Consider the following 56,511-nt stretch of genomic DNA (forward strand, 5'->3'; position numbering starts at 1 on the left):
TGTTAAAGATCAGTATCCAATTTCTCTTTCTGGTGGACAGCAACAACGTGTAGGTATTGCAAGAGCACTTGCGATGAATCCGAAAGTGATGCTATTCGATGAACCGACATCAGCACTTGACCCAGAGCTTGTGCAAGACGTTCTGAAAGTCATTAAAGGCTTAAGAGATGAAGGAATGACGATGGTGATCGTTACGCATGAAATGGCATTCGCAAGAAGTGTTGCCGACAAAGTTGCGTTTATCCATGATGGACGTATCGAAGAGTTAGATCATCCGGAACAAATCTTCACAAATCCAAAGTCAGAACATTTACAGCGGTTCTTAAACATTATATCGATTTAATTGAATCATTCATTTGCATATGCAGGTGAATGATTTTTTTGTAATGATTGATAAGCACACCTTAATCACAATATAATCAATTTACATATGTTATTATTAAATACATTTGTGCTATGATAATGAAAATGATATTAAAGGAGCTGGCAGTTTGAAAGCATTACTTAAACGTTGGTTTGTTGATGGAATGAGCTTTATGGCATTAGGTTTATTCTGTTCGTTGATTATCGGTCTTATTTTAGAAACTGTAGGAACAGAGTTAAAGCCTTTTCTAGACACTTCATTATTGATAGAAATCGGTAAACTGGCAAAACTTTATACCGGTGCAGCAGTAGGCGTTGCCGTTGCATTTGGTTTAGGTGCAAAGCCAATGGTCATATTTGCGAGTGCGGTAACTGGTATGTATGGCTATGAGCAAGGTGGGGCTGCTGGAACGTATGTGGTCAGTCTAGCAACAGCTGAGCTAGGTAGATTTTATAGTGGTAAAACAAAGATTGATATTATATTGACACCACTTTTAACATTAGTAATCGGAGCAATCATTGCCAAGCTTGTAGGACCATTTATTCAGGCATTTATGTTGTCACTTGGTGAATTTATTACATTTGCTACAGACCAACAACCGTTACTTATGGGAATTCTTGTTTCTCTTATTTTTGGACTTACTTTATCTAGTCCAATCTCGAGTGCAGCTTTAGCACTGATGTTAGGTATTAATGGCACTGCAGCGGCTGCTGCTACAATCGGCTGTTGTTGTCATATGATTGGTTTTGCGGTGACAAGTTTTAAAGATAACGGTATACAAGGATTGATTGCGCATGGTATTGGAACGAGTAAGATTCAAATTCCAAACTACATGTTACATCCATTTATTTTAGTGCCGCCTGTGATCGCGAGTATTATTGTGGCACCAATTATGACGATGCTCTGGCCAATGAAAAATGCTGCTGCAGGTGCTGGGATGGGGACGAGTGGTTTCGTAGGACAGATTATGACAATCAAAACGATGGGCAGTAGTTTAACAACATGGTTGCAGATTGGACTGTTTCATTTCCTTTTACCTGGTGTTATCAGTTATATTGTATATATAATGATGAGCCGAGCTAATATTATCAAAGCCGGCGAACAAAAGATTAACACAGGAGGTTAACGTAATGAAAAAGATAGAGCATATTGAGGCATTTAGAGAAGCGATTACACAACCAACGATAGCAATGTTTACTGCAACGTGGTGTCCGGATTGTCACTTTATTGATCCGTTGATGCCTGAAATCGAAGCAGAAAATCCAGAATACCAGTTTATTTCTATCGACAGAGATGAATTTATTGATTTAGCAGTAGAATATGAAGTGATGGGTATTCCGAGCTTTATCGCATTTAAAGATTCTGAAGTAATCGGACGTTTTGTATCGAAAGATAGAAAAACAAAAGAACAAGTGAACGAATTTATACAAAGTTTATAAAATATGTTAACCACTACGCGTTGCTTTAAACGGTAGTGGTTTTATTGTACAATGAAAGTTATGTGAGGAGTGAGAATGTGAATGTTTTTGAAATAAGAGATCGATTGACTGAATCATTAGATACTTCAATCGTTTCAACAAAGTTTGACCGTAAAGAAGAAACACTGCGCGTAGAGCGTCTTGATAATAATAAAGGTTTAACGATAAAGCTTGCACCTGTTGCAGCTAAATATAAAGAGAAGAAAGAAAGCATTATTGAAGAAGTATTATATTATATCAACGAAACCATTCAGGCGATGGGCAATACGACTTTGCCGGAAGGTGCGAAGATCATGCCTGTTATTCGTTCGACGAGTTTTCCTAAAGCACAAAATGATGTGCCGTTTTTAATTACAGAACATACGGCAGAAACAAATATTTATTACGCGATAGATTTAGGCAAGTCATATCGTTTAATTGATGCAGAGATTCAAAGTGAATTAGGTATTGATGAAACACACATTAAAGAACAAGCTTTATTTAATGTAAAAGGGTTAAAGACGACGTATAAAACAGATGTTGTCGCAGGCAATACATATTATTTCTTCAATGCTAATGATGGTTATGATGCAAGTCGCATATTAAACAAGCAGCTGTTAAAAGATTTTGAAGCACACATTACTGGAGAAATGTTAGTTGCTACACCTCATGCAGATGTTTTGATAATCGCTGATATTCAAAATGAAACGGGGTATGACGTACTTGCACAAATGATGATGACTTTCTTTGCGAATGGACTCGTACCGATTACATCTTTATCTTTCCAGTATAAAGATGATGTGTTAACACCGGTATTTATATTAGGAAAGAATAATGCAAAGCGTGATCAGGAAGCAATCAAGCGTATTGAAAGTAACCGTCAGAAGTTTATGGCAGAACAAGCGCAACAAACACAACATAAAGACAAAAAATGATGATATCATTAAATTATATTGAGTGTAATATTTCTGTTATTTTTAATTGATTTTTTAAGAAAAACGATTGAATAAAGCATATAATAGATAAAGAATAATAATACAAACTTTTAAGGAGCAAACATATGAATATTTTTTATAACAAAGTCGTTGGAGATTATTTATTTATTACATTAGAACCAGTTGATGGACCATTTGAATATGAAACGAACGGTGATATCATCACGATAAAAAAAGATAACAAAGTCGTAGGATATAACGTTAGCGGTGTTGAAACATTAGGATTAGATACAAATGGACAAGTAAAATTAGATGAAAATTTAATGTCTAAAATTAATGACCTATTATTACAAAAAGGATTAGAAGCACCATTAGAAGTAGATTTATCACCTAAATTCGTAGTAGGTTTTGTTGAAATATGTGAGAAACACCCTGATGCTGATAAATTAAATGTCACAACGGTTGATGTCGGGACTGAAAAATTACAGATTGTCTGTGGCGCAAAAAATATCGCACAAGGTCAGAAAGTTGTAGTCGCAAAAGTTGGTGCTGTCATGCCGAGCGGGATGCAGATTAAAGATGCTGAGCTACGTGGTGTACCTTCAAAAGGTATGATTTGTTCGGAACGTGAATTAGGATTAACAGATTCTGAAGAGAAAAAAGGTATTTTAGTACTAGATGATTCGCGTGAGATTGGCGAAGACTTCTTTAAAGCAGAATAGGGTGATAACATGAGTTGGTTTGATAAACTATTTGGAGAATCATCAGAGAAAACAGAACATACGCAAGATCAAACACATGAAGACGATGTCTATCGCAGACCACGAGGAAAATTCAGATTCCCACTAAATGTAGAAAATATTAAAACAGCAGAACATCATCGTACACTAGATAATGTTAATGATGCACAGATTACAGATGATAATCATGAATATATTGAACCGGTTCAACCTCGTCGTGAAACATATATTGCTCAAAATGAAAGTGTAAACACAGAAGAAATTAGAGCATCATTTTCCTCTGATTACGTTCCAAGACGTGAAAGAAGAAGAGGTAGAAATAGCGAACAGCAATCATTTCATACAAGACGCACTGAATCATTAAGTAATAATGAAGCTATTGATCGTTATCAGCCTAAGACAAGATTAAACGATACACCAAAGTATACTTCATATCAACCGAAGGATAAACGTAATAGCATTCATAAAGCTAACAATACACAGACATTCAGTGAGAAACAATATAGTGTACATCAGCCTAAATTTAAAGCATCTGTTGTACCTTCAGCTATCTATGGTACGAAGCCAAGAAAAGATCCGGCATCTTTAAAGCAACCAATTCAGCCGCTACAAGGTAAGAAAACAGTAGAAGCGAGACCTGCAACCCCGACACATCGTAAAGAAGATAATACAGTCAATATTGAGAATGTCTATGCTTCTCAAATTGTTGCTGAAATTAGACGTGAACGCGAAAAAAAATTGCAGCGTAAAAAAGCGTTTGAACAAGAACGTGAACTTAAGAAACTTCAGGAGTTAGAAATATCTTCGATGATGCGTGAAGAAAAAAGTGATGTTGAATATGTTCACGCTGAACCGGAAACAACTGAATTTGACGAACGTGTAACGATTATTGAAGAAGATGTTGTCGTACACGAACCCGTTATCAATCATATTGATTTGACTGAAGACAGTGAAGAAGATGTCAGTGAAATAGAAGAACATGAAATAGAAGAAAGTATTGATGAAACAGAAGCCATCACTATTTCTGAAGGTGAAAGATATACGTATTCTACAAAGACACCATTTAATCCTGCTAATGCTGAGCGTTTAACAATTATTGAAGCAGCAGAAGAACAAAGTTATGAAGACGAAACTGCTGATGATGGTAAAGAAGAAATTGCTGAAGTGGAAGAAGTAACACTTTTAGAGCGTGACGTTGAAACATTGGAACAAACATCAACAGAAGATGAATTCTTAGATGAGAATGTGACGTTCGAACCGTTAGAAGAGCAACCGATTGAAATCGATGATGATGCTTATGAGATGATTGATGAAGATTTAGAATATAAAGAAGAATCTGAAGAAGTAATTAGTGAAACTACAGATGTTTGTACAGCACATTCAAAATCATTAGAACCGATACTTGAACCGGATTTCAAACAAATGTCAGAGGTCGATGTAGTAGTTTCTGGAGATAGTGAGTATGAAGCAGTTGATGAAAATTCTTTAGAACCCGTTATTCCGTTAATTGAAACTGAGGAAGATACCGAAGTATTCGATGAATTAGATGCTACTGAAGAAAAAGACGTTATTGATAAGTTGGATACTACAAAAGCGCACGCATCATTTGAACCTGTTCTTACGCCTGAAAATACAGAAGAAATGACTCTACATGAGTTAACAATTGATGATAGTGATCAATTAGATGAAACAAATGAAGCAGAACAAAGCGTTGTTACAGGTAATATCAATCAACATCTTTCTTCAGGACATTACGTTCAAGTTGAAAATAATGAGATTAAAGCAAATATTCGTGATCATCTGCCGCAAGCCGTTATCTCATCAGCACAACAACCTAAAAAGAAAGTATCACCATTCAATGTCGTCATGACACCAAGTGATAAACGCCGTTTACTGGATAAAAAACGACAAGCTGAAAATCAGCTGTCACAGAATATTCAGCAAAACGAAGTAAAAGATCATTTGAATGCTGTTGAACAGACGGACGTTGCTGAAGATGTTACGATTGCAGATGATATTCAGCAGTCATTTGAACAGCAGGGTACGGCAGAGGAAAATATCGTTCAGCAAGATCATAACGCAGTCGAAGAAGTAAAAGAAACAGAAGAAGTAGATAAAGATATTGAAACAGTAGAAGAAGAAAATATATCAACTACTGTAACTGCATCACAACCTCAATCTAATCAGATTGTGAGCAACAATGGGTATCCAGTGAAAAAAGAACCGACGAAGCGTATCGGTCCAAAATATTTGTTACCACCGGTTTCTCTATTAAATCCTGAAGATAAGGTAGAACGCGATGAAACGTGGGTAGAAGAACATAAAGCACAGCTGGATGATGCTTTCTATCACTTTAATGTTCCGGCAAAGGTTGAAAATGTTGTCGTCGGTCCATCCGTTACACGTTTTGAACTGTCTGTTGAAAAAGGTGTGAAAGTTTCTCGCATTACAAATTTACAGGATGATATTAAGATGGCACTTGCCGCTAAAGATATTCGTATTGAAGCACCGATTCCAGGCACTTCACTTGTAGGTGTAGAAGTACCTAACGTTGAAACGCGTAATGTAAATTTAAGCGAAGTTTTATTCAGTAAGAAGATGAAATTTGCAGAGAGTAAACTTACAGTAGCACTTGGTGCTCGTATTAATAACGAGCCGATGATTATGGATCTTGCTAAGATGCCTCACGGTCTAATCGCTGGAGCTACAGGTTCTGGTAAATCAGTTTGTATCAATTCGATATTAGTTTCGTTATTATATAGAAATAATCCGAATGAGCTTAAATTACTATTAATCGATCCGAAGATGGTAGAACTTGCGCCGTATAATGATTTACCGCATTTAATTGCGCCTGTTATAACAGATGTGAAAGCAGCAACAGAAAGTTTAAAATGGGTCGTTGAAGAGATGGAACGTCGTTACAAAATATTTGCAGATATTCATGTTCGTAATATTACTGCTTATAATCAGAAGGTAAGTTACGTAGAGCGTTTACCGAAGATTGTCATCGTTATCGATGAGTTAGCGGATTTAATGATGATGTCTCCGCAAGATGTAGAGCATGCTATCGCACGTATTGCACAAAAAGCACGTGCTGCCGGTATCCATATGATTCTAGCAACACAACGCCCTTCAGTAAATGTAATAACAGGACTGATTAAAGCAAATGTTCCTACGCGAATTGCCTTTATGGTTTCTTCAGCAGTCGACTCAAGAACAATCATTGATAGTGGCGGAGCTGAAAAGCTTTTAGGAAATGGCGATATGTTGTATCTTGGTAATGGAATGAATAAACCAATTCGAATTCAAGGTAACTTTGTTTCTGATGAAGAAATAGATGCAGTTGTTCAATATGTCAAGACACAAGGTGAACCGAATTATTTATTTCAGGAAAAAGAATTGCTGAAGAAAGTTTCGGAAACACCTAAAGATGAATTATTTAATGAAATTTGTGATTTTATGATTGATGAAGGTCATATTTCAACATCTCAAATTCAACGTAGATTCCAGATTGGTTATAATCGTGCTGCACGCATTATCGATCAGCTGGAAGAAATGGGTTACGTTAGTGGCCAGAACGGCTCTAAACCAAGAGCAGTATTAATAACGGAAAAACAAGCAGAATATTAGGAGATGAGCACATGACTTTATATCATTTCGTTGGTATTAAAGGTTCAGGAATGAGTGCATTAGCACATATCTTATTCGATATGGGTGAACAGGTTCAAGGTTCAGATATCGAAAAGGAATTTTTTACGGAGATAGGTTTGCGTGATAAAGGGATTACAATCCTTCCATTCAATGCAGATAATATTAAAGAAGGTATGACTGTTATTGCTGGGAATGCATTTCCCGACGATCATGAAGAGATTGTCCGTGCAAAAGTGTTAGGTTTAGAAGTGATTCGCTATCATAAGTTTTTAGGAGACTTTATGAGTCGTTACATTTCTGTAGCAGTAACTGGCGCTCATGGTAAAACGAGTACAACAGGTCTTTTATCTCATGTGATGAATGGAGATAAAAAAACATCATTCTTAATTGGTGATGGTACAGGTATGGGTATGCCAGGCAGTGAATACTTTGCCTTTGAAGCTTGTGAATATCGTCGTCACTTCTTAAGTTATTCACCTGACTATGCGATTATTACGAACGTAGATTTCGATCATCCCGATTACTTTAAATCTTTAGAGGACGTGTTCAGTGCATTCCAGGAAATGTCATATAAAGTGAAGAAGGCGATTGTAGCATGTGGAGATGATGAAAATCTTAAAGGATTAAAAGCAGATGTACCAATCTACTATTATGGATTAGGTGAACATAACAAAGTCACTGCTAAAAATGTTGAATCTGTAGATAATGGAACGACATTTGATGTCTATATTGACGGTAAGTTTATTGATCATTTCAAAACACCGATGTTTGGTAATCATCAAGTACTCAATGCTTTAGCCGTAATTACAATTTGTTATCTTGAAGACTTAGATATGGCTGCAATTAAGGATGCATTAGCTACTTTTGGTGGTGTGAAACGTCGTTTTAGTGAAAAGAAATTTGGTACACAAATCTTAATTGATGACTATGCACATCATCCAACTGAAATTAAAGCAACATTAGAATCTGCATCAAAAAAATATCCGAATAAAGAAATTGTAGCAGTTTTCCAACCGCATACTTTCTCAAGAACGAGTGCATTTCTGCAGGAATTTGCAGATAGTTTAAAAGTGGCTGACAAAACTTATTTATGTGATATATTCGGTTCTGCGAGAGAATCATCCGGAGAACTTACAATCAAGGATTTACAGACGTTAATTCCCAATGCTGAACTTATCAGTGAGACGTCAGTTGCTCAATTGAACACACATGAAAACAGCGTTATTATATTTATGGGTGCTGGCGATATACAAAAAGTTCAGAAATCTTATGAAAATCTTATATAACGTTACACAAAGTATGTTTAAGCTTTATTCAGCAGGGTATTTGACTAAATAACAAGAGTTATAAATAATAGGAGGCGTTTTTATGGAATGGATTTTACCAATCGCAGGATTAATCGCTGCAATTGCATTTTTAGTATTATGTATATTCTTAGGGTTGACTTTAATGTCAGTTAAGAAGAATTTAGACCATGTTGCTAAAACACTTGACGGTGTTGAAGGACAAATTCAAGGTATTACACGTGAATCAACTGATTTATTACACAAAACAAATCGTTTAGCTGAAGATGTTCAGGTTAAAGCTCAAAAATTAAATACAGTTGTTGATGCAGTAAGTGGTATCGGTTCAACGGTTCAAAACTTAAACAGTTCAGTGGATAATGTTACTTCTTCAATCACTCATAATATCTCACAAAACGATGACAAAATTTCTCAAGTTGTTCAATGGTCAAACGTAGCGATGGAAGTTGCTGACAAATGGCAAATGAGAAAACAACGTCGTAATTCAGTTAACTTTGCTGAAACAACAACTCCGAATTACGAGAACCATGTTAACCAAAACAATTTTAATGAAACACATACTAAAGGTGATCATTTAGACCAAGATAAAATCAATGCTGGTTTAAAATAATCATTAATTGGGAATGTACATATTGTACATTCCTTTATTTTTTGAATAAAATAAAGATTAAGTAATCAATAACAATCATTAATACATTAACGGAGGCGTTTAAAAATGACAAATACTTATAATAGAGACTTACATACACATACAGTAAAAGAATATAAAGTTCAAAAAGATACAACAGCACGTGACTTTTCAATCGGTTTAACTGCGGGATTAGTTGTTGGCTCATTTATCGGTTTACTTGTTGCACCGAAAGCAGGTAAAGATTTACAACAGGATTTAAGTCAAAAGTCAGAAAGTTTAAAAGCGAAATCAGTGGATCATTACAATAAACAAATTGAAAATGCACAAGGTTTCAAAGAAAAATCTAATGCATTTGCTGCAAAGTTAACAGAAAAAACAGCAGCATTAAAAGAGAAAGCAGTACAAAAATTAAATAATAGTGATAAAGATAATCATGTGACGTTTAATGAATTAGAGCGTCAAAAACAAGCGATTAAATCTGAAGTAAACGACGATACATTAGCACAACCGATTGCAATTGTAGATAAATCATTAGATACACCGATTAAAGATGAAGCTTTAACAGAACGTGAACAAACAATAAAAACAGCTAAAGATGCTGATAATAAAGCAAGAAACAAATAATATACAAATTTTTTCGGATTATGATAAAATAGTAGGCTGACGGTCTACTATTTTTTTAATTTATATAAAAGAGGTTATAGCGATGAATGAATTGAATCATTTACGAGACAGAATAGAAGCAATTAATATTGAAATCTTAAAGTTACTGAGCGAACGCGGTGAAATCGCTAAACAAATAGGTGAAGAAAAGCGTAAACAAGGCACTGCAATTTATGACCCTGAACGTGAAAAAGAAATGATTAACATGTTACTGGATAAAAACGATGGACCATTTGATGATAATGTGATCAAGCAGTTGTTTAAAGAAATCTTTAAAGCATCGACAGAATTACAAAAATCAAATAGTGAAAAGCATCTTTTAGTATCACGTAAATTAAAACCAGAAGATACGATTGTTTCTTTTGATAATGGAGCGATTATTGGTGACGGTAAAAAGTCATTTGTATTTGGTCCCTGTTCAGTAGAATCTATTGAACAGGTGGATGCAGTTGCGAAAAATTTACATCAAAAAGGTGAGCAATTTATTAGAGGCGGTGCATTTAAACCAAGAACTTCTCCTTATGACTTCCAGGGACTAGGTGTTGAAGGTCTAAAGATATTAGGTGAAATGAAAAAACGCTATGACTTAAATGTTGTAAGTGAAATTGTTAATCCAAACCATTTTGATCTTGCTGATCCATATGTGGATGTATTTCAGATCGGTGCACGTAATATGCAGAATTTCGAATTATTAAAAGAAGCGGGAAAAACAAATAAACCAATTCTTTTAAAACGAGGATTAAGTGCTACAATTGAGGAATTTATCTATGCTGCCGAGTATATTTATGCCAATGGTAATAATAAGATCATACTTTGTGAACGAGGTATTAGAACCTATGAGAAAGCGACACGTAATACATTAGATATATCTGCAGTACCAATTCTTAAACAAGGTACGCATCTGCCTGTATTGGTAGATGTGACGCATTCAACGGGTCGTAAAGATATTATGTTACCAGTTGCACGTGCAGCTTTAGCAGTTGGAGCAGATGGTGTGATGGCAGAAGTACATCCTGATCCGTCTGTTGCATTGAGTGATGCAGGTCAACAGATGGACCTTAACGAATTTGAAACTTTCTATCAGGAAATTACAAAGGCAGCACGAAATTATTAACAATTTGTGAATTTGCTAACTTGAAAAATGAAAAAGTTATGAAAACGTGTTAGAATAATAAATAAAACGGTTACAGGAGGATAAAATGACAGTTACAATATATGATGTTGCTCGCGAAGCAAAAGTTTCGATGGCAACTGTCTCTCGTGTGGTGAACGGCAATCCAAACGTGAAACCAGCGACAAGAGATAGAGTTAATGAAGTAATTAAAAGATTAAACTATAGACCGAATGCAGTTGCACGTGGTCTAGCAAGTAAAAAAACAACGACAGTTGGTGTTATCATTCCTGATATTTCAAATGTTTATTATTCTGAATTAGCACGTGGATTAGAAGATATTGCAACGATGTATAAATATCAGACAATCATTTCAAACTCAGATAACGATTCACAAAAAGAACAGGAAATCTTCAACAATTTATTATCTAAACAAGTTGATGGTATTATTTTCTTAGGCGGTACTTTATCTAAAGAAACGACAAATATTATTAAGACGTCTTCTGTTCCAGTCGTGGTATCAGGTACACATGACCTGGATGCAAGTTTACCAGCAGTAAATATAGATTACGTTAATGCAAGTAAGGAAATTACCGAGAAGTTCGTTCAAGATGGGGTGAAAAAGTTTGCTTTCGTTGGTGGAGGTTACTCTGAAAAAGCGCAAATTGATATATTAGAAGGTATGAAGTCAGTACTTTCAGCTAATAATATTGAACTTGATGAATCATCTATTTACATCGGACAAGAACAATATTTAGATGGCGAGAAAGCATACGAAGCAATTAAATCACAAAACCCTGAAGTGATTATGTGTATCAGTGATGAACAGGCAATCGGCATTGTTCATGCAGCTCAAGATGATGGGAAAGATATACCAAATGAATTACAGGTGATTAGTTTCAATAACACACGTCTTGTTAAGATGGTTCGTCCAAAATTATCAAGTGTGATGCAACCACTTTATGATATCGGTGCTGTCGGTATGCGATTACTTACTAAATATATGAATGATGAACAAATTGAAGAATCAAAGGTAACATTACCATACAGTATCGTCTATAGAGGTACTACGAAATAAAAATAAGCGATTAAACTGAATCAGTTTAATCGCTTATTTTTTTATGAATAATATGATATTTATTTTGTTAATTTAATAATGCATTAAAATTCTCTGAAGTGTCTGTTGATTTTTTTCTTCGATATCCAACCTTCTAGGGATTGCCTCGTAATTTTTCAGATCCTCATTCCATGTATGTGGCATCTTTATCTTTGATTTTGGCTGCCATTTATCAATCCAGGACTTCGGAATCTCTCCTGTTAAAGGAGGATTGCCTAACATCGCATTATAAACTTGTGCCCAGGCAAGTGGGGCGACCTGAAAGATATTATATCCACCGCCACCGATTGCAATCCACTTACCGTCTGTATACTTTGCAGCACACTGATTAACGATTTGAGGAACTGTCTGGTATGTTCGATGTGTGACAGATAAATGTGTCAATGGGTCAAGGTAATGAGCATCTGCACCATTTTGACTCAGTATAATATCAGGTTTAAAGAATTCACATGCTTTAATCAGACTTTCTCGGAATACATGAAGAAAAGAGTCATCTTCAGTATAGGCATCTACAGGTAAGTTCATACTATATAAATAACCGTTACCGTCTCCCTTTTCATGGATTGTTCCCGTACCTGGAAATAAATATCTTCCTGTTTCATGGATTGAATATGTGAAGACATCGTTATCATTATAAAATGAAAACTGAACGCCGTCTCCATGATGGGCATCTGTATCGATATAAAGCACGCGTTTATTATACTTTTGTCTCATATATTCAATCGCAACAGTGGAATCATTATAGATACAAAATCCGGAAGCACGACCTCGGAATCCATGATGTAATCCACCACCAAAGTTGCAAGCTGTTTTAGTCTGTCCGGTCATGACAGCATCTACAGCTGTTAACGTTGCTCCTACGAGTGTCGCACATTTATCATGCATGCCTTCAAAGTTTGGCGTATCATTTGAATTCAGACCAAACTTCTCACATTCTGATGTGATTAAAGTATTCTCTCCTGCATCTTTAACAGCTTGAATATACTCTGGTTGATGCCCAAGTAATAACTCCTCGTCTGTAGCAATACGAGGTGTAATGATTTTATCTTCAGGCAGTAACTGTAAAGCTTCTAGCAATGTTTTCGTTAACAGTAATCGCATTTGATTGAAAGGGTGATCGTTACTGAAACGGTATGCGAGCAGTGCATCATCATATACAAATAACGTCATAGGCTGTTTTCCATTGGATTGTATACCTGAAATCCTTTGGCCTCGAGTTCAGCAATGATTGTTTGAGGATGCATTGACATCATACGTACGCTTACGATTTTTTTGCCTGGATTTTTTTTATCACGAAATACGAGGACACTTTCTATTCCGGTCTTAAATCTATAGAACACTTCAGTCACTTCGTGAAGATTGCCCGGAATATCCGGTATTTGAATTTGAATTGTTGTTCCTGGTGTTACGACGCCTGTCAGTTCGATAAAAGTATTCAACATGTCTTTAGCAGTGACGATACCAACAACTTTGCCTCGTTTCACGACAGGAATACTACCGATATTCTCATTGTAAAAGTCTAGCGCAATTTCTTCTACGAAATCGAGTGGATGACATGTAATAACTTTTTTCGCCATAATCTTTGTTATCGGTACATTTAAATCCAGAACAAGACGGTCTTGTAAGTTTGACGGCAATGCCTGTTTAATATCTCGGTCGCTAATAATGCCGAGCAGTCTATTGTCATCATCAACAATTGGGACATGATGGATATTTTTTTCATGCATTAAAGTGATGATTTCTTCTATTGTGCCCTCTACATTGAATGTAATACAAGGACTTGTCATTATTCGTTCAACTAACATAGCATCCTCCTATAAGAAAAATCTGTTTAGAAACCTTAAATTATCAAACGCCTGAATCTGTTCATTATTAATCCGTTTGCCGATTCGTGCCATGAGTGAATTGGCAGGATGACTCGTAATTTCCGGGTCATTGGTTGAAAATACTTTCATACCACATCTGCCCATCATTTTCTGCATAATCTCTTTGTATTGAAACACATCAAGACCACTATTCTTTAAATCCCAGTGCCAGTAATATTCTGTCGTAATAACGATAAAATCTTCCATGGCATCATCCATCATAGCAACTCTCAGCATTTCACTCCCTAATCCTAATGCACGATAATCTTTACTAATTTCAATTGCACCAAGTTCTAAAATAAATTCAAGGTTACCATTGGACCACCGTTCCAACGGATCTGGATATAAGTAGGTAGTATACCCAATGATGTTAATACCATCGCGACAAATAATGATACGTCCTTCTTCGAGATCAGCAATTTCTATGATTGCTTCAAATTGTTCATCCGGTCGTCGAAAAGCTACGAGTCCTTTATCAAAGGTATATTTTTGAAGCGTATGACCATCAACAGGGCCTTCTATTATTAATTCGCGGTCATTAAATGTATACGTCGATTTGTGATAGGTTTTTATATGTTTCATGCATCCTCCTTGTAGTGTTAATGAAATATATTATTAAATACATAAAAATTTGCATATTTTTTGAATTATCAGTTAATTTTATTATATAATAAAAATGGAAATATTGAAAACGTTTACAAGGGGGATTTATTGTGAAGACAGAAATTTTTAAGGCAACAGCAGGTAATCATAATTTAAAGGATTATGATAAAACGTATGAGAACTTTGACTGGAAAGAGATTGAGAAGCATTTCTCATGGTCTGAAACAGGAAAAGTAAATATGGCATATGAATGTATCGATAAACATGTCGAAGATGGATATGGAGATAAAGTTGCATTACTTTATAAAGATGCGAGCAGAAATGAAAGCTATACATTTAAACAAATGATGGAGAATTCTAATAAAGCTGCGAATGTATTGGTGAAAGAAGCAGGCGTGAAAAAAGGGGATCGCGTCTTTATCTTTATGCCACGTTCACCTGAACTTTATTTTGCATTACTCGGCACGCTTAAGATTGGTGCTATCGTTGGTCCTTTATTTGAAGCGTTTATGGAGAAAGCAGTAAAAGATCGTCTGGAAAATAGTGAAGCAAGTGTCATCATCACGACAAATAGCTTACTTGGACGCATTCCACAAAGTGAATTACCGCATTTACAACATATCGTCGTAATCGATGATAATGTCGAAGATAAATACATAGATTTTAATCATCATTTTAAAGCTGCATCAACGGAGTTTGATGTAGAATGGTTAACACGTGACGATGGATTGATTCTGCATTACACGTCTGGCTCAACTGGACAACCTAAAGGTGTATTACATGTACAGAATGCAATGATTCAGCATTATATTTCAGGACTTTACGTATTAGACTTAAAAGAAGATGATGTATATTGGTGTACAGCAGATCCTGGGTGGGTAACTGGAACAAGTTACGGTATATTCGCACCATGGTTAAACCGTGCAACAAATGTCATCGCTGGGGGAAGATTCTCACCTGAAGGATGGTATGGTATTCTGGAACAGTTTAAAGTGACTGTCTGGTATTCAGCACCAACAGCTTTCCGTATGTTAATGGGAGCAGGAGATGAACTTGTTGAAAAGTATGATTTATCACATTTAAGACATATATTATCAGTTGGTGAACCATTAAACCCTGAAGTTGTAAAATGGGGAGATAAAGTATTTAAACTTCGTATTCACGATACTTGGTGGATGACTGAAACGGGTGCACATATGATTGTAAATATACCAGATATGGATATTAAATCAGGTTCTATGGGTAAACCATTGCCAGGTGTTCAGGCAGCTATCGTAGATGATTTAGGTAATGAGTTACCACCAAACAGAATGGGGAATTTAGCGATGAAAGCTGGTTGGCCATCGATGATGAAGACCATCTGGAATAATGAACCAAAGTATCAATCTTACTTCTTACCGGGTGATTGGTATATTTCAGGTGATAGTGCTTATATGGATGAAGATGGATATTTCTGGTTCCAGGGTCGTGTCGATGATGTAATTATGACTGCAGGAGAACGTGTTGGACCTTTTGAAGTTGAATCAAAGCTTGTTGAGCATCCTGCCGTTCAGGAAGCAGGGGTCATCGGTAAGCCGGATCCAGTTCGCGGTGAAATCATTAAAGCATTTATTGCTTTACGTGATGGTTATAAAGAAAGTGATGAGCTAAAAGAAGAAATCAGAGTGTTTGTAAAAGAAGGTCTTGCAGCACATGCAGCACCGCGAGAAATAGAATTTAAAGATAAATTACCAAAGACACGTTCAGGTAAAATTATGCGACGTGTACTTAAAGCATGGGAACTAGACTTACCAACTGGTGATTTATCAACGATGGAAGATTAAATGTAAATTTTACTTAAAATTTCTATGAAATTAGTCGACATCTTGAAAGCGTTATCTTATTATGGAATAGTAAAGACACTTTTAAGATTAGGAGAATGTGAAAATGACTAAATATTTATCAGATTTAGAAATCGCTAACCAAGCGACAGTTCGACCTATTTTGGAAATTGCAGAAGAAGCGGGAATCCCTGCTGATGCAGTTGAGCCTTATGGCCACTTTAAAGCAAAGATTGATACTTCTAAAGTGACTACAAACAAAGAAGGTAAGATTGTCCTTGTTACTGCGATGAGCCCAACACCAGCTGGAGAAGGTAAATCAACAGTAACTGTTGGTATCTCAGATGCATTTAAAGAGTTAGGTAAAAGTGTTATGGTTGCTTTACGTGAACCAAGTTTAGGACCTGTATTCGGTATGAAAGGTGGCGCTACTGGTGGTGGTCGTGCACAAGTATTACCGATGGAAGAAATCAACTTACATTTCAATGGCGACTTACATGCCATCACGACTGCAAATAATGCGTTAGCTGCATTCATCGACAACCATATTTATCAAGGTAACCAATTAAACATTGATCCACGTCGTGTTGAGTGGAAACGTGTTATTGATATGAACGATCGTACATTACGTCAAGTCGTTGTTGGTCTTGGTGGACCTTTCAAAGGTGTACCACGTGAAGATGGTTTCGATATTACTGTTGCTTCTGAAATCATGGCAGTATTCTGTTTATCAAATAACATCACTGACTTAAAAGAAAACTTAGGTAAGATGACAATTGGTTATACGTATGATCGTAAACCAGTTACAGTTAAAGATTTAGGTGTAGAAGGCGCGTTAACTTTAATCCTTAAGGATGCATTAAAACCAAACTTAGTGCAAACGATTGAAGGCACACCAGCCTTAATCCACGGAGGACCATTTGCAAATATCGCACACGGTTGTAACTCAATTATCGCAACGAAGACTGCACGTAAATTAGCTGATATCGTTGTTACTGAATCAGGATTCGGTTCTGACTTAGGTGCTGAGAAATTTATGGACATTAAAGCACGAAAAGCAGATATTAAACCAGATGCAATCGTTGTTGTAGCTACTATTCGTGCATTAAAAATGCATGGTGGCGTTGCTAAAACAGAACTTTCAAATGAAAATGTTGAAGCATTAAAATCAGGTATCCAAAACTTAGAAAAGCATATTGAGAATTTAAGATTATTTGGTGTTGAGCCGGTTATTGCTTTAAACAACTTTGTTACTGACACTGATGCTGAACGTGAATTCGTTCAAAACTGGGCAAAAGAACAAAATGTAAAATTAGCATTAACGGAAGTTTGGGAACATGGTGGAAAAGGCGGCGTTGAGCTAGCTAAATTAGTACTTGAAGTATTAGAAACACCACAAGATTTCAAACATTTATATGATTTATCTATGCCAGTTGAAGAGAAAATCCGTACAATTGTTCAAAAAATTTACGGTGCAGATGATGTAGTTTTTGCAGAGAAAGCTAGAAAGCAACTTAAAACAATTGCTGATAATGGATGGAATGAATATCCAGTATGTATGGCGAAGACGCAATACTCATTCTCTGATGATCCTACGAAATTAGGACGTCCATCAGGATTTAATGTTACAATTCGTGAATTAATTCCTAAAACTGGTGCAGGATTTATCGTTGCACTAACAGGTGATATCATGACAATGCCAGGTTTACCGAAACAACCAGCAGCTTTAAAAATGGATGTTGATGCAGACGGCAATGCAGTAGGGTTATTCTAATCCATATAAAAAAACTCACTAAAATTATTTTTAGTGAGTTTTTTTAAATAGAGCCTCCACGAAATGAATCGTGGAGGCTTGATTTATTGCGCAGTTTGATTATCTTTCTTCTTATCATTTGTTGGTTTTGCATTTTGATTTGCTTTTGATAAAGTATCTGCTGCACTTTGTTTGGATGAGATTTTCTTTCTTGTTTCAGGATCTAGTTTCTCACCTAAACGAGATAATACTTTATAGTCATCTAATATCTTTTGTGAAGTATCTGTCTTACTCCACACTAAGCTTTGCTTCACAGGTTCACCATCATCGCAAGATCCTTTTTGAGACATTGTATATTGACACATTTCAATCGTTTTAACACCATCAGGCTGATTAAATCTTTCGCCTACACCCATCTGTAGCTGATCCTGAGTGGTAATCTGATTGATAATATCACGCCATAATCGTAACTGGTAATGATTTTCTTCATCAAATGAAGTAGGGACGTCATATCCCATCCAGATGCCCATTGTTACTTTTGGATTATAACCGATAAATAAACTATCTTTACCTTCTTGCGCTGTACCTGTTTTTCCTGCCCAGTCCTGGTTGTACATAAATGTTCCTTTTAACTGATAACCACTACCTGTATCTAATACGCCACGCAGAATATCTGTCATAATATAAGATGTTTCAGGACTGTAAATGCGAATAGGACGCGCTTTGTGCTGATAGATGACTTTCCCGTCACGCGTTTTAATTGACTCAATCATATAGCTTTCCTGATAGTTCCCTTTATTTGCTAATGTAGAAAATCCATCGACATTGTTTTCTAACGTAATATCTGTTGCACCGAGCGTTAATGATAAGTTCTCTTGTTCTGACTTCGGTATATTAAAGTTCATTTTCTGCAATAATTCCCATGGCTTTCTATCCTGAATGCCAGAGTATAAACGTAATGTACTTAAGTTCAGTGAGTTCTCTAATGCATAACGCGTTGTTACAACGTTGTATTCCATTCTTGCATAGTTCTCAGGCGAGTAACCATTATAATTAAATCGTTTATCAAGTAATGATGCTTCTGGTGCAGTAACACCATACTCAATTGCTGGTGCATACGCTAATAATGGTTTGATTGTTGAACCCGGAGAACGTTTCGTTTTAGTCGCATGGTTATTTTGAGAATCATTATGATTACGCCCACCGATGAATGACAAAATTTTACCAGAGTCATTTTCTTTTAATAGAACGCCGACTTCCATATTGATTGGTTTTGTTTTACCATTAACATTTGCATTTCTGGCATAAGAATAGTAATTTGGGTTATCTTTAATCTGATCCATCGTATCAAAAATTTTCTTATGGATTGTCGTATCGATGATGTAACCATTATTTCGAATAGCACGATTTGCGATACCGACATATTTTTCTTCTAATACAGGTGTTTCATCTAATTCCTGGCGAGAAATATTATCTTTTTCAGCGAATATATATTTTAGAATATCAATTGCACGTGATTCAACTTCCTGAGTTAAGAATGGATACTTTTCGTTAGGTACTTCGAAATCTTTCGTAAATGATTTTTTTAGATTAAATTTTTTAGCCTGTTCATATTGCGCTTTCGTAATTTTTTTCTCTTGATACATACGCATTAGCACGTATTGTTGACGTTCAAAACCGAACTTTAAGTCTTTATCTTTCTTAATCTTTCCTGTTTGTAAGAACGGTGTGTATGTATAAGGATTTTGAGGCATTCCAGCAATATAAGCTGCTTGAGCGATATTTAATTTATTTGCGTCAACACCGAATATACCTTGTGCTGCAGCCTGAACTCCAGCAATATTTTGACCATTTGTATTGCGACCAAAGCTGACAACATTTAAATAAGCTTCAATAATTTCTTTTTTAGAGAGTGATTTCTCAACTTTAAATGAAAGCATCATTTCTTTTGCTTTACGTTTAAATGAAGTTTCATTCGTCAGCAGCTGGTTCTTAATGAGTTGTTGTGTTAGCGTACTACCCCCGCTTGTGACACCCATATTTAAAAACTCTTGTGCAGTTGCACGGATAAAAGCTTTTGGTACGATACCATTATGTTTATAGAAATTTTCGTCTTCTGTAGCAATTAATGCATCGACGACATGGGGACTCATTTTATTATACTTAATGACTTCACGTTGTACATCAGCATTAAGTGTACCAAGTGACTCACCGGTACCGAAATAAACGGTAGTACTCTGTGTCATTTCATATAATGATTTTTTCAGCGCAGTATTATTTTTTACGGGTTCATCTTTAACAAGCGCTAAAAAATAACCTGTGCCGAGTCCTAAAAGTAAAGTACCGATGAGTAATCCCGTTACTAACAAGAACAGAATAGTACGTGTAAGTGTTTCGTAAATACCGTGAAACCATACGTAAGGGGTAAATTCAATAGACTTAAAAGTTGATTTTATATTATCTTTCGTTTGTTTAGGTTTGAATATTTGACGTTGTTTTTTCGGCATACAAATTTCCTCCTGAATATTTTTTTAGTATATCATAATTTCAGGGACTTGACGTCATAGAATCTATTGTTTACACTAGTATCATAATTTAAATTGAACTGAATATAAAGGTTTTTAGGACAAGTAGTATGACACATTGAATGAAGAGACTTAGTGGTTGGTGCAAACTAAGCAATGAACATATGAATACACCTAAACTTTCGACCTTAAGGATAATGACCTTTTTCATTAATAAGTGATGATTTTATCATAAGTATGGTGGTACCGTGCATGAGCACCCTTACATTTTTTTGTAGGGGTGTTTTTTTATTTTATTATTAATCATTTATTGATTTTAAAGTCTTATCTATATCAGCAATTTAAACAATAAAATTTAGAGGAGGAACAAAGATGGCAAATGCATTATTAGAAGATTTAAGATGGAGAGGTTTAATCTATCAAGAAACACATCCTGAAGAGATTGAAGCATTACTGAATAAGGAGCGTGTCAGTGTATATTGTGGAACTGATCCAACAGCAGACAGCTTGCATATTGGTCACTTGTTACCCTTCATGACATTAAAACGATTCCAGCAACACGGTCATCGTCCTGTTGTATTAATCGGTGGCGCTACAGGAATGATCGGGGATCCATCAGGTCGTACAGATGAACGTACTTTACAGACATTAGATCAAGTTCAACGCAACGTAGATGGAATTTCTGCGCAAATGGAACAATTATTTGATTTCGGTGGCGATACAGGTGCGATGCGTGTTGATAATAAAGACTGGTTAGGTCAAATTGATCTATTAACATTCTTACGTGACTACGGGAAACATGTTGGTGTAAATTACTTATTAAGCAAGGATAGTATTGCATCACGTTTAGAGACAGGTATTTCATTTACGGAGTTCACTTATACAATATTACAGGCGATTGACTTCGGTCATTTAAACAAAGCACACAATGTTAAACTTCAAATCGGTGGTAGTGACCAGTGGGGGAACATTACGAGTGGTTTAGAGTTAATGCGTCGTATGTACGGTGAAGTGGAAGCATTTGGTATGACAGTACCATTAGTTGTGAAGTCAGACGGCAAGAAATTCGGTAAATCTGAAGGTGGCGCTGTCTGGTTAGATCGTACGAAGACTAGCCCGTACGAGTTCTACCAGTTCTGGATTAACACCCCGGATAGCGATGTAATTAAATTCTTAAAATACTTTACATTCTTAAGTAAAGAAGAAATTGATGCGTTAGAAAAGTCAGTTGAGACAGAACCACATTTACGTTTAGCTCAGAAAAAATTGGCTGAAGAAGTTACGAAATATGTACATGACGAAGCAGCTTTAGAAGAAGCGATCAATATCACTCAGGCTTTATTTAAAGGTGATTTAAAAGCCTTAACAGCAGATCAGTTACGTACGAGCTTTAAAGATGTACCGCAGAAAGCTGTAGAAAATACGAATCTGGTTGACGTATTAATTGAAGCGGGTATTGCGCCAAGTAAACGTCAGGCACGTGAAGATATTACGAACGGAGCGATTTCATTGAACGGTGAAAAAGTTACAGATACAAGTCATGAAATTACTTCAGCAGATAAAATTGAAGATGAATTTACAATAATTCGCCGTGGTAAGAAAAAGTACTTTATGATTACATATAAATAAATGATTTAATATTTAGAGATGAAGCATGTGCTCCATCTCTTTAATATTTCTTTACTGAAAGCGTTTAGAAGGCAATTTAGAGGGTAAAAATAAATACTTAATTAAAAGGAGAAATGATATGAAAAAATTATTAATACCTATTATTGGATTAGTTGTTTTATTATTAATTGTTGGTAGTATGTTAATTGGTCCATACAATAAACTTGTCGGACTCGATGCTGATGTGCAAAATGCGGAAGCAAAGGTTGATACACAGTTACAAAGACGTCTGGACTTAATTCCAAACTTAGTTGAAACTGTAAAAGGTTATGCAAAACACGAAGAAAAAGTATTTAAAGATGTTTCTGATGCACGTGCTAAATTAGCTGGTGCAAAAGAAAATGGTTCAATGGAAGATAAAGCGAATGCCAATGCCGAGTTAAACTCAGCATTAAGTCGTTTAATTGCGATTCAGGAAAATTATCCTGAACTAAAAGCAGATACGCAGTTTACAGGTTTACGTGATGAATTAGCTGGTACAGAAAACCGTATCGCTGTAGCGCGTAATGATTACAATGATATCGTTACAACGTATAACAAAGCGGTAAGAAGTTTCCCTACAGCATTATATGCTGGTATGCTTGGATTTGAAAAGAAAGAATTCTTTAAAGCCGATGAAGCTGCAAATAAAGCACCAAGTATCGATTTTAATGCTGATGGAGAAAGTAAATAATGTTAAAGAAAAAGTTCGCGATTTTTATCGCGCTCTTTTTAATCTTCACGATTACTTTACCGGCGAATGCAGCTGAGCCATTGCCAAAGCTTGAACAACCTATTTTTGTTCAGGACCATCTCGGCATATTCAAACAAAATGAAAAAGATTTTCTCAATCAGCGTGGTGAAACGTTACAAAAAGGTACTACCGCTGAAATCTTAATCATGACGATGCCGTCGATAGGGCAAGAAGTAAGAGGAGATTATGCACTTCGCGTTGGGCGTGAATACGGCGTCGGAGATAAAGAGAAAAACAACGGGATAGTGATTTTGTTTAACTTAGATAACGGTAATGAATTTAGAAATAGAGGTATTGAAGTACAAGTTGGTTATGGTTTGGAAGGCGTCTTAAATGATGCGAAAGTCGGAGCTATGATTGATAAGTATGCAATGCCTGATGTACAAAAGGCGCTTGCAGCTGATCCTAAAGGTGAAAGTGCTGAGAGTAAGGCGCTGTATGCTCAGGGGCTTGGAAAACTTTACAATGCAATATTTGATGAAGTCAGTAAAAGTTATGGATTCGATGGTGAAAAATATACGCGAGATACACCGATGGTCGATAATAGTTCAGATGGCATTAGTGTATTCGAAATATTGATTGGATTATTCTTATTATACCTTGTCATCTCTATCTTTATGGGAGGTGGCCGAGGAGGCGGTGGTGGTGGACGTAGACGTTCATCAGGACCAGTCATCTTCTTCCCAACCGGTGGAGGTTTCGGCGGCGGATTCTCTTCAGGAGGCTTCGGTGGCGGAGGCTTCGGCGGCGGTGGATTTGGCGGTGGAGACTTTGGTGGCGGTGGCGCCGGCAGAGGATTCTAAATAAAAAGGACTAACAACATAATTTGTTGTTAGTCCTTTTTTTACTATTTATCTTCGGTACTTCTTAATGTTAATTCAACTTCTTTTTCATTACCGTCACGGATAATTGTAAACTTTACTTTATCTCCAGCTTTTTTGTTCTTGTATATATAGTTGCGAACGTCACCATCAGTTTTAACATCCTGTCCTTCAATTTGAGTAATGACATCGCCTTCTTTAAATACTTTTCCGGCTTTTTCATCAGTGCTTGCAACAAGTGCTCCCGTGTTAGCCGATACTTTCATTTCCTCTAGATAATTAGCAGGAACATTTTCAATACTGACCAATGCAAGACCCATGAATGGGCGAACCACTTTACCATCTTTTACAAGTTGATCTATGATGACTTTCGTATCGTTTGAAGGAATTGCAAACCCTAATCCTTCGACAGTGTCTGCTGAAATCTTCAAGGTATTAATACCAATTAACTGCCCTTGATTATTAATTAACGCTCCACCTGAGTTACCAGGATTGATTGCTGCATCAGTCTGAATTGCTTTTACTGACGATTCTCCAGCAGAAGTATCGACTTTCATCGTTCTTTCTTTCGCACTAATAATACCTTCAGTAACACTACCTGATAATTCAACACCTAAGGGATTTCCGATTGCATAAACAGTGTCGCCAATACGAATTTTAGAAGAATCTGCAAACGGAATCGGCTTAATATTATATTGACCAGAGATTTTCAATACCGCAATATCAGTTAAAGCATCAGTGCCTATTAAAGTACCATCTACTGTTTCACCTGTAGATAAACGTACCTTTAAATCTTTCGCACCTTCTACAACGTGGTTATTGGTCACGATATATGCTTCATTATCAGTCGTCTGATAGATAACACCTGATCCAGTACCTGCAGGTGTCTCTTCACTACTACCACTATCTCCACGTAAAATATCGAAGATGCTGCTATTTGCCTGCTGCATATTGATGACACCAACAACTGCAGGTGAAACTTGTTCTAACATATCAGCAAGTTCTGTATTATTACCGGCAGTTTTCTGGTCCACCTGGATCGGTGTAGCATTTGGATTAGAAGTTGTTCCTGGAGATACTATATCAGGAAGGTGGGTTGCACCAAGAGTCAGACCTGAACCGAGGACTGCAGCTAATAATAATTTAAAAAAGCCAGGTCCATTATGCTTTCTATGTGTACGTGCCTCATCATTACGAACATATTGTACGGATTCATTAGCATCATATGATTCATTATTATGTATTATTCTTTCTTCATTATCATGTTGATTATATCTGTCCATTAAATTTCCCCCTAAATTAATTGAGATAATAAAATAAGATACCACTTCTATCTGAAAAATTCATATATTAAGCCTTAAGTTCACGAAATCGACAAATCAGCTAAGTATATTCATATGCATTTAATTTATGCTAAAATAAAATAGAGCTAAATTATGAAGTATATTTAAAAACAATCGAAAACAATTATATAATTCAAAGAATAAAAACAAAGAATAAAAAAAAGAATAAAAAATGTTATATCAAACAACAAGGAGCTCATAACATGTACAAATTTTTGGCAACCCTTATTTACCTTGTAACAAATATTCTATTACGTAAAGTTAAAGTAATAGGTAAAGAAAATATCCCTAAAAATGAAGCGTTTATCGTTACATGTAATCATAGAAGTATGGTTGAAATTATTATACTTGCAATGGCATTATACCCAAGAGAAGTGCACTATATGGCGAAACAGGAATTATTTAAAGGAAAATTACTTGATAAGTTCTTTAGATCTGTAAATGCATTCCCAGTAAACAGAGCGAATCCGGGGCCATCTACAATAAAGACGCCAGTAAAGTTAATAAAAGAGCATAAGATTGTTGGGATATTTCCAAGTGGACAACGCACAGATAATGCACCGATGAAAAAAGGAGCAGCTACTATTTCTGTAATGAGTAAATCTAAACTATTACCAGCAGCATACGAAGGACCGATAAAGTTTAAGGATGTAATATTTGGAAAAGAAAAATGTTATATTATGTTTGGCGAACCGATAGATAGTCAAAGCTTTACTGCGCAATATAAGAAGAATGAAGCAATTGAAGAGATTACACAAACATTAGAAAGTAAAACAAATACATTAATAACTAAATTAAAACACGAAGCGTAATTATTACGCTTCGTGTTTTAATGTTTTGTATAGATACGTCTCTTTGTCCTCTGGGTAAATAAATTCAAGTTTTATGATTTGAGGTTGGTTTGTTTTACTAGCGATAGCCTGTGTTTTTTCTTTGATTTTACTAATATATGATACTTTCTCAACTTCATTTTGAATTAATTTGTATTCTGTTTTTTCATCAGATGAGTAAGGATAAGACGTTTTTAGTACGATGATACTCATAAGTCTTCACCCACTTCCAAATTTTTATATTTAAGTTATAATACTATTTCCCCGTATACTGCTACTTTAAACGCATAACGTATAAAAAATTTATATCAAATAAAACTAAAACCATCATTAATGATCCCCCTATATAATATGAACGAAGTATTATTATTAATAGAGTAAAATATAGCATGTAAAATTATTAATAAATTCAAAAACAATATATTAAATATTCAGAATATATAGTATAATTTATTAAAAGTAACATGGGGGTGCATCATGACAATACATAGGATGAAAAAAGAAGATTCTGTAATAGAATTTATTGAAACGATAGAAGATGAAAAACGTAGAAAAGACTGTATTAAATTATTGGAAATATTTGAAGAAAGCTCTGGATTTATCGGAAAGATGTGGGGCCCTAATATTATTGGGTTTGGAAAATATCATTATAAGTTAAACGATCAAATAGAAGGAGATGCACCGCTCATCGCATTTGGTCTGAAGAAAAGTAAAATAAGTTTGTACTTTGCTCAGGATAATATTAATCGTGATCGTTATCTAAAGGAGTTGGGGAAACATACACTAGGGAAGACGTGTGTGTATATAAGTGATATAGAACAAATTGATGTTAAAGTATTAAAACATCTTATTGTAGATTCAATGAAATATCTTCAAAATCAGTATGATAATACATAAAAAAATAATGAATCAAGTTATGCACTTGTTTCATTATTTTTAATTTCTGTAGGAAAGAGACTGCGCTCTAAATTTTTAAGTTTTGTATAAGTATCATCATCTAAAGATTCAATTTTCTGTTCATCTGTAAACAGTGATTCAATTAATTCAATATCAATATCTGTAGCAGTAGATATTTGATATGCAGTTAATCTACCTTTAAATAGAAATGGAAGACCTTTCATTCAATCACCCTTAAATTAGTTATTAGTTTATTATAGCGAACAAACCATATAATTAAAAGTCTTTTTTTCAAATATATAATATTATTGCATATATGTTTGAAGATGTACAATAAATGTATATATGCTTAACAAAATATATATTGTATCCGTTGAGTTTAAATAATAAAATAAGGTGTAGTGTAAAATTTTATTTCATAGGAGGTAAGTATATGTATTCTTTCTTACAAAGATTAGGTAGAAGTCTGATGTTACCTGTAGCTGTATTACCAGCAGCAGCACTGTTATTGGGTATAGGTTACTGGATTGATCCAACAGGATGGGGTGCAAATAACCCTATTGCTGGATTTTTAATTAAGTCTGGAGGAGCAATTCTTGATAATTTAGGTTTACTTTTTGCGATTGGTGTTGCTCTTGGAATGTCTAAATCTAGAGATGGAGCTGTAGCTTTAGCAGCAGTTGTGGGATTTTTAGTTGTTACAACTGTTTTATCACAAGCTTCCGTAGCAAACTTACTGCATATCAAACCTGAAAAAGTTGATATGAGTTTTGGTAAGATCAATAACGTATTTATTGGTTTACTTGTTGGTTTCATCTCTTCTTGGACTTTTAACAAATTTCATCAAACTGAATTGCCGACAGCATTTGCATTTTTTAGTGGTAGACGATTAGTGCCAATCTTAACATCTGTCTTTGCAATGATTTTGTCAGTTATTTTATTATTTGTGTGGCCATTCTTCTTCGGATTACTTGTTTCTTTCGGTGAATGGATGATTGGATTAGGAGCAGTCGGAGCAGGTCTATTTGGATTCTTCAATCGTTTATTAATTCCCACTGGATTACACCATGCACTTAATGCTGTTTTCTGGTTTGATGTTGCTGGTATTAATGATATTGGAAAATTCCAAAGTAAAGATGCTATTAAGGGAGTAACTGGTATGTATCAAGCCGGATTCTTCCCGGTGATGATGTTCGGTATACCAGGTGCTGCGTTAGCAATGTATCATTCAGCAAAAACTGAACGTAAAAAAGCGGTAGCAGGTATTTTCTTAGCAGGTGCCGTAGCAGCATTTGTTACAGGTGTTACTGAACCTGTAGAGTTCTTATTTTTATTTATTGCACCAAGTTTATATTTAATTCATGCATTATTGACGGGTATTTCAATGTTTATTGCGGCAAGTATGCATTGGACGGCTGGGTTTGGTTTTAGTGCAGGAGCAATTGACTTTTTGCTTTCAACTAAAAATCCGAATGCTAATAACCCATTTATGCTCTTAGTATTAGGACTAGTTTATTTTGTATTATACTATGTAATTTTTAGAGCAATTATTAAACTACAAGATATTAAAACTCCAGGTCGTGAATCTGACGAAGATATTGCTAAGATGATTGCGCAAGAAGATGTGGATATGGGTCATACATCATCAGAAAATGTTGTCGTTAACACATCTCAACCTGGAAAATACGATAAACTTGCACAATCTGTAATTTCAGGTGTAGGCGGTAAAGAGAATATTGAAAGTGTAACAAACTGTGCGACGCGTTTACGTTTTGAACTAAAGGATAATTCAATTGTGGATGAGAACTTGATTAAACGTGCTGGTGCAGCTGGTGTAATGAAGGTTGGGCGCAAGAATGCTCAAGTTATCATTGGCACACATGTTCAACAAGTAGCAGATGTTGTAGATGAATATTTAAAGTAATGAAATGATGATTTAAAAACAGCCTTTTGGCTGTTTTTTATTTTATCTAAACTTTACTTCATTAATGTGATAACACAGTACCATAATACAATTTTTGGATATTCTATTGTTTTGTAATCGTTTTCATTCTATAATGATATTGTCTGAAAAATTAGAATAATTTAAAAGGGGAATATAAATGACTTTATTATTAACAGGTGATAATTTAACAATCGATGCGATTAGAAAATTCTTAAATAACAATGATGTTGTCGCTATATCTGATGAAGCTTTAAGCAGAGTGAAAAGAAGTAGAAAAACTGTAGAAAAAATCATAGAAAATAAAGAGACAATCTATGGTATCACAACTGGATTTGGATTATTTTGTGATGTGTTAATTGATCAAGATAAATGCAATGATTTACAAGTACATCTTATTCGTTCACATGCTTGTGGGGTGGGGCAACCGTTTCATTCAAACGTATCACTTGTTATGATGATATTACGTCTTAATACGATGTTAAAAGGGCACTCAGGGGTAACAGAAGCATTGGTCGATCAATGGGTATTCTTTATTAACGAACGAATTATTCCGGTTATTCCTGGGCAAGGTTCATTAGGAGCATCTGGAGATTTAGCGCCATTATCACACTTGGCATTGGCTTTAATCGGAGAAGGTGATGTTGAGTATCAAGGCAAAGTTGAAAATAGTAAAGATGTACTTGAACGTTTAGGAAGAAACCATTTATTACTACAGGAAAAAGAGGGACTTGCATTAATTAATGGTACACAGGCAATGACTGCTCAAGGTGTCATCAATTACATTGAAGCTATCGATATTGCATATCAGGCTGAATGGATCGCCTCACTTACACACCAATCATTAAATGGAATAACAGATGCATATAACGAAAATATTCATATTGTGCGTAATAATGATGCTCAAGTAGGTGTTGCTAAACGTATGCTGGATTGGCTTGAGGGTTCTCAATTAACAACGAGACAAGGTGAAGTTCGTGTTCAGGATGCTTATTCACTGAGATGTATCCCTCAAATTCACGGTGCAAGTTTCCAGGTATTCGAGTATGTTAAAGAAAAATTAGAAGCAGAAATGAACGCAGCTAATGATAATCCTCTTATTTTTGATCAGGGTGAAGAAACATTAGTCATTTCAGGAGGGAATTTCCACGGTCAACCAGTCGCTTTTGCATTAGACTTTTTGAAGATAGGGTTAAGTGAATTAGCGAATGTATCGGAGCGTAGAATCGAACGTCTAGTCAATCCACAGTTAAATGGTGGACTTCCAGCATTTTTATCACCGGAACTAGGTTTACAAAGTGGTGCTATGATTATGCAATATGCAGCAGCTAGTTTAGTGTCTGAAAATAAGACGCTTGCTCATCCAGCAAGTGTAGATTCTATTCCATCAAGTGCGAACCAGGAAGATCATGTGTCAATGGGAACAATTGCTTCTCGTCATGGGTATCAAATATTAGAGAATGTGAGAAATGTAATTGCAATTGAATGTATTATCGCATTGCAAGCAGCTGAAATCAAAGGTGCAGAAAAATTATCTGAGAAAACAAAAGCAAAATATGATGAATATCGTCAGATTGTTCCTAGTATTGTAGAAGACAGACCATTTCATAAAGATATTAAAACAGTGTCTGACTATTTAAGACAACAAGCTTACATTGAGAAATAATGGGAATAAAAAAAAACCACCACTGGTGGTTTTTATTTCTTCTTAAATGTTTCGTAATATCTACGGCCTTTCTCGTAATCCAGTCGACCTTCCCAGCGTGCGATAACTAATGTTGATAATGAGTTACCAACAACGTTAACAACTGTACGCATCATATCTAATATACGGTCGATACCGATAATTAATGCTAAACCTTCTGGGTGAATGTTCATTGCAGTAAGTGTTGTAATTAATACTACAATTGATGTTCCTGGTACAGCAGCCATACCTTTAGATGTTAACATTAATGTTACTAATAATACTAACTGTTCTGTTACTGATAAATGTACGCCATACATTTGAGCAATAGTCAGTGCAGCGATTGATTGGTATAGTGCTGAACCATCTAAGTTAAATGTATACCCTGTAGGAACAACGAATGATACGATTTCTTTCGGTGCACCGAATTTCTCCATTTTCTCCATAATCTTCGGTAATACTGTTTCAGAACTTGAAGTAGAGAAAGCTAGGATTAATTCTTCTTTTAAGATAACAAGTAGATGGAAGATATTAATCTTACAAAGTGCTGCTACACCACCAAGTACTACGATGATGAAGAATACCATTGATCCAGCTACTACTAATGCTAATTTACCAAGTGGAATTAAAGCACCTAGTCCTAAGTTGATAATTGTAACTGCCATAAATGCAAATACACCAATTGGTGCGTATTTCATAATTTGATTTGTCATCCAGAAGATAACGTCTAAGAATCCATCGAAGAACGCTTTAACAGGTTCTCCTTTTTTACCGATTGCTGCTAACCCTAATCCAAAGAATACTGAGAAGAAGATTACCGGTAATAATTGACCTTGAGCCATTGAATCGATAATATTTGTTGGGATAATATTAACGATTGTATCTATCATGTGGTTACCATATGTTGATTGGGCAGCTGCTTCAGCATTTGTTGTATATTTCGTAACGTCCCCTTTAGGTAATAGGTTTTTGTCGATACCTGAACCTGGTTTAAACACGTTAGCAAATATAATACCTAAACCGATTGCTACTGTTGTAATAATTTCAAAGTATAATAACGTTTTCCAGCCATAACGACCAACAGTTTTCATATCTCCAGTTCCTGCAATCGAAATTACAAGTGAACAAAATACGATTGGTACTACGATCATTTTAATTAAATGTAAGAAAATATCACCTAGTGGTTGAAAGTAGTTAACATACTCAGTTTTTCCGTTAAGCATGGCTCCTACAACAACACCAAGAACTAATGCTAATAATATCTGCATAGGTAAGCTTATAAATTTTTTCTTTTTTGGTTTTTTTATCTCTGTTACTGAACTCATTTTTCCATCCCTCTTTTCTTCCGTACTTGATTATTTTATTGCTAAAGCATAAAGATGTCAATTTAATTTTAATGTAGTAGTCTGAAAATTCTGTAGTTATTATGTTATAATAATATTGTATTGATTTACACTATAGATATTAATATGTTTGAGTTTTTATGTTATTTATCGATTAATCTTTATTCAATATAAATTGAATTGTAAACGTTATCACACCATAGATTATCTTATTGTCAAGGTGAAAATATTTTATTATTATAATGGAAATATAAAAAATGATATAAATATTTTTTGACATTATATTAATTTGTTAATATATTAAAATAACATTGGATTTATATGATTTATTAAATACACAGGAAAAGTCCACTAATACTAAAATATCAATAGGTATTAGTGGACTTTTAAAATTATATAGTAATGTCATCTAGTAGGATACTTTCAATCGTAACTGTTACATTACCTTTTAAAGCTTTTGTAATCATACAGTTATTTTCAGCTTTATCAATGATTCTCTTTAATTTAGGAATATTTACCTCCTGAACATCATCTTCAAGTGACTTGAGATAAACATTGTATGAAATACTTTCATATGTTTGAAGCCCTTTATCTACTGAAATTGTAGCAGTAGCGTCTACGTGATCAACTTCTATATGAAGATTATTCTTCTCAAAATATGAGCTTAAGGTGATAGTAAAGCAAGTTACTGCAGCTGACATTAACATTTCATCAGGATTTGTACCAATATCTGGTCCATTCATTTCCTCTGGAATTGAGATTTGAGATTTTAAATGTTTATTTTCTATTGTACCGACACCATTATATCCGCCGGTAAATTTTGCAGTGCATTTAAATGTATGTTTAACCATATTTTTTATCTCCTTTTGAAGTTATTGATGTATTGTTTAAAATATTTACTTGAAATTAATATTTATAGCATTAAATGAAATGTTATTAAACATTGCTATAGCTTTAAACAAGATAATAATATCACTCAAATGTAGTTAAGCGAAAAATTTAGATTTTGTTTTTCGTTAAATTTTTTATGCGAATTTTGAAAGATACACAACCCTTTAACATTTTTAACGAAAACTCAATGATTATTAAAGGTGTCTTAATATCCTCTTGTTATGATAGGTATATCCTAACGAAGGAGAGTGACAATGAAAAAGCCCTTTGGATTGTTTTTAGCAATAATCATTTTTATGCTATTCGTACCACAAGTGGTTCATTCAGTTTCACAACCAAGTAAAGATGTTATAACTGTAGCACATCGTGGCGCAAGTGGTTATGCTCCTGAGAACACGATGTCTGCCTATGAACTGGCACTCGAGATGAATGCAGATTGTATCGAAATTGATTTACAGTTAACACATGATGGTCATCTTGTTGCAATTCATGATAACACATTAGAGAGAACGACTACTGGTTCTGGCTTTGTATGGGATAAATCATTAGCGGAAATAAAGCAGTTAGATGCTGGTGTAAAGTTTGATCAAAAGTTTAAAGGTGAAAGAATACCGACATTTGATGAGATTTTACAGCGTTTTAAAAATGAGTCGATTGGTATTCTGATAGAGATAAAGACACCAGAATATTATCCTGGCATCGAGGATAAAATTAAACAATCACTTGTGCGTTTCAATCTGGATAAAGCATCTGATAGAATAGCGATACAATCGTTTAATCACCATGCTGTAAAAGTTTCAAAGTCTTTATTATCTGATATTAAACATGGCGTCTTAATCAGTGCTAAAAATCCTAGAGTTCATGATCGAGATTTACAATGGTTTAAGTCTTTTGCTGATTTTTATAATCCTTCTATTAAAATTGTCTCTCATGAACTTGTATCACGTGCACATCGTTATGGTTTACAGGTGAAACCTTATACTGTCCGAGATGCAACATTGATTGAACCGCTGTTAAAGCAGGGAGTAGATGCAATCATTACGGACTATCCTGATTATATGAAATCTTATGATCAGGAGATTGTTGTTCGAAATCAAACTGAAATTGAAAGTAATAATAATGTTTCTGTATATTAAAAAAACACCAATCGAAAGATTGGTGTTTTTGATTGAACAAAATATTAACGAGAATAGTACTCAGCGCGCTAATATTTCCCTTATATATCAATGGATATACATACTTTAGTCTGAAAGTTCCACCAAAAGTTCCACCACTTTTAATTTTTCATCAAATACATCAACTAACTTTGTTTCCATTTCCTCAGTCACATGTGCATAGTTACTGATAACTACTTCAGGTGTATTGCCGAGACGTTTTGCGATCGTCATAAAGGACATGTTCTCTCCAGCAAGGATTGTAGCATGGGTATGTCTGAATCCGTGTGGTGTGATATTTATGCCGGTTCTTTTCTTAACACGTTTAAGTAGATAAGTGATTGTAGTCTGTGCAATCTTTGTTCCTTTTTGTTCACTGATAAATACAAAGTCATTATTAGTAAGAGACTTTCCATCTTTAAAAAGTCTTTGAATATACCAAGCTCTATAGTTCTTTAAATCAGAAACTACTTGTTCAGAAATTGGTATTCTTCTTACTTTCTTATTTTTTGTCGATGATACTTTATTATGCTTACGTGATGCTTTAATTGTTACCATTTTATTATCAAGGTCAATATCATTCCAGGTCATCGCTAAAAGTTCACCTACACGACATCCAGTGAATGCAAGAAAGATAATTATGATATAATTAGATATAGGTTCATTTTTATATACATCAGCAATAATTGTATTCAAATCATTGAGGGTAACGTATTTCACGCGTCTATCCTCAATTTTTGGTAAAGTGGCATCTACAATTTTATTAGAATGAAGTAAGTCTCTCTTTACTGCTGCATTGATACATACGTTCATATAGGTATGATAAAGTTCAATTGTAGAAGGTTGCATTAAACGATCTTCTGAAATATGAACTTTTTCTAATTGTTTTATAAATAGAATTTCGTATTTCATTAAATCTAAATCTTTTAATTTAATATGACCAATAAAAGGTTTGATATAATCTCTTCCAGCTGAAACTCTACTTGCTTTAGTATTATCGCTCCATTGTGAGTTAATCTCTATCCATTTGTCATACCATTGACCGACTGTAAGCGAGGTTGGATTAACTTTTGCTATCTCATTATCATCTATATTAATAAGCATCTCTAACGATTTTCTATACGCTATCTTTTCATCTGTAAAACCTGATTCGCTTTTTTCTTTTCTTTTGCCAAACTCATCATAATATCTTAATTTATACATATACATTAACCCTTTTTGGGTTTTATACGAATATACGTTTTCATAACGTTTTGATTTCCTATATTGATATTTACTCATTTTATCCTCCCATGTGTTTGCGGGCACAGTAAGAGAAAACATAAGTATTTCTATCTAATTTATAAATTACCACCACCTTTCAATGAAACATATGTTCTGATATAATTTAAAATAAAAAGGTATATTGCCAAATGGAGGTCCTATGGATTTAAAATTACTATTGTCTATAGTTGCTGCAGGAATTCCTGGATTATTTTCATATACAATACTTGATAAGCTTAATCTTGTAAGCTATACAGAAAAACACAATTATGAAAAAACACTCCTCGTTACTTCTCTATCAAGTTTTAATGTTATTGCAAGTATAATAACACTTTTACTTTTAAAGATAGATCTTAATTTAAATACACCGAAAAACTTAATAACTATAATTCTAATATCTTTATCAGTCACAATGATATTAAGTATGATTGTATATCCATTGATATTTAAACTTATTAAATCATTATTGTTTAAACTCGAAGGTAAATTAAATATTCAGTCGAATCTAAAAACATTACCGAGAATAATAGAAAATGCACCAGAAGGCATAAACGATATTTATGTTTATATATTTGATGTTAAAGATAAAAAATATATTAGTTCTGGTGCAATTGGAGTATACAGTAAATTCGATGCTGAATTTTCTTTGTTAGGCCAACATGATCCTAGTGAATACAATGAAGTACTAAGTATTTATAACACTCATGATTATAAATACAAAGACTTTTATATAAATCTAGATAAAGGATTTTGTATGTTCATCTTTTATCAAATTTAGGCTTCGGGGGAGTTGGTGGTCGTTGTGGACTTAACTTTCCTGTTTCTCCACTTCTAAAATCTGTTTTAGGTTTATTTTTTGCCATAATTTCCTCCACAGCACATAGCTAAAATGCTATGTGTTTTTTATTTCCACAGTTTATTCAATTCAGGATTCTTTAAATCCAAAGTCAAAACTTCTCTATCAATATCTGCTTCTAACTTCCATAGGTAACTATCACTTGAATTGATGATTAACGTTCCGTTATCTTTATATTCATATTCTAAAGAAGCCAAAATATCAAAAGTTCCATTCCTATGTGGTTTAACTAAAGAAATACTTTTTTCATCTGTATATAAATTTAAGTTTGGTGAGCTAAATTCTTCTATTTCCCATTTTGTTATATGTTTCATTTGGTCCTCTTTCTAGAACGTACGTTCTGTTTTTAGATGAAATAAAAAGGCATATTGCCTTTTTAGAAATTTATTTATCCATATGTTGCAAAGCGTATTGAGCTTCTTCTTGAGTGAACTTACTTCCTGCTTCTGATGTCAATTGTTGTAATAATTCTTGATCAGACATTGGGAATGTTTCATTATAACTATTTGCAGCTTCAACAGCTTCCTCTTTAAAATCTGCTTCTACATTATCAATTGCGTATTGAGCTGCTTCTGGTGGAAAAGCATTCCCTGCATCGGAAGTTAATTGATCATACAATCCAGCTTTTGAAAATGGCATTATGTCTATATAGTTTTGTGCAGCAGCTAATGCCGCAACGTGGTCTCTAGTTATACTGGTATCTTCATTTGTAGAATTCTTTTCTGTATTTGAATTATTAGATGTAACTTCTTCCGTAGTTATTTCTTCTTCAACTGTCAAATTATCTTCATTAGCTAAATCTTCTTCAGAAGCGGCATCTTCATCAGTAGTTGTGTCCTCGTTTTCAGTTGTGTCATCATCTGAAGGGATAATATCCTCTACTACTTCTTTATCTTCTTCAGTAAGTTCATCACTAGGAGGCAGAAATATAGCAGAACAAGCACCGATTAATAACATTAATAAAACTAATCCTAAACAACCGAATAAAAATGGATTTTTTTTCTTTTTGACAACAATCGGATTTCCTTGTGCATCATAATAAACTTCTTCTTTTTTTGCCATAATATAATTTCCCCTTTGTCTTTTTATAATAATGACTTTGGAATAATCCATCAGTCTATTATCCCTAGTTAGTAAAATTTAATTAATATACCTCATGGAACTGAGTTATATTAAGTGGGTCTAGTAAAATCCGATAATTATTATGCATCACAACTAAACCATATTTTTGTTTTAAATGGTCAATAGATTTCATAACAAAATCTTGACTAACTTCAAAGTATTCAGCCATACCATATAAATTATGTATTCCATACCTCCATGCTTCAATTAATGAATCGAAATTTACTATTAGTTCATATCCTTTTCTTCTTGCCTGAGATTCTTGTTTTGCATTCTTTTTATAGTCAGTAATATCTCCAGCGCTTGTATAATAATGACCTATTTCTTCTGATAATACCTCTACACTTTTTTTATAGGATAGTTTTTTCTTCATCAAAATTACATTTTGATTTTCTAAATATAGACCTGACAAACCATAAGGCATATCGTCTCTCTCGATGATTTTACATTTTGGTACTAACCTACATAAATTTTCATAAGCATTGATTGTTATCAACCCCCTTGCGCTAATCGCTTATTAAAATTTATTTGTTTTAACAAACTCAATATACTTTATAATATCTTTCATTTGTTCTTCAGTAACATCATCATCGATATGTGCAGCGATAGTTTCAATGTTTGAGTTAGTAGATTTATTATCATTTAAATTATCTGTTTTTTCATTTTGATTAATATGTTTTGGAACATCATATCCCATTAACCAAGCCTCTGATACACCTAAAGTTTTACTCAACAAAAATAACTTATGCTGATCTGGTGAAGATTTACCGTTAACATATTGAGAAAGATGACTTTTAGACATTTTTATTCCAAGTGACTTTTGATATTTTTCACTTTTATTTAAAATATCTATTTGTTTTAAATTACGCTCTCTCATTATTTCTTTTAATCTTTCAGATGTTAATGTCATATTATTTTCCTCCTGAAGTATCATATAACTTATGATACAACGTCTTGAATAAAAGTTCAATAACAATGTTCAAAATTTTTAACTATTTTAATTGACTTGATTTAAATAATTGTGTACTATGAATGTAGTTCAAATATTTGAACGAATGGAGGTGCAGTTTTGGAGTTTGATTATTCTATGTTAAATGGTCGTATAGTTGAGAAGTATGGGACGCAATTTAATTTTGCAGTTGCTATGAAGATGTCTGAACGTAGCCTTTCACTTAAGTTAAACAATAAAGTTAGTTGGCGAGATGCTGATATGTTCAAAGCAATTGAACTATTATCTATACCAAAGCGAGAAATACATCAATATTTTTTTAAACCTAAAGTTCAATAATTTGAACATTTAGTTGGAGGTGTTATCAATGGCTAGGGGTGATTGGTTTGTCGATAAAAAGGAGCTATGCAATCGCTTGTGCATATCTCCTAAATACTTCGACCTACATTTTAAGAAGGACCCACGTATGAAAGTGTATGAAGTTGTACGGCAAGGGAAGTCCTGGTGGGACACAGAAAAAACTAAGGAAGTAACAAAAATAATTATGTATGAATTAAGTAAGTAAAGATGCGGGCACAGTAGAGATTTAATAAAAGGAGAATGAAGAATGAGATTAATTTTAACGATTATTGCAGGAATAGTAATTACATTATCATCACTATCATTTGCGTTAATATATTCATCTTTTACACAGATGGATGAAGGTAGTACAACTTTTTTAGCGTGTATCGTTGCTGGTATAAGTAACTTAAGTTTATATGCAAATTATGAAGGGGGGAAGAAACGTGTTAAAAGAAATCGTCAAATTAATTAAACCTGAGAAGAAATTACAGAAAGATGTATTTGATTGGTATGAGAAAGGCATTTGGATGGCAGAGGTCATTAAATGTAAATCAAATAACAAGTTGATCTATGTTGATTCTTATTTTTGTGAAGAAACAGATAAGTTTTATATCGAGTATTACATCAAATAAAAAGCCGCATCTATAAGAAATAGAAGCGGCATGAGCGAATTAAAAATATTTGATACATATATTGTATCACGAAGGACGGTGAAAATAAATGATTAAATATCTAAAAATAGCCCTCTTAACCTGCATCTTGGCGGAGGAGATTAAGAAAGCTAAGAAATCAAAAATTAATATTAGAGCAAATGAAGATTTTTCTAATAAATCACTTTATTACAATAAATCAGCTAATCCAGATGATTTATTAGAAATATCATCTGGATTAATCACTGATTATAACAATAATGATACTTCTAAATTACTAGAATATTCAGCAAGGCTAAACAGTCATATCAATAACTTTACTTGAAAGGTTAATACCGTGTTTCATTGCATCAATAGTGTTTTGGGCAGTTGATTTGTAGTGATACATTTCTGAAGTTGCAACTATTTCGTGGTTATCTGATTTTATTACGAAATAGTATTGACCATTACTTGCTTGACGAATAAAGAACGTCATATTATTCACCACCTTTCTTATTAGATTAAGAAAATTATAACAAATAAAGGAGCGATAGCATGAGCGAATTAAAAATATTTGATAATGAACAATTCGGATCATTACAAGTTTTAGAGAGAGATGGGAAAGTATTTTTTCCGGCAACAGATGTAGCACTTAAATTAGGATATTCAAATCCACATGATGCTATTAAAAGACATACTAAAGATAAGGGGGTCGTGTTTCACGAGGTCCTTTCACCAGGGGGCAATCAATCTAAGAAATTCATTAGTGAAGGTAATCTTTATCGATTAATTAGCAATTCTAAATTAGAAACGTCACAACAGTTTGAAGAATGGGTTTTTGATGATGTGCTTCCTACACTGAGAAGGACAGGTGTCTATCAGACAAAACCATTAACAACACAGGAACAAATTCAACTAATTGCAAAAGGTAACAATGAACTTGATGAACGCGTAACAGCAATTGAAACAACAATACCAGTATTTCCTGGTGAATCTAAACACATTCATCAAACAATTAAACGTAAAGCTACTGAAATAATGAAAAACCAATTTAATGGCATACCTATCAGCAAGATAAGCAGAAAGGTATATTCAGCCCTTTACAGAAGTCTTTATACAGCATTTAGCGTGCCAAACTATCAAAGTATACCACGTGGCAAATATAAAGATGCAATCAGATTTATAGAAACATGGCAGTTACAGAGTGAAGTTATTTATCAAATTGAAGCGGATTTAAGAGGTGAATAGAATGTCTAAGTTACTAATACATGATTATCCTATCCAAGTAAGCCCAAAGCTTGCTGTAGCAATAGGATTAAACGAAGCAATAATGGTGCAGCAAATGCACTACTGGTTAGATAGAAGTACTCATTTTATTGAAAATAGAAAGTGGATCTATAACACATATGAGGGTTGGAGAAAGCAGTTACCATTTTGGAGTGAATCAACGATAAAAAGAACGCTAACAACGCTTAAGAAAAAAGGTGTTATTATCACGGGAAACTTCAACAAAGCAAAGTTTGATAAGACAATTTGGTATTCAATCGACTATGAAGTAATTAAGCAAATTGAAGAACAATTCTATGCATCAGATCAAAATGACCTTATCGATAACAACGCTGATAATCAGTGGTCCAATCGAACAGGTCAAAATGACCTGACGAGTGGGTCACATAGAACAACTCCATTAGGTCAAAATGACCTGACGAGTGGGTCAAATCGACCTAATGGAGAAGGTCAAAATGACATGACCAATACCATAGACTACACAGAGACTACTACAGAGATTACACAAGAGACTACACCACCAGAGAAAAAAGCGGTGGCGGTGGACGAGAAACAATTTGCAGCAGTTTACAAATTCTATACTGAAAACATAGATCAAACACCTAACAATTCAATAATCAAATCTATGACAGAAGATTTAGATGAATTTGGCTATGACCTAATGATGTATGCAATGAAGATTGCAGCAAACAATAAAGCTACACGTTATGGATATATAGAATCAATATTTAAGAGATGTAGGGTTGAAAATATCAAGACAGTTGAGCAAGCAGAGTTAAAAGCTCAAGAGAAAGCAAGAAAAAATGGAAATTATAGGAATCAAGAAAGTAGAGAAATGACTCCTAAATGGGTTAGCAATGATACTCAAATTTCAGAAAATAATGAAGTTTCTCTCGAACTATACCTGGAAGCAAAAAAAGAAATTTATGAGTTAACCGAAAAGGAATGGACTGAAGATGCGATAGAAAAATTAACAGAAGAATATAACAAGATTTACAAAAAAGGAGCGTAAAACATGAACAACTTAATTAAAACAGCAAAAAAGAAACAGAAAGAAGCTTATGAAAGTCATGTAGAAAAAGCATTTGAAGTTGTTGGTAATAGAATTCTATTAGATGCTCAATATGGTATGACATCAACTTTTATCACAGAAGATATATTCTTCGAATATGGTAGAGAGGCACAAATATTATTTTCTAACAATACAGAAAGATTTATAAACGATTTAGCAGAACATCTTGAAATTGATAAAGATTTAATCAAGAGAGTTTATAACGCTAGAACAGATGGTGAAGCACGAGTTAACGCAATCCATATTAATTGGGGTGAAGCTGATGCTTAATCGAGTTGTGTTAGTAGGACGTTTAACAAAGGATCCTGAGTATAGAGTAACGCCATCAGGTGTGTCAGTAGCAACATTCACATTAGCAGTAAACAGAACATACACGAATGCTAACGGAGAACGACAAGCGGACTTTATAAACTGTGTAGTATTTCGTAAGCAAGCTGAGAATGTGAACACGTATCTAAAAAAGGGAAGTCTTGCTGGAGTGGATGGGCGATTGCAGTCACGTAGCTATGACAATCAAGAAGGACGCAGAATATTTGTAACTGAAGTTGTTACAGAGAGTGTTCAATTTTTAGAGCCTAAAGGAACACGTAATGATGGTAGTCAGTACGAGGAATATCCTCAAGCTCAATCACCTAACAATTATCAAGAGCAACATGATAAAGCACGACAATCTACACCAGCAACAAATCCTTTTGCTAATTCTGACGGTCCTATTGACATCAGTGATGATGATTTACCGTTCTAATCTAAGTGAGGTGTAAACAATGGAGAAAGAAATTATCAAAGTTTCATCAAGTGTAAAAATGCTACAAGTCGGTTCAAATGGGATTGCAAAAATTAGTTTAAGAAGCAGAGAAACAGGTGGAACAAGAGGTCCTTTACGTATTTATGATGCATATAGCTCAAATGGTAATTTACTTGGGATTGAAGGATTTTTCGAAGATGATATGAAGATTGAATACAAACAAGTAAGACCAGAAAGACAACCAACTATATTCGATTATTTTGATTAAAAAAATTCAGATGAGGTGAAACATGGATCGTTACGCAATTACAATTATTAGTCAGTTTATCAACTTTTCAAAATGTGAGATAGAAAAGTCTGATGGAAGAGTTGAAAAGAGAATATCTGTTTATTTCAGTAATTGACGTAAGAGAACCTTTAGAGGAAACACATGGAATTCAGTAGCTTACGAAATGGCCGGATTCATGAGGCAACCATATTTTAAAAAGCTATATATTGAACCGTTATTTTCAAGAGAGAGGTGGATGATTGATGATTCGCTTAGATAAAGTTTTTTTAGTTGTCTGTGTATTGTTTATGGGATTTAAGATACTTTCTAAATTTATTGAATACTGGATTACAGCTACTATTCCAGATGAAATTGAATATTATGAAGATGATCCATATTTCACTGAAAGGAAAGCGGAATATGAAATCAACAATTAAATCAAATGAATACAAACATAGTTTTAGAATAACAGTTAAAAAATCATTAATGATCATAAAATTAAGAAACATATTGAAGCGGTAATAGCCGCTTCTTAATAATTTATAGTGAGGGATGATAGTTTGGTAGCGAGACATAATAAACAAGGTTTCAGAGGACGCTGGCTTGAAGATAGGATTGAAGATACTAACAGAATGTATGCACATAGGAATATTGCAATAATCAACAAAATACCTACGCCAACACAAGTAATAAGAAGCAATGGAAAGATTGTTGGTGCACGATATGAAAAGAAATCCACAGTAGATTTTACAGGTATCTTAGATGATGGTGGTAGATTTATAGCATTTGATACAAAGGAATGCCAGAAAACTTCATTTTCATTTTCATCAGTTTTATCTCACCAGGTGCAATTTTTAAAGAAAATAAAAGATTTGAATGGTGAGGCATTCATACTTATATATTTTAGAACAATGAATGAGCTATACAAAATCGACATAGATGAATATTTAGATCTTATGAATAAGATGAGTAGGAAGAGTATTCCGTATTTATATTTCAAAGAAACGAAACAACCAATAGTAATGCATAAGTACGGTTATTTCTTCGATTATCTAGGTGCAGGACGTAAGAATATGGAGGTCATACAATGAGAACAAGAAGGCATAGAGCAATTATGTGGGCTGAGCAAGGGTGTAAGAAAAAAGTGCATAATAAGCAACAATTTAAATATAAAAATATAGACATTGAAACCGTTAGACAAAATATGTCAAAAGGAATAAATAATTATTTTAAAGCAGCTTTTAAAGCTGTAACAAGAATACTGGGAGGAAATAAAGATGGTAATTGATTTCTTGAAACATGAAGCATTCGTATTGCATAGACATATTAATAATGGGGACCAGTATTTATTTAAATTTGAGAACGGATATGGTGCTAGCGTAGTAAACCATTCATTTTCTTATACAAAAGGTAACGAGGACTTTGAGGTAGCAATATTATGGAATGATCATATTACCTATGATACCCACATTACAGACGATGTATTGTGCTATCAAAGCATAGATGATGTTATAGATGTTTTAAAGAAAGTTAAGCTATTGGTGGCTAAAGTTAATGCTTAAAGTTGGAGACAAGTTAATGTATGACGGTAAGGTTGCAACAGTAAGGTATTACGATTGTGCAGGTGTGTATGTAAGTGAACAGAGCATAGGTGAAGGTTTGTTTGATTTAACATGGGAACGTGCTTATGAAGGTGCATGGAAGTACCAGAAACAAGTTTCTGAGAAAGCAATGAGAGGTAAGTCAGCAGTGATTATAAATACAAAGACTTTATCAAGAGAAAATGAACTCTGGAAAGAGATATGGAATCATCTAAAAACATTTTTAGAAAGCAGTCAAAAAACTGAAATTGAATTCTATGGTGACAATGTATTAGTTGATACTCAAATTGAATATACAGATGAGATTAAAATATCGGCTGTATTACGTGAAATAAAAGGTCTAGAAAGATTTGTTAGATAGAAGCGGTTAGATGAAATGTAGATAGTAAAATTTTGAATCATTAGGGTGAATACAAATGAGTGAAGTACAAACATTTTTAAGAGTAAAGATTAATGGTAAGTGGACCAACTTAGGTATTGTTGCAGATGAAAAAGATATAAAAGATCATTTCGAATATGTACAAGATTTAATTGAGTGCAAGAATAACTGGGATAGAGTCAAGATTATATTTTCTGGTGAAGAAGGATTCAGAAACGAATTATTAAATGCTAATTCTGATAGCAATTACCAGGAAGGATGTAAATTCATGGCGTGGAAAGTTGTGGAGATAATGAATCTATTGGATGGAACAACTAATGCTAATGAGGAGGTTCATTGAGTGCTTAATATATACGATAATATCACCTGGGAAAATCGAGAATGGAAAGTCTATCATATCGACAAAGAAAACAATACTGTTCGTCTTCAAAGAACTGAAGATGGAACGGGAATTGCAACAGTGGTTGATTTAAGAGTATTAGAAAGTGATTATTACAAAAGACTTTACGAAAATGAAAAACAAAGAACTGACGAGTTAGAACAAAAACTTAGTGCAACCGCCGAAATTGCTTCAGATAGATTGATAAGAATATGTGATGTTAAAAATTTTATTTGTGAATCAATTGACATCGCTAAGGAAGATTATAAAAATTCCAAAGATGTTAATGAATATATCTGGTTAAAAGCGTTGCAGTATGTTTATTTATACACTATTTCAAATGCCGGATAGTGAAACAGAATATTGAATAGTGACCTTGCGACCGACATCAATGTCGGTCGCAAAATTAGGAGGAAATGAGAATGACAAGAGAATCATTTGACAATGCAAAATATAACACAGACAGAACAAACAAAGATATTAGCAATATGAAAAGTGTGGGATTAATCAACACAAAAGATATATCTGACGGTTATCACACGTTCGGACAACTGTATCATGATAGAGCGGTATTGTTTGCGATTATCTGTAACACTTATAAAGATAAAGCGTGGAAGTCTAAACAGCACCATGATGGAACGATGTTTGGAAAACCTGGTGTGATGTTTATTGTTGGTGTTGAGACACCACACGGACAGTACACTTATCATTATCATATTGAACCTTACTGGGATATGTATGACGTTAAAGAAATTGAAAGTGCACCTAAGTGGGACGGTCATACACACGAAGATATTGAGAGGTTATTTGGTTTGTTAAGTATATAACTCACGAAAGGAAAGAGGGATTTTGAATTATGAAAAAATGTGGAATGAGTTGAAAGAACATATTGGAACAGTAAAAACAAAAGCGTACGAAGAAGGATTTGAAGAGGATTACGAACGATATTTACATTTCGCTGAAGTAGTACGAAAAATAGAGAATGACGAGTGGGAAACAACTCGAAAAGGAGAATGACGAATGAATAATAAATATGGAGGAAACAAAATGAACACAATTAATTTAGACGGACAAGTATTTGATTTAGTGCCACGCCAAACGATCATAGCAGAAGAGATAAAAAAAGAATTCACAATGCCACATGATATTAATTCTGAGATTAAACCAGTAGTTGAAGAAGTTAATGATCCGACACCTCAAGCTCAACCAGCAGTTAAAGATGTGAATGGTATTCACGATGAGATTATTGACACACTAAACCAAAGAGATATGAAAGGTATCAATGAATATGGACAACCTTTAATTGAATCGAAACTATCTATCAGTGAATTACTTGATTACGGATTTGAAGAATCATTAGATGAATTGCAATATAACAGAGTGACTAAGAAGAGGATTGATGAAGTAATAAACTTATTAGCACCACACGAAGAGATACCTTTTATTGGTGAAGCTTTAAAATTGATTAGAGGAACAAAGGAGGATATTTAAATGGCAGACTTAAATAAAAATACAATCATTATAAAATTTGATGAAGATGAAGTCAATAAGATTATTACCCCAATACAAACGGAAGCAGAAAGATTAATTAATAAGCTGGATAAAGTTTTAGCGATTCAAAGTGAAATATTATGCAGTCAGCCAATTGACAAGATCGCATTAGATGTCACGAAAGTAAGTGATAAATTTGTAGATAAACTTTTAAGAACTAGCGTTATTTCCAGCGAAAAGAAAGATTCTATTAATATCATTGATGAAATAAAGGAGTTTTTAAAATATAGACATAAGTATTGTATGAAGAGAGAAGGACTTGATTCGAGATATAAAGATGAGGCACATGGTTATCTCATGGCTTTGCAGCGTATCAATGAATTAGAAACCTTATATAACAAATCTAATAAGTAAGCTCAAATAAAAAAAGCACCGCTTCACGCGATGCATTTAATAATATACGACACTATTATTATAACATTGATGTGGAGGGTGTGCATGACCATTAATACGATAAATAAAAGTAGAGTAGCATTGTTAGAACATTATTGGATAAATTACCAGGACTTGAAGAAGCAAAGAGAATATAGAAAGTATGAACTGTTATATGTAGAAGAAGATAACAATGTAGGTGGAGGGAAGTCTAACATACCAGGTAGACCTACTGAGAGTCAGGTTATTAAGTTAATGAATGATGCACGTTATAGTAACTTGGATAGTATGATCACAGCAATAGAACATATCTATAATACGTGTGATGAATATGAGAAGTTTATTATTGAGAATAGATATTGGAACAACAACATTGAGCTATACGAATGGGAAGATATAGCGCATGCATTAACAAAGCTAAGAAGCGGAGATAATATCATAAGTAGATATGCAGTATTACGCAAACGCAATCAGATACTTGATAAGTTTGCAGACATGATTGGTTGGATTGATTAGCGCACTTGCCGGGTCCGGGATGTGCGCGCACTTCTCGAACCCGCGAAGTGCGGTAAATAATCTGTTAATCTGATAACGTAGATAATTTGTAAGGGCATGCGATGTTTCGTATGTCCTTCTGTTATGAGGTGTATGATATGGCAACAAGATCACAGAGTGTCTGTGCACATCCTGGATGCAGCAGAACAACTGATAGTAGATACTGTGATATACATAGTAACAACACTAAGAGTAAACATAAACAGTATGAAGAGAGTAGAACAGATAAAGAGTATAACACCTTCTATCAGTCTAAGAAGTGGAAGGACATAAGACAAGCAGTCCTTCAACGTGACTTCTACATGTGTCAGGAATGTAAGCGTAATGGCATAACAACAGTAGGTAATATCGTTCATCACATTGTTGAATTGAAAGATGATTGGAATTTAAGACTTGATATGAACAATCTTGAAACAGTATGTAGTGCTTGTCACAATCAAGAGCACAAGAAGACAAAACAAGGATTGAATACTAGTAATCAAAAAGAAGTAATCGTTGTTGTGGGCTTACCTGGTAGCGGAAAGAGTACATTCGTTAATAACAATTTTAATAAAGAAAAAGATATAGTGATTGACCTGAATAAACTAATTTCAGCAATTACAGATAAACCTGAACATGACAGAACACTCAATGCATATGACTCAGTTGAGATTGCTAATGACATGATACGAAATGTTATAGACAATCTGACATTAGAGAAATATAAGTTTAAAAGAATTTGGTTGATTAAGACGACATTAAGTACATCTGAGACGAACAAATTGAAGTTGATTAATTGTAAATTCATTCACATAGTCAGAGCGAGAAGTATTTGCGAACATACTGTGAAGACATCAGGACGAACAATACACACAAACGTTTTCAAACAAATTGAAGACAACATCGAAAAAATGAAACAGATCATTCAAGTTGAAGAGATGGATGCGTATCAAAAAATAAATTAAAAAAAATTTTTATCCCCCCCACTTCTTATTTCTAAGAAATGAGCCGGAAACATCGGCGTCCCAGTCAACTTCACACAAAATTCGCTCAAAAAAATCTCAAATAGGTAAATTATGAAAGGTGGTGTAAATATATGGGAAATCAAGCCCAACCAATTGAACTTCAGTTGATTAAAGGGAACAAAAATCGACGTACTAAAGCTGAAATCGAAAAAAGACGAAAAGCTGAAGAGGCGTTGAAAGCAGCGAAAGATAAATTGAAGCCTCCAACATGGTTAGACAAAGGAGCAAAAAAAGAATTTAGATATATCGTTAATGAAATGTCTGAATTGGATGTGTTAAACAATTTAGACGTTCATGCATTAGCGATGTATTGCGATGCGTATTCAAATTATGTAGAAATCACAAAGCTAATAAATGAAAACGGTCTTGCTAGAACGATAAATCTAACTGAAGAAAATTCTGGTGAAGCAGTTAAAGCCATTTATATGGATAAAGAAGCAATTCTCAGAAAGAAACAATTCTATGATCAAGTAAGGCAACTTGGAATTCAGTTTGGATTTACACCATCGGCACGAGCAAAAATGGCACTATCACAAGCGAAAGCTGAACTCGCTGAAGAAGATGAGGAGTTTGATGTTTAATGGAATTAAGAAATTATTTAATTAAATATGCTAACGATGTATTAAGCGGAGAAATTGTAGCTTGTGAAAAACATAAGTGGGCATGTCTTCGCTTTTTAAATGACCTCGAACGAGAAAAGCTGAAACAGTTCCCTTATGTATTTAATGAAAATAAAGCTCTGAGATTTTTAAAATGGATGACTAAATTCAAACATACAAAGGGACCATTAAGGGGTACACCTATTGTTCCTGCACCTATACAGATATTTATTTTCTCTAATGTTTATGGGTGGGAGCATTATAAAACAGGTTATAGAAGATTTTCATTAGGATATTGGCAAGTCGGTCGTAAAAATGCGAAGTCTCAAACCTTATCATGCGTTGGATCATATGAAGCAAGTGCATTAGGTGAAGGTATGGCCGAAGTATATATCGGTGCTACAAAAAAAGAGCAAGCCAACATCATTTTTAATGAAATGTCAGCACAAATTAGAAACTCAGAATTCAAAGATAAGTTTCAAACTAAGTACGGAAAAATTGAACATCTTAAATCTAATTCTACTATCGTATCTTTATCAAAAGAGGATAACAAAAAGGGTGATGGTTTTAACCCGCAAGCTGGTCTTATTGACGAGTACCATTTACATGAAACTACTGAAGTTTATGACGTAATTCTGACTGGTATGGGAGCACGTTCACAACCATTACTATTCATCATAACAACAGCAGGTAATGACTTAAATAAACCATGCTACACCGTTGAATATGATTATGTATCTAAAATATTAAATCCAAATATACCAATTGAAAACGATAACTACTTTGTCATGATCAATGAGCTTGATAAAGGCGATGATATTAGAGATGAACGTAATTGGATTAAAGCTAATCCTATTGCAGCATCTCATGATGAAGGTATTGCTTATCTTAGAAAAATGATGCAACGTGCATCAGATGTTCCATCTTATATGAAAACCTTTTTAACAAAAAACATGAATGTATGGGTAGATGCAAAAGACAATGGTTACATGAAAATGGATAAGTGGAATGCATGTGGTGAAACATCACCTACGGATTTAACTGGTCGTGAATGTTATGTTGGTGTCGATTTGTCGAAAAAGATTGACTTAACATCTGTAAGTTTTGTTTTCCCTGCGCCAGACGGAACGTATGATGTACGATCACATTCATTTCTTCCGGAAGAAGCATTAAAAGAAAGAGAAAATACAGATAAAGTACCGTATTCTATGTGGGTTGAAGATGGCCATTTAACAGCTACACCTGGGGATGTAGTTGATTATAACTATATTGAACATTATGTTGAAATTATTGCCCAGGAAAATGGCTGGAAAGTTGTTGAGATTGATTATGACCCGTACAATGCAACTCATTTCGCATCAAATATGCAATATAAAGGATATAAAACGGTTGAAATATCACAAAGTATGAAAGTACTTAGTGAACCGACATCATTCTTTAGAGAATGTGTATTTGAAAAGAAAATTAGACATAATAATAATCCAGTTTTAACCTGGGCAATATCAAATGCGATTGAAAAATCAGATCCACAAGGTAATATCATGCTTGATAAACAGAAATCTAAAGATAGAATTGACCCGATTGCTTCAACAATATTCGCATTTGTAAGGGCAATGGTGGATGAAGGTCCATCAATTAATGACCATATAGCAAGTCAAGAATTTTCTTTTTAGGGGGTGAAGCGGTGTTAAAGAAGTGGATTAGTATCATTTTGATGTTTCTGGACGACATTTTTTTAATTAGTGGCATAGCTTTAATTAGCTTTGCTGCTTTTTTAATAGGATTAATTGTTGGATTAGTTACTTTGGGAATATTTCTTATCGTTTTAGCTATGTTGATAGGCAGGAGGAGGTGAATAAATGTTATTAGGTAGTCGAAGTAATAAAGTAAAAAATGAAATCTATACAGGGGATAGAAATTGGTTTAATACAATGTTTAATCCTGACATGTCGTCTCAAATATCTGAAGATACTGCTATAAAGACAAGTGAAGTATTTACGTGTATTAAAGTTTTAGCAGATGACATAGCGAAATATCCGATTTCAGTAAAAAGAAAAGAAAAAAATAAGCTAACTACTGAATCTACTCATCCAGTGCATATCATTTTAAACAAACAACCAAACCCACATATGACACCGTTTGTTTGGAAACGGCTCATGATATTTCAAATGATGTTATACGGTAATGCTTACAACGTTATTATGCGTAATAGCCGGGGAGAAGTATCTGAGTTATTACCGTTAAATCCTTTAACTACATCTAAGCAATATGACACTGATAAGCAAAAGTACATGTATTTCACAACAATTAACGGTAAAAGTTACTTATTAGATACAGATGATGTGTTGCACTTCCTGGAATTAAGCTTTGATGGACATGTTGGACTATCACCAATAGAGGTTATTAGAGAAAACCTTGCTACTAATATTGGTGGTAACAAACATCAATCAAAATTTTATCAAAAGAGTGCAATCCCTCGAGGAATCTTAAAAAGTGCTGAAATCGTTAATCCTGAAAACAAGCGAAAGCTACGTGAAGCATGGTATGAAGTAAATAATGATGAAGATGTAGCAATTGTTGATGGTGGATTGGATTTTACAACAATTTCGGTACCACAAAAAGATGCGCAATTTATTGAATCAATGAAATTTAATAAATTACAGATTGCAGGTATCTATAAAGTACCACCTCATAAAATTGGTGAACTTGATCGTGCAACATTCTCTAATATCGAACAACAATCATTACAGTATGTCATCAATACCATACTTCCTATCGTCACAAATTTTGAGCAAGAATGTAATATCAAATTGCTGAATATTGTAGATGAAACATCAAATCGCTATTGCAAATTCAATCTGGAAGCGGAATTACGTGGTGATTCTGAATCTAGAGCGAAGATGTACGAAACAATGCAGCGAATAGGTGCATATGACATCAATACAATACTTGAATTAGAAGACATGGCATTACTTGAAGATGAATTAGGAAATATGCGCTTTGGTAATTTAAATTTAGTACCTTTAGAGATTATGAAAGAGTATCAACTTTCTAAAGCACGTGGGAAATCAGATAAAGGAGGTGATACAAAAGATGCCAAAGAATAAATTTTATTCTATGAAAGTAGTTGATTCAGAAACCGCAGAAATCGATATCTACGGTGCAATTGAGTCTGATGGATGGTTTAGTGAAAGCTCAGCTAAAAAATTTAACAACGACTTAAAGGAAATTGGAGATGTAAGTACCATTTACTTAAACATTAACAGTCCAGGTGGTGATGTGTTTGAAGGTCAAGCTATTTATTCGATGCTTAAACGACATAAAGCACATATTGTTGCTAGGATTGATGGATGCGCAGCCTCCATAGCAAGTGTTATCGCAATGGCTGGTGATACAATCACTATGCCGAATAATGCAATGCTTATGATTCATGATCCATGGACTTTTGCAATGGGTAATAGTCGGGAAATGCGTAAGGTGGCTGATGATTTAGATAAGATAAACGAGTCAATTGTGAATACTTATCTAAATAAGACAGATGGTAAAACAACTGAAGCAAACATCAGAACAATGATGCAGGAAGAGACATGGCTCAGTGCAGATGATGCATTGAAGTACGGATTTGCTGATGAAGTCACAGAAGATGTTAAAGTTGCAGCGTCAATTGACAAGTCGTTCGCTGGTAGGTACAAAAATATACCTAAAACCTTAATGAAAAATGATGAATTAGAATCTGAAAAGGCTAAAGCATACGCTCAAATTATTGAGCTTGCTAAAAGATAGCTAAGAGGTGATCTAATGTCTCGACGGAAAGTTACGTCGTTAAATAACAACTCAAAGGCATACCAAACAGGTGATGCTTATTTTTTATGAAAAAAATCAAAAAAATTGGAGGAAAAGAGATGAAATTAAAAGATTTACAGGCATTACGTGCCAAAGCTTTAGATGAAGCTACTGAAGCTGTTGACAATGGCGACATGGATTTGTATAAAGCGAAGTACGAAGAAGCAGAAGGTTATTTAGAACAAATCAATGCATTAAATGATTTAGAAAAAGCTAAGACAGTCAATACAATTGCAGATTTTAACGTTATGCCAGCAGAACCAGTTACACCTGAAGCGAAAAATGAATTAAAAGCGTTCGTAAACTTTATGCGTACTGGTGATGTTTCAAATGCAATGGTAGAAAAAGTAGATGAAGATGGTGGTTTAATCGTTCCTGAAGACATTAGCATGAAAATTAATGAATTCAAACGTAATTTTGAATCACTTGAAAAATTAGTAAACGTAGAACCAGTTCGTCGTCCAAAAGGGTCTCGTTTATACGAAAAATTAGGAACGATGACACCATTTGTAGCAGTAGATGAAATGGGAGAAATTCCTGAAATCGATGGACCTAAATTCGAGCGTATCGTGTACTCTATCACAAATTATGCTGGTATTTTACCGATGTCAAATGACTTAATTCAGGACTCAGATGAAAATATCATTGCATATGCTGCACGCTGGGGCGCTCGTAAGTCTGTTATTACTCGTAACAAATTAATTTTAGATGCAATTAAGACGTTGACGGCAGTACCAATGGCGACAGTCAATGACTTTAAAATGGCAATGAACGTTACTTTAGATCCTATGTTTTTGTCATCAACTAAAATTATTACGAATCAAGACGGTTTACAGTGGTTAGACACATTAACAGACAAAAACGGTGCTTATTTAATGCAGCCATTAATCACAGACCCAACTAAGAAACAAATTGCAGGTAAAGAAGTTGTAGTTATTGGTAATGCCTTCTTACCATCTGAAAATGGTAAAGCTCCAATGATTATTGGTGATTTAAAAGAAGCAGTTACATTGTTCGACCGTCAAAAACAGTCTATTTTAACAACAAATGTTGGTGGTAAAGCATTCACTCGTAACTCAACTGACATGCGTTTCATTGAACGTGAAGATGTTCAGTTAGTAGATAAAGCAGCTGTAGTTTATGGGCAAATTGATGTAAGTTCAGTAACTGCGCCGGCTGGAGTATAAGGAGTGATTGATAGTGACTATGATCACCGAAGAAGTTAAAGAATTTTTAAAAATTGATGGTGATGATGAAGATGTCACTATCAATTCATTAATTGAAACAGCTAAACCATTTATTTACGCCAAAACAAATTATAAATTTGAATATTTTGAACAAGAAAATCCACAGGCGCTATTAGCTTTAAAGATGCTTTGCTTACATTGGTATGAAAACCGAGAACCAACCGGACAAGGTGAGTTAATTGCAATGTCTCTTAAATCTCTACTTATCCATTTACAAATAGAATATGGAGCATTTATCTATGTACCAAAGACGATATAACAAATCGGACAAAGTTGGAAAACTTGATAAAAGATTAACTGTATTTTCTGAAAAGGATAGTAGTGATGATGGCTGGGAAAGCAATGTTATTGAAGTTGTGGCTAAAATTTGGGGACAAATGATTGATGACAGGATGTATGATTATCGCAATGCTTTGAATGAAGGTACTAATAAACTTATCTATTTCAAGGTAAGATACAATAAATTGCTCAACACAAAAATGCTAGTTGAATACAAAGAGCTTAAGTACGAAATTATAGATATTCTTGATGCTGATGAGCGACAAAAGTATATGACGCTTGTCGTTGAAAGGAAAGATTTATGAGTGTAGAAACAAGTGGTTTTGATGAGATTAGAAATAATTTTAAAAAAATTGCGATGCGTATCGAAGGAGCTAGTGACAAAGCATTAATTGCAGGAGCAAAAGTACAACATCAAGCAATAAAAGATAATCTGACAATTGATACTGGTAAATCTCAAGAAAAATTAAGTATTGGTGATGTTGAAGTTGTAAATGGTGAACCTGAAATACCAATAGGTTGGCATAGAGGTGATGGTGTAATGTATCGAGCTCATTTTGTTGAGTGGGGTACTGTTCGTATCAGACCACAGCTAAAAATTACTGAAGCGGTCAAAAAGTCAAAAGACAAAGTGAGCAAGGCAATGATTGAAGTTATTAAAAAGGAGTTGAATTAACATGATGGATGATCCCTATAAATTTATAAGAGATATCTTAATTAATTCTCCTGAGATAACTAAGATTATCCCTGCATCGAATATCAAAAACTTTTCGATACCAGCAACATTAATCACTCAACCACCTTACATTAGAATCACTGTGATAGATATCAGTGACGAAGAATTCGGAGATGGTCAAATTTTAGCTGGTGGATTAAAAATTCAAATTGATATATGGCAAACAAATGGTTTATTAACTGTAGGTAACAAAATTAAAAAGCTTTTTAAAGAAAAAGATATACATTGTATTGATGTATTAGAACCACATTCAGAAAAAATAAATGATTCTCTAACGCTTTTCCGAGACGGAAGGCGTTATTTTTATGCATACGAATTAGATGAAAATGAGATTTATTAGCTGGCAGTCGAGAGATTGACAGCTTTTTTTATACCAAAAATTTATTTTATTAGGAGGATTTATATTATGGCATTGAAACAAATCGAAGAAAAAGCAGGTTCATTTGTAAATATTAGTGGTTTCCACTTAACGGAATTAACTACAGATGAACCAGGTAAAGCTCCAGCATACGGTGATTATGTACATGTACGAGGTGCACAAGAAATTAAGGTTGACCCAGAACAAGAATTGATTGAGAACTGGGGAGACGGTGAGGTACAAGAGTCAGCTGTATCACAAGGTAAGACAAAAGTTGATATGCAGGCATTTGCTTTAAAACTTGAAGTGCGTGCATGGTTACAAGGATTAGAAGTAAATGAAGACGGGGTTGTCCTTAAAAAAGGCGGAACTTTAAATCCTGCTGTAGTAGGATGCTCTTTCTATAAAGAAAAAGCAAACAAAGACGTAGAAATTGTTGCTTTAACACGTGGTACTTTCCAAATTGGTGGAGATGACGGGAAAACAGCTGAAAATAAAACTGATTTCGGTAATGCATCAATGAACGGTGAATTTTCTCAAAGATTATCTGATGGTATGGCTGAATATCGTGCGGTTATTAAAAAGGATGATAAAGCTTCATTAGATAAATTCTATACATTAGTATTCGGCAAACCTTTACCAGAAACAGCCTTACCAAAAGGATGGACTGTAGCTGGAACACCAGCAGGAGTTTAGGGGGGATAACTGATGGCAGAAGCTAAAAAGAAAAAATATGAAGTTATTTTAGATTTCACTGATTTAGAAGATAACAATAAGGTTTATACAAATGGTAAACCTTATCCTCAACCAGCTAACAAGAAAGTAAGTCCTGAGCGTATTGCTCAATTATTGAATCACCCTAACGGTAATTCATATATCAAAGAAGTAGAAGAATAAGTTAAAGGGGATCATATCCCCTTTTTAATTTTGCGCAAAATTAAAAAATATAATCTATAAGGATGGTAATTAAAAATGACAGAAGAATTATTAAAAGAAGCTGAAAACTTAGTGACAGAAAATGTTGATAGTGAAGTAGAATACGAATTTTTAAAAGAAATTGTTTTAGTAAATAGTGCAGGTGCTGAACGAACTGTAACTGCACCTAAAGTAGTTCCTGGACGTGTGTATCGTAAAGCTATTTCTTTACAATATAAGACAAGAAAAATTATGTACAAAAATGATGGTAAAGGAAACTATGAACGTGATGAAGAAGGTTATTTAGTACCGTCT

The 56,511-nt window shown here is 34.2% G+C and carries 72 protein-coding genes (2 of these 72 running past the window's edge); 57 read left to right on the forward strand and 15 right to left on the reverse strand.

Annotation, left to right across the window (positions count from 1 at the left end; translation table 11 throughout):
- From JJJ02_RS00895 to ccpA, 11 genes are all read left to right on the forward strand, one after another.
- Positions 1-343, forward strand: partial view of an amino acid ABC transporter ATP-binding protein gene (locus tag JJJ02_RS00895; protein ID WP_240836856.1) — the final stretch only. It extends 386 nt beyond the left edge of the window; the window shows 343 of its 729 coding nt (coding positions 387-729); the start codon falls outside the window, past its left edge; the stop codon is at positions 341-343.
- Positions 344-491: 148 nt separating this feature from the next.
- The gene (locus JJJ02_RS00900; RefSeq protein ID WP_240836858.1) at positions 492-1,490 is read left to right on the forward strand and encodes a PTS sugar transporter subunit IIC; all 999 of its coding nucleotides are present in this window, start codon (positions 492-494) and stop codon (positions 1,488-1,490) included.
- A gap of 4 nt (positions 1,491-1,494) precedes the next feature.
- Entirely contained in the window at positions 1,495-1,803 is a 309-nt protein-coding gene (locus JJJ02_RS00905) for a thioredoxin family protein (protein ID WP_240836860.1), read from the forward strand.
- Between the two features lie 77 nt (positions 1,804-1,880).
- On the forward strand, positions 1,881-2,756 hold the full coding sequence (locus JJJ02_RS00910; protein ID WP_240836862.1) for a DUF1444 family protein: 876 nt from the start codon (positions 1,881-1,883) through the stop codon (positions 2,754-2,756).
- A gap of 125 nt (positions 2,757-2,881) precedes the next feature.
- Positions 2,882-3,478, forward strand: a complete 597-nt coding sequence (ytpR, locus tag JJJ02_RS00915) for a YtpR family tRNA-binding protein (RefSeq protein WP_240836864.1) — start codon at positions 2,882-2,884, stop codon at positions 3,476-3,478.
- Between the two features lie 9 nt (positions 3,479-3,487).
- The gene (locus tag JJJ02_RS00920) at positions 3,488-7,126 is read left to right on the forward strand and encodes a DNA translocase FtsK (RefSeq protein ID WP_240836866.1); all 3,639 of its coding nucleotides are present in this window, start codon (positions 3,488-3,490) and stop codon (positions 7,124-7,126) included.
- An 11-nt stretch (positions 7,127-7,137) separates the two neighbouring features.
- Positions 7,138-8,433: a UDP-N-acetylmuramate--L-alanine ligase gene (gene murC / locus JJJ02_RS00925; RefSeq protein ID WP_239242554.1), complete on the forward strand. Its 1,296-nt coding sequence runs from the start codon at positions 7,138-7,140 to the stop codon at positions 8,431-8,433.
- A gap of 82 nt (positions 8,434-8,515) precedes the next feature.
- A complete protein-coding gene (locus JJJ02_RS00930; protein WP_240836868.1) occupies positions 8,516-9,061 on the forward strand; it encodes a DUF948 domain-containing protein in 546 nt (181 codons plus the stop codon).
- Between the two features lie 105 nt (positions 9,062-9,166).
- Positions 9,167-9,706: a YtxH domain-containing protein gene (locus JJJ02_RS00935; RefSeq protein ID WP_239242553.1), complete on the forward strand. Its 540-nt coding sequence runs from the start codon at positions 9,167-9,169 to the stop codon at positions 9,704-9,706.
- Between the two features lie 82 nt (positions 9,707-9,788).
- Complete coding sequence (locus JJJ02_RS00940; RefSeq protein ID WP_133423999.1) at positions 9,789-10,859, forward strand: bifunctional 3-deoxy-7-phosphoheptulonate synthase/chorismate mutase; 1,071 nt, start codon at positions 9,789-9,791, stop codon at positions 10,857-10,859.
- A gap of 85 nt (positions 10,860-10,944) precedes the next feature.
- Positions 10,945-11,934: a catabolite control protein A gene (gene ccpA / locus JJJ02_RS00945; RefSeq protein WP_240836870.1), complete on the forward strand. Its 990-nt coding sequence runs from the start codon at positions 10,945-10,947 to the stop codon at positions 11,932-11,934.
- Between the two features lie 72 nt (positions 11,935-12,006).
- On the opposite strand, the gene JJJ02_RS00950 is transcribed toward ccpA, so the two are convergent.
- From JJJ02_RS00950 to JJJ02_RS00960, 3 genes are read right to left on the reverse strand one after another with little or no spacing between them, the layout of a single operon-like run.
- A complete protein-coding gene (locus JJJ02_RS00950) occupies positions 12,007-13,143 on the reverse strand; it encodes an acetoin utilization protein AcuC (protein WP_240836872.1) in 1,137 nt (378 codons plus the stop codon).
- Positions 13,140-13,778, reverse strand: coding sequence for a CBS and ACT domain-containing protein (locus tag JJJ02_RS00955; RefSeq protein ID WP_240836874.1), 639 nt, complete (start codon positions 13,776-13,778; stop codon positions 13,140-13,142). Before JJJ02_RS00955 ends, JJJ02_RS00950 begins: the two co-directional genes overlap by 4 nt.
- 9 nt (positions 13,779-13,787) lie before the next feature.
- A complete protein-coding gene (locus JJJ02_RS00960; RefSeq protein WP_240836876.1) occupies positions 13,788-14,420 on the reverse strand; it encodes a GNAT family N-acetyltransferase in 633 nt (210 codons plus the stop codon).
- 131 nt (positions 14,421-14,551) lie between these two features.
- Between JJJ02_RS00960 and acsA the strand changes: the two genes are divergently transcribed.
- Both acsA and JJJ02_RS00970 read left to right on the forward strand, forming a co-directional pair.
- Positions 14,552-16,264 (forward strand): acetate--CoA ligase, encoded by a 1,713-nt coding sequence (gene acsA / locus JJJ02_RS00965; protein WP_240836877.1) that lies wholly within the window; start codon positions 14,552-14,554, stop codon positions 16,262-16,264.
- A 103-nt stretch (positions 16,265-16,367) separates the two neighbouring features.
- Complete coding sequence (locus JJJ02_RS00970) at positions 16,368-18,035, forward strand: formate--tetrahydrofolate ligase (RefSeq protein ID WP_111716559.1); 1,668 nt, start codon at positions 16,368-16,370, stop codon at positions 18,033-18,035.
- 83 nt (positions 18,036-18,118) lie between these two features.
- On the opposite strand, the gene JJJ02_RS00975 is transcribed toward JJJ02_RS00970, so the two are convergent.
- Positions 18,119-20,521 (reverse strand): transglycosylase domain-containing protein, encoded by a 2,403-nt coding sequence (locus tag JJJ02_RS00975; RefSeq protein WP_240836878.1) that lies wholly within the window; start codon positions 20,519-20,521, stop codon positions 18,119-18,121.
- A 390-nt stretch (positions 20,522-20,911) separates the two neighbouring features.
- Here JJJ02_RS00975 and tyrS point away from each other — a divergent pair, with 390 nt between their 5' ends.
- The 3 genes from tyrS to JJJ02_RS13280 all read left to right on the forward strand — a co-directional run bounded on the left by tyrS (position 20,912) and on the right by JJJ02_RS13280 (position 23,743).
- Positions 20,912-22,168: a tyrosine--tRNA ligase gene (tyrS, locus tag JJJ02_RS00980; protein ID WP_240836879.1), complete on the forward strand. Its 1,257-nt coding sequence runs from the start codon at positions 20,912-20,914 to the stop codon at positions 22,166-22,168.
- A 118-nt stretch (positions 22,169-22,286) separates the two neighbouring features.
- Complete coding sequence (locus JJJ02_RS00985) at positions 22,287-22,880, forward strand: LemA family protein (protein WP_111716564.1); 594 nt, start codon at positions 22,287-22,289, stop codon at positions 22,878-22,880.
- Entirely contained in the window at positions 22,880-23,743 is an 864-nt protein-coding gene (locus JJJ02_RS13280; protein WP_111716566.1) for a TPM domain-containing protein, read from the forward strand. The genes JJJ02_RS00985 and JJJ02_RS13280 overlap by 1 nt, the downstream gene beginning before the upstream one ends.
- A gap of 44 nt (positions 23,744-23,787) precedes the next feature.
- Here JJJ02_RS13280 and JJJ02_RS00995 read toward each other — a convergent pair whose 3' ends face one another.
- The gene (locus tag JJJ02_RS00995; RefSeq protein ID WP_111715486.1) at positions 23,788-25,044 is read right to left on the reverse strand and encodes a S1C family serine protease; all 1,257 of its coding nucleotides are present in this window, start codon (positions 25,042-25,044) and stop codon (positions 23,788-23,790) included.
- Positions 25,045-25,307: 263 nt separating this feature from the next.
- On the opposite strand from JJJ02_RS00995, the gene JJJ02_RS01000 reads away from it, so the two are divergent.
- Complete coding sequence (locus JJJ02_RS01000; RefSeq protein ID WP_240836881.1) at positions 25,308-25,916, forward strand: lysophospholipid acyltransferase family protein; 609 nt, start codon at positions 25,308-25,310, stop codon at positions 25,914-25,916.
- Between the two features lie 3 nt (positions 25,917-25,919).
- On the opposite strand, the gene JJJ02_RS01005 is transcribed toward JJJ02_RS01000, so the two are convergent.
- Positions 25,920-26,147, reverse strand: a complete 228-nt coding sequence (locus JJJ02_RS01005) for a hypothetical protein (protein ID WP_111744640.1) — start codon at positions 26,145-26,147, stop codon at positions 25,920-25,922.
- 264 nt (positions 26,148-26,411) lie between these two features.
- Between JJJ02_RS01005 and JJJ02_RS01010 the strand changes: the two genes are divergently transcribed.
- The gene (locus JJJ02_RS01010; protein ID WP_111715481.1) at positions 26,412-26,831 is read left to right on the forward strand and encodes a DUF1801 domain-containing protein; all 420 of its coding nucleotides are present in this window, start codon (positions 26,412-26,414) and stop codon (positions 26,829-26,831) included.
- Between the two features lie 17 nt (positions 26,832-26,848).
- Here JJJ02_RS01010 and JJJ02_RS01015 read toward each other — a convergent pair whose 3' ends face one another.
- On the reverse strand, positions 26,849-27,055 hold the full coding sequence (locus tag JJJ02_RS01015) for a hypothetical protein (RefSeq protein WP_096076141.1): 207 nt from the start codon (positions 27,053-27,055) through the stop codon (positions 26,849-26,851).
- Positions 27,056-27,264: 209 nt separating this feature from the next.
- Between JJJ02_RS01015 and nagE the strand changes: the two genes are divergently transcribed.
- Both nagE and hutH read left to right on the forward strand, forming a co-directional pair.
- On the forward strand, positions 27,265-28,755 hold the full coding sequence (gene nagE, locus JJJ02_RS01020) for an N-acetylglucosamine-specific PTS transporter subunit IIBC (protein ID WP_240836884.1): 1,491 nt from the start codon (positions 27,265-27,267) through the stop codon (positions 28,753-28,755).
- Positions 28,756-28,933: 178 nt separating this feature from the next.
- Complete coding sequence (gene hutH / locus JJJ02_RS01025; RefSeq protein WP_240836886.1) at positions 28,934-30,439, forward strand: histidine ammonia-lyase; 1,506 nt, start codon at positions 28,934-28,936, stop codon at positions 30,437-30,439.
- Between the two features lie 32 nt (positions 30,440-30,471).
- Here the strand turns inward: hutH and JJJ02_RS01030 are convergent, their stop codons facing one another.
- On the reverse strand, positions 30,472-31,782 hold the full coding sequence (locus JJJ02_RS01030) for a cation:dicarboxylate symporter family transporter (RefSeq protein ID WP_111715475.1): 1,311 nt from the start codon (positions 31,780-31,782) through the stop codon (positions 30,472-30,474).
- A gap of 410 nt (positions 31,783-32,192) precedes the next feature.
- On the reverse strand, positions 32,193-32,651 hold the full coding sequence (locus JJJ02_RS01035; protein ID WP_239242543.1) for an OsmC family protein: 459 nt from the start codon (positions 32,649-32,651) through the stop codon (positions 32,193-32,195).
- A 294-nt stretch (positions 32,652-32,945) separates the two neighbouring features.
- Here JJJ02_RS01035 and JJJ02_RS01040 point away from each other — a divergent pair, with 294 nt between their 5' ends.
- A complete protein-coding gene (locus JJJ02_RS01040) occupies positions 32,946-33,827 on the forward strand; it encodes a glycerophosphodiester phosphodiesterase (RefSeq protein ID WP_111715472.1) in 882 nt (293 codons plus the stop codon).
- A 105-nt stretch (positions 33,828-33,932) separates the two neighbouring features.
- Here the strand turns inward: JJJ02_RS01040 and JJJ02_RS01045 are convergent, their stop codons facing one another.
- The gene (locus tag JJJ02_RS01045; RefSeq protein ID WP_240836888.1) at positions 33,933-35,126 is read right to left on the reverse strand and encodes a tyrosine-type recombinase/integrase; all 1,194 of its coding nucleotides are present in this window, start codon (positions 35,124-35,126) and stop codon (positions 33,933-33,935) included.
- Between the two features lie 142 nt (positions 35,127-35,268).
- On the opposite strand from JJJ02_RS01045, the gene JJJ02_RS01050 reads away from it, so the two are divergent.
- Positions 35,269-35,886 carry a hypothetical protein gene (locus JJJ02_RS01050; RefSeq protein ID WP_240836889.1) on the forward strand — a complete coding sequence of 206 codons (618 nt, stop codon included), beginning with the start codon at positions 35,269-35,271 and terminating at the stop codon, positions 35,884-35,886.
- Positions 35,887-36,011: 125 nt separating this feature from the next.
- On the opposite strand, the gene JJJ02_RS01055 is transcribed toward JJJ02_RS01050, so the two are convergent.
- The 4 genes from JJJ02_RS01055 to JJJ02_RS01070 form a co-directional block, all read right to left on the reverse strand.
- Positions 36,012-36,278 carry a hypothetical protein gene (locus JJJ02_RS01055; protein ID WP_240836890.1) on the reverse strand — a complete coding sequence of 89 codons (267 nt, stop codon included), beginning with the start codon at positions 36,276-36,278 and terminating at the stop codon, positions 36,012-36,014.
- A 70-nt stretch (positions 36,279-36,348) separates the two neighbouring features.
- Positions 36,349-37,026 (reverse strand): Ltp family lipoprotein, encoded by a 678-nt coding sequence (locus JJJ02_RS01060; RefSeq protein WP_240836892.1) that lies wholly within the window; start codon positions 37,024-37,026, stop codon positions 36,349-36,351.
- Positions 37,027-37,108: 82 nt separating this feature from the next.
- Positions 37,109-37,582 (reverse strand): ImmA/IrrE family metallo-endopeptidase, encoded by a 474-nt coding sequence (locus JJJ02_RS01065; RefSeq protein ID WP_240836893.1) that lies wholly within the window; start codon positions 37,580-37,582, stop codon positions 37,109-37,111.
- Between the two features lie 21 nt (positions 37,583-37,603).
- On the reverse strand, positions 37,604-37,996 hold the full coding sequence (locus JJJ02_RS01070; protein WP_240836895.1) for a helix-turn-helix domain-containing protein: 393 nt from the start codon (positions 37,994-37,996) through the stop codon (positions 37,604-37,606).
- 159 nt (positions 37,997-38,155) lie between these two features.
- Between JJJ02_RS01070 and JJJ02_RS01075 the strand changes: the two genes are divergently transcribed.
- The 4 genes from JJJ02_RS01075 to JJJ02_RS01090 all read left to right on the forward strand — a co-directional run bounded on the left by JJJ02_RS01075 (position 38,156) and on the right by JJJ02_RS01090 (position 39,352).
- The gene (locus JJJ02_RS01075; RefSeq protein ID WP_111715562.1) at positions 38,156-38,374 is read left to right on the forward strand and encodes a DUF739 family protein; all 219 of its coding nucleotides are present in this window, start codon (positions 38,156-38,158) and stop codon (positions 38,372-38,374) included.
- Between the two features lie 268 nt (positions 38,375-38,642).
- The gene (locus tag JJJ02_RS01080; protein WP_240836897.1) at positions 38,643-38,849 is read left to right on the forward strand and encodes a hypothetical protein; all 207 of its coding nucleotides are present in this window, start codon (positions 38,643-38,645) and stop codon (positions 38,847-38,849) included.
- Positions 38,821-39,009 (forward strand): hypothetical protein, encoded by a 189-nt coding sequence (locus tag JJJ02_RS01085; protein ID WP_240836899.1) that lies wholly within the window; start codon positions 38,821-38,823, stop codon positions 39,007-39,009. Before JJJ02_RS01080 ends, JJJ02_RS01085 begins: the two co-directional genes overlap by 29 nt.
- A gap of 127 nt (positions 39,010-39,136) precedes the next feature.
- On the forward strand, positions 39,137-39,352 hold the full coding sequence (locus JJJ02_RS01090) for a hypothetical protein (protein WP_240836900.1): 216 nt from the start codon (positions 39,137-39,139) through the stop codon (positions 39,350-39,352).
- Here the strand turns inward: JJJ02_RS01090 and JJJ02_RS01095 are convergent.
- Positions 39,323-39,502, reverse strand: coding sequence for a YegP family protein (locus JJJ02_RS01095; protein WP_240836901.1), 180 nt, complete (start codon positions 39,500-39,502; stop codon positions 39,323-39,325). The two genes, JJJ02_RS01090 and JJJ02_RS01095, sit on opposite strands and share 30 nt — an antisense overlap.
- A gap of 59 nt (positions 39,503-39,561) precedes the next feature.
- Here JJJ02_RS01095 and JJJ02_RS01100 point away from each other — a divergent pair, with 59 nt between their 5' ends.
- The 31 genes from JJJ02_RS01100 to gpG all read left to right on the forward strand — a co-directional run.
- On the forward strand, positions 39,562-40,254 hold the full coding sequence (locus tag JJJ02_RS01100; RefSeq protein WP_240836903.1) for a BRO family protein: 693 nt from the start codon (positions 39,562-39,564) through the stop codon (positions 40,252-40,254).
- Position 40,255: 1 nt separating this feature from the next.
- Entirely contained in the window at positions 40,256-41,305 is a 1,050-nt protein-coding gene (locus tag JJJ02_RS01105) for a DnaD domain-containing protein (RefSeq protein WP_240836904.1), read from the forward strand.
- 3 nt (positions 41,306-41,308) lie between these two features.
- Positions 41,309-41,635, forward strand: a complete 327-nt coding sequence (locus JJJ02_RS01110) for a hypothetical protein (protein WP_240836906.1) — start codon at positions 41,309-41,311, stop codon at positions 41,633-41,635.
- Positions 41,628-42,110: a single-stranded DNA-binding protein gene (gene ssb, locus JJJ02_RS01115; protein ID WP_240836913.1), complete on the forward strand. Its 483-nt coding sequence runs from the start codon at positions 41,628-41,630 to the stop codon at positions 42,108-42,110. Before JJJ02_RS01110 ends, ssb begins: the two co-directional genes overlap by 8 nt.
- Positions 42,111-42,129: 19 nt before the next feature.
- The gene (locus JJJ02_RS01120; protein ID WP_240836917.1) at positions 42,130-42,378 is read left to right on the forward strand and encodes a hypothetical protein; all 249 of its coding nucleotides are present in this window, start codon (positions 42,130-42,132) and stop codon (positions 42,376-42,378) included.
- A gap of 263 nt (positions 42,379-42,641) precedes the next feature.
- A complete protein-coding gene (locus JJJ02_RS01125) occupies positions 42,642-42,815 on the forward strand; it encodes a hypothetical protein (protein WP_240836919.1) in 174 nt (57 codons plus the stop codon).
- Between the two features lie 108 nt (positions 42,816-42,923).
- Complete coding sequence (locus JJJ02_RS01130; RefSeq protein ID WP_240836921.1) at positions 42,924-43,469, forward strand: Holliday junction resolvase RecU; 546 nt, start codon at positions 42,924-42,926, stop codon at positions 43,467-43,469.
- Complete coding sequence (locus JJJ02_RS01135) at positions 43,466-43,666, forward strand: hypothetical protein (protein ID WP_240836923.1); 201 nt, start codon at positions 43,466-43,468, stop codon at positions 43,664-43,666. Before JJJ02_RS01130 ends, JJJ02_RS01135 begins: the two co-directional genes overlap by 4 nt.
- Positions 43,656-43,940 (forward strand): hypothetical protein, encoded by a 285-nt coding sequence (locus JJJ02_RS01140; protein ID WP_240836925.1) that lies wholly within the window; start codon positions 43,656-43,658, stop codon positions 43,938-43,940. The genes JJJ02_RS01135 and JJJ02_RS01140 overlap by 11 nt, the downstream gene beginning before the upstream one ends.
- Entirely contained in the window at positions 43,933-44,340 is a 408-nt protein-coding gene (locus JJJ02_RS01145; protein ID WP_240836927.1) for a hypothetical protein, read from the forward strand. The genes JJJ02_RS01140 and JJJ02_RS01145 overlap by 8 nt, the downstream gene beginning before the upstream one ends.
- A gap of 55 nt (positions 44,341-44,395) precedes the next feature.
- On the forward strand, positions 44,396-44,698 hold the full coding sequence (locus JJJ02_RS01150; RefSeq protein WP_240836929.1) for a hypothetical protein: 303 nt from the start codon (positions 44,396-44,398) through the stop codon (positions 44,696-44,698).
- Positions 44,699-45,088, forward strand: coding sequence for a hypothetical protein (locus JJJ02_RS01155; protein WP_240836930.1), 390 nt, complete (start codon positions 44,699-44,701; stop codon positions 45,086-45,088).
- Positions 45,089-45,159: 71 nt separating this feature from the next.
- Positions 45,160-45,564, forward strand: a complete 405-nt coding sequence (locus tag JJJ02_RS01160) for a WDGH domain-containing protein (protein WP_240836932.1) — start codon at positions 45,160-45,162, stop codon at positions 45,562-45,564.
- 22 nt (positions 45,565-45,586) lie between these two features.
- Complete coding sequence (locus JJJ02_RS01165; protein WP_240836934.1) at positions 45,587-45,754, forward strand: hypothetical protein; 168 nt, start codon at positions 45,587-45,589, stop codon at positions 45,752-45,754.
- A 30-nt stretch (positions 45,755-45,784) separates the two neighbouring features.
- Complete coding sequence (locus JJJ02_RS01170) at positions 45,785-46,228, forward strand: hypothetical protein (RefSeq protein ID WP_240836935.1); 444 nt, start codon at positions 45,785-45,787, stop codon at positions 46,226-46,228.
- A complete protein-coding gene (locus JJJ02_RS01175) occupies positions 46,229-46,642 on the forward strand; it encodes a hypothetical protein (RefSeq protein WP_240836937.1) in 414 nt (137 codons plus the stop codon).
- Positions 46,643-46,726: 84 nt separating this feature from the next.
- A complete protein-coding gene (locus JJJ02_RS01180; protein WP_188017596.1) occupies positions 46,727-47,176 on the forward strand; it encodes a transcriptional regulator in 450 nt (149 codons plus the stop codon).
- A 137-nt stretch (positions 47,177-47,313) separates the two neighbouring features.
- On the forward strand, positions 47,314-48,159 hold the full coding sequence (locus JJJ02_RS01185; RefSeq protein WP_240836945.1) for an HNH endonuclease: 846 nt from the start codon (positions 47,314-47,316) through the stop codon (positions 48,157-48,159).
- Positions 48,160-48,290: 131 nt separating this feature from the next.
- A complete protein-coding gene (locus JJJ02_RS01190; protein WP_188017598.1) occupies positions 48,291-48,800 on the forward strand; it encodes a phage terminase small subunit P27 family in 510 nt (169 codons plus the stop codon).
- The gene (locus tag JJJ02_RS01195) at positions 48,800-50,491 is read left to right on the forward strand and encodes a terminase large subunit (protein ID WP_240836947.1); all 1,692 of its coding nucleotides are present in this window, start codon (positions 48,800-48,802) and stop codon (positions 50,489-50,491) included. The genes JJJ02_RS01190 and JJJ02_RS01195 overlap by 1 nt, the downstream gene beginning before the upstream one ends.
- An 11-nt stretch (positions 50,492-50,502) precedes the next feature.
- Entirely contained in the window at positions 50,503-50,673 is a 171-nt protein-coding gene (locus tag JJJ02_RS01200) for a hypothetical protein (protein ID WP_240836949.1), read from the forward strand.
- A gap of 4 nt (positions 50,674-50,677) precedes the next feature.
- A complete protein-coding gene (locus tag JJJ02_RS01205) occupies positions 50,678-51,925 on the forward strand; it encodes a phage portal protein (protein ID WP_240836951.1) in 1,248 nt (415 codons plus the stop codon).
- Positions 51,912-52,601, forward strand: coding sequence for a head maturation protease, ClpP-related (locus tag JJJ02_RS01210; protein ID WP_240836953.1), 690 nt, complete (start codon positions 51,912-51,914; stop codon positions 52,599-52,601). Before JJJ02_RS01205 ends, JJJ02_RS01210 begins: the two co-directional genes overlap by 14 nt.
- 86 nt (positions 52,602-52,687) lie before the next feature.
- The gene (locus JJJ02_RS01215; RefSeq protein WP_240836955.1) at positions 52,688-53,848 is read left to right on the forward strand and encodes a phage major capsid protein; all 1,161 of its coding nucleotides are present in this window, start codon (positions 52,688-52,690) and stop codon (positions 53,846-53,848) included.
- 19 nt (positions 53,849-53,867) lie between these two features.
- A complete protein-coding gene (locus JJJ02_RS01220; RefSeq protein WP_240837215.1) occupies positions 53,868-54,167 on the forward strand; it encodes a head-tail connector protein in 300 nt (99 codons plus the stop codon).
- The gene (locus JJJ02_RS01225) at positions 54,148-54,492 is read left to right on the forward strand and encodes a phage head closure protein (RefSeq protein ID WP_240836957.1); all 345 of its coding nucleotides are present in this window, start codon (positions 54,148-54,150) and stop codon (positions 54,490-54,492) included. Before JJJ02_RS01220 ends, JJJ02_RS01225 begins: the two co-directional genes overlap by 20 nt.
- Positions 54,489-54,863 (forward strand): HK97-gp10 family putative phage morphogenesis protein, encoded by a 375-nt coding sequence (locus JJJ02_RS01230; protein ID WP_240836958.1) that lies wholly within the window; start codon positions 54,489-54,491, stop codon positions 54,861-54,863. Before JJJ02_RS01225 ends, JJJ02_RS01230 begins: the two co-directional genes overlap by 4 nt.
- Position 54,864: 1 nt before the next feature.
- A complete protein-coding gene (locus JJJ02_RS01235) occupies positions 54,865-55,263 on the forward strand; it encodes a hypothetical protein (protein ID WP_240836960.1) in 399 nt (132 codons plus the stop codon).
- Between the two features lie 66 nt (positions 55,264-55,329).
- The gene (locus tag JJJ02_RS01240; RefSeq protein WP_240836962.1) at positions 55,330-55,977 is read left to right on the forward strand and encodes a major tail protein; all 648 of its coding nucleotides are present in this window, start codon (positions 55,330-55,332) and stop codon (positions 55,975-55,977) included.
- 12 nt (positions 55,978-55,989) lie between these two features.
- Positions 55,990-56,178: a hypothetical protein gene (locus JJJ02_RS01245; protein ID WP_240836964.1), complete on the forward strand. Its 189-nt coding sequence runs from the start codon at positions 55,990-55,992 to the stop codon at positions 56,176-56,178.
- A 75-nt stretch (positions 56,179-56,253) separates the two neighbouring features.
- Positions 56,254-56,511: the 5' portion of a phage tail assembly chaperone G gene (gene gpG / locus JJJ02_RS01250; RefSeq protein ID WP_240836966.1), read on the forward strand. The gene runs 195 nt beyond the window's last position; 258 of the gene's 453 nt are visible here — the first part of the coding sequence; the start codon lies at positions 56,254-56,256; its stop codon lies beyond the right edge, outside the window.

The organism is Macrococcus sp. PK, assembly GCF_022501545.1.
GTDB classification, from domain to species: domain Bacteria; phylum Bacillota; class Bacilli; order Staphylococcales; family Staphylococcaceae; genus Macrococcoides; species Macrococcoides epidermidis.

Excerpts from the sequence above, each read along its gene's own strand:
- JJJ02_RS00905 (WP_240836860.1), top strand. The coding sequence starts at position 1,495 with ATGAAAAAGATAGAGCATATTGAGGCATTTAGAGAAGCGATTACACAA.
- ytpR (WP_240836864.1), top strand. The coding sequence starts at position 2,882 with ATGAATATTTTTTATAACAAAGTCGTTGGAGATTATTTATTTATTACA.
- JJJ02_RS00920 (WP_240836866.1), top strand. The coding sequence starts at position 3,488 with ATGAGTTGGTTTGATAAACTATTTGGAGAATCATCAGAGAAAACAGAA.
- murC (WP_239242554.1), top strand. The coding sequence starts at position 7,138 with ATGACTTTATATCATTTCGTTGGTATTAAAGGTTCAGGAATGAGTGCA.
- JJJ02_RS00930 (WP_240836868.1), top strand. The coding sequence starts at position 8,516 with ATGGAATGGATTTTACCAATCGCAGGATTAATCGCTGCAATTGCATTT.
- JJJ02_RS00935 (WP_239242553.1), top strand. The coding sequence starts at position 9,167 with ATGACAAATACTTATAATAGAGACTTACATACACATACAGTAAAAGAA.
- JJJ02_RS00940 (WP_133423999.1), top strand. The coding sequence starts at position 9,789 with ATGAATGAATTGAATCATTTACGAGACAGAATAGAAGCAATTAATATT.
- ccpA (WP_240836870.1), top strand. The coding sequence starts at position 10,945 with ATGACAGTTACAATATATGATGTTGCTCGCGAAGCAAAAGTTTCGATG.
- JJJ02_RS00950 (WP_240836872.1), bottom strand. The coding sequence starts at position 13,143 with ATGACGTTATTTGTATATGATGATGCACTGCTCGCATACCGTTTCAGT.
- JJJ02_RS00955 (WP_240836874.1), bottom strand. The coding sequence starts at position 13,778 with ATGTTAGTTGAACGAATAATGACAAGTCCTTGTATTACATTCAATGTA.
- JJJ02_RS00960 (WP_240836876.1), bottom strand. The coding sequence starts at position 14,420 with ATGAAACATATAAAAACCTATCACAAATCGACGTATACATTTAATGAC.
- JJJ02_RS00970 (WP_111716559.1), top strand. The coding sequence starts at position 16,368 with ATGACTAAATATTTATCAGATTTAGAAATCGCTAACCAAGCGACAGTT.
- JJJ02_RS00975 (WP_240836878.1), bottom strand. The coding sequence starts at position 20,521 with ATGCCGAAAAAACAACGTCAAATATTCAAACCTAAACAAACGAAAGAT.
- tyrS (WP_240836879.1), top strand. The coding sequence starts at position 20,912 with ATGGCAAATGCATTATTAGAAGATTTAAGATGGAGAGGTTTAATCTAT.
- JJJ02_RS00985 (WP_111716564.1), top strand. The coding sequence starts at position 22,287 with ATGAAAAAATTATTAATACCTATTATTGGATTAGTTGTTTTATTATTA.
- JJJ02_RS13280 (WP_111716566.1), top strand. The coding sequence starts at position 22,880 with ATGTTAAAGAAAAAGTTCGCGATTTTTATCGCGCTCTTTTTAATCTTC.
- JJJ02_RS00995 (WP_111715486.1), bottom strand. The coding sequence starts at position 25,044 with ATGGACAGATATAATCAACATGATAATGAAGAAAGAATAATACATAAT.
- JJJ02_RS01000 (WP_240836881.1), top strand. The coding sequence starts at position 25,308 with ATGTACAAATTTTTGGCAACCCTTATTTACCTTGTAACAAATATTCTA.
- JJJ02_RS01005 (WP_111744640.1), bottom strand. The coding sequence starts at position 26,147 with ATGAGTATCATCGTACTAAAAACGTCTTATCCTTACTCATCTGATGAA.
- JJJ02_RS01010 (WP_111715481.1), top strand. The coding sequence starts at position 26,412 with ATGACAATACATAGGATGAAAAAAGAAGATTCTGTAATAGAATTTATT.
- JJJ02_RS01015 (WP_096076141.1), bottom strand. The coding sequence starts at position 27,055 with ATGAAAGGTCTTCCATTTCTATTTAAAGGTAGATTAACTGCATATCAA.
- nagE (WP_240836884.1), top strand. The coding sequence starts at position 27,265 with ATGTATTCTTTCTTACAAAGATTAGGTAGAAGTCTGATGTTACCTGTA.
- hutH (WP_240836886.1), top strand. The coding sequence starts at position 28,934 with ATGACTTTATTATTAACAGGTGATAATTTAACAATCGATGCGATTAGA.
- JJJ02_RS01030 (WP_111715475.1), bottom strand. The coding sequence starts at position 31,782 with ATGAGTTCAGTAACAGAGATAAAAAAACCAAAAAAGAAAAAATTTATA.
- JJJ02_RS01035 (WP_239242543.1), bottom strand. The coding sequence starts at position 32,651 with ATGGTTAAACATACATTTAAATGCACTGCAAAATTTACCGGCGGATAT.
- JJJ02_RS01040 (WP_111715472.1), top strand. The coding sequence starts at position 32,946 with ATGAAAAAGCCCTTTGGATTGTTTTTAGCAATAATCATTTTTATGCTA.
- JJJ02_RS01045 (WP_240836888.1), bottom strand. The coding sequence starts at position 35,126 with ATGAGTAAATATCAATATAGGAAATCAAAACGTTATGAAAACGTATAT.
- JJJ02_RS01050 (WP_240836889.1), top strand. The coding sequence starts at position 35,269 with ATGGATTTAAAATTACTATTGTCTATAGTTGCTGCAGGAATTCCTGGA.
- JJJ02_RS01055 (WP_240836890.1), bottom strand. The coding sequence starts at position 36,278 with ATGAAACATATAACAAAATGGGAAATAGAAGAATTTAGCTCACCAAAC.
- JJJ02_RS01060 (WP_240836892.1), bottom strand. The coding sequence starts at position 37,026 with ATGGCAAAAAAAGAAGAAGTTTATTATGATGCACAAGGAAATCCGATT.
- JJJ02_RS01070 (WP_240836895.1), bottom strand. The coding sequence starts at position 37,996 with ATGACATTAACATCTGAAAGATTAAAAGAAATAATGAGAGAGCGTAAT.
- JJJ02_RS01080 (WP_240836897.1), top strand. The coding sequence starts at position 38,643 with ATGAGATTAATTTTAACGATTATTGCAGGAATAGTAATTACATTATCA.
- JJJ02_RS01095 (WP_240836901.1), bottom strand. The coding sequence starts at position 39,502 with ATGACGTTCTTTATTCGTCAAGCAAGTAATGGTCAATACTATTTCGTA.
- JJJ02_RS01100 (WP_240836903.1), top strand. The coding sequence starts at position 39,562 with ATGAGCGAATTAAAAATATTTGATAATGAACAATTCGGATCATTACAA.
- JJJ02_RS01105 (WP_240836904.1), top strand. The coding sequence starts at position 40,256 with ATGTCTAAGTTACTAATACATGATTATCCTATCCAAGTAAGCCCAAAG.
- JJJ02_RS01110 (WP_240836906.1), top strand. The coding sequence starts at position 41,309 with ATGAACAACTTAATTAAAACAGCAAAAAAGAAACAGAAAGAAGCTTAT.
- ssb (WP_240836913.1), top strand. The coding sequence starts at position 41,628 with ATGCTTAATCGAGTTGTGTTAGTAGGACGTTTAACAAAGGATCCTGAG.
- JJJ02_RS01120 (WP_240836917.1), top strand. The coding sequence starts at position 42,130 with ATGGAGAAAGAAATTATCAAAGTTTCATCAAGTGTAAAAATGCTACAA.
- JJJ02_RS01125 (WP_240836919.1), top strand. The coding sequence starts at position 42,642 with ATGATTCGCTTAGATAAAGTTTTTTTAGTTGTCTGTGTATTGTTTATG.
- JJJ02_RS01135 (WP_240836923.1), top strand. The coding sequence starts at position 43,466 with ATGAGAACAAGAAGGCATAGAGCAATTATGTGGGCTGAGCAAGGGTGT.
- JJJ02_RS01140 (WP_240836925.1), top strand. The coding sequence starts at position 43,656 with ATGGTAATTGATTTCTTGAAACATGAAGCATTCGTATTGCATAGACAT.
- JJJ02_RS01145 (WP_240836927.1), top strand. The coding sequence starts at position 43,933 with ATGCTTAAAGTTGGAGACAAGTTAATGTATGACGGTAAGGTTGCAACA.
- JJJ02_RS01150 (WP_240836929.1), top strand. The coding sequence starts at position 44,396 with ATGAGTGAAGTACAAACATTTTTAAGAGTAAAGATTAATGGTAAGTGG.
- JJJ02_RS01160 (WP_240836932.1), top strand. The coding sequence starts at position 45,160 with ATGACAAGAGAATCATTTGACAATGCAAAATATAACACAGACAGAACA.
- JJJ02_RS01170 (WP_240836935.1), top strand. The coding sequence starts at position 45,785 with ATGAACACAATTAATTTAGACGGACAAGTATTTGATTTAGTGCCACGC.
- JJJ02_RS01175 (WP_240836937.1), top strand. The coding sequence starts at position 46,229 with ATGGCAGACTTAAATAAAAATACAATCATTATAAAATTTGATGAAGAT.
- JJJ02_RS01180 (WP_188017596.1), top strand. The coding sequence starts at position 46,727 with ATGACCATTAATACGATAAATAAAAGTAGAGTAGCATTGTTAGAACAT.
- JJJ02_RS01185 (WP_240836945.1), top strand. The coding sequence starts at position 47,314 with ATGGCAACAAGATCACAGAGTGTCTGTGCACATCCTGGATGCAGCAGA.
- JJJ02_RS01190 (WP_188017598.1), top strand. The coding sequence starts at position 48,291 with ATGGGAAATCAAGCCCAACCAATTGAACTTCAGTTGATTAAAGGGAAC.
- JJJ02_RS01195 (WP_240836947.1), top strand. The coding sequence starts at position 48,800 with ATGGAATTAAGAAATTATTTAATTAAATATGCTAACGATGTATTAAGC.
- JJJ02_RS01205 (WP_240836951.1), top strand. The coding sequence starts at position 50,678 with ATGTTATTAGGTAGTCGAAGTAATAAAGTAAAAAATGAAATCTATACA.
- JJJ02_RS01210 (WP_240836953.1), top strand. The coding sequence starts at position 51,912 with ATGCCAAAGAATAAATTTTATTCTATGAAAGTAGTTGATTCAGAAACC.
- JJJ02_RS01215 (WP_240836955.1), top strand. The coding sequence starts at position 52,688 with ATGAAAAAAATCAAAAAAATTGGAGGAAAAGAGATGAAATTAAAAGAT.
- JJJ02_RS01220 (WP_240837215.1), top strand. The coding sequence starts at position 53,868 with ATGATCACCGAAGAAGTTAAAGAATTTTTAAAAATTGATGGTGATGAT.
- JJJ02_RS01225 (WP_240836957.1), top strand. The coding sequence starts at position 54,148 with ATGTACCAAAGACGATATAACAAATCGGACAAAGTTGGAAAACTTGAT.
- JJJ02_RS01230 (WP_240836958.1), top strand. The coding sequence starts at position 54,489 with ATGAGTGTAGAAACAAGTGGTTTTGATGAGATTAGAAATAATTTTAAA.
- JJJ02_RS01235 (WP_240836960.1), top strand. The coding sequence starts at position 54,865 with ATGATGGATGATCCCTATAAATTTATAAGAGATATCTTAATTAATTCT.
- JJJ02_RS01240 (WP_240836962.1), top strand. The coding sequence starts at position 55,330 with ATGGCATTGAAACAAATCGAAGAAAAAGCAGGTTCATTTGTAAATATT.
- JJJ02_RS01245 (WP_240836964.1), top strand. The coding sequence starts at position 55,990 with ATGGCAGAAGCTAAAAAGAAAAAATATGAAGTTATTTTAGATTTCACT.